Below are 57,671 nucleotides of genomic sequence, written 5' to 3' on the forward strand. Positions count from 1 at the left end.
GCGAACAACCCTGCTAAATTTTATTTTAATTCAGCACCAGCACATACTAATTTTCCAACAAAAAAAGTGAGTAAGGCGCAAGCTAATAAATTAGAATTAGGTTCTTTAGAAACAGCAAATCACCGTACGGTAAACCAAATGATTATTGGTGGTATTGTTACCACATGCCAATTACAAATGGGAATGACTGAATTAAAAACAGGAAGTGTTTGGAATACGATGCCAGCACACGTTCATGACCGTAGAATGGAGATTTATTATTATTTAGATATTCCTCAAGACCAAGCTGTTTGTCATTTTATGGGTGAGCCACAGGAAACACGTCATATTTGGATGCAAAATGATCAAGCGGTTATTTCTCCACCATGGTCTATTCACTCGGGTTCAGGAACGTCTAATTATACCTTTATTTGGGGTATGGCAGGAGAAAATTTAGATTACGGTGACATGGATGTTGCAAAAATAACCGATTTAAGATAAAAGATATGAGCACAAATTTATTTGATGTAAAAGGAAAAGTAGCCTTAGTAACCGGAAGTACTCATGGTTTAGGAATGGCTATGGCCAGAGGTTTAGGTTTAGCAGGAGCTACTATTATTGTAAATGGTAATTCTTCTCAAGCTAAGATTGATGCCGCTATTGCCGATTACCAAAAAGAAGGTATAAAAGCAGTAGGGTATAAGTTTAATGTGGTTGATGAAGAGCAAGTTAAAGAAGCCGTAGCTAAAATTGAAGCTGAAGTGGGACCAATTGATATTTTAATCAATAACGCAGGTATCATTAAGCGTACACCATTATTAGAAATGGAAGTAGCCGATTTTAGAGAGGTTATTGATATTGATTTAGTGAGTCCGTTTATTGTTTCTAAGCACGTTGTTAAAAACATGGTGCAAAGAAAACAAGGAAAGGTGATTAACATTTGCTCGATGATGAGTGAATTAGGTAGAAATAGTGTTGGTGCTTACGCAGCAGCTAAAGGCGGACTTAAAATGTTAACACAAAACATGGCTACAGAATGGGCGAAACATAACATTCAGGTAAATGGAATTGGCCCTGGTTATTTTGCAACTTCGCAAACAGAGCCTATTCGTGTTGAAGGACACCCTTTCAACGACTTTATTATCAACAGAACGCCTGCGGCTAAATGGGGAGATCCAAACGATTTGGCAGGAGCAGCTATCTTTTTAAGTTCTAAAGCTAGTGATTTTGTAAACGGACATGTAGTATATGTGGACGGTGGTATTTTAGCAACGATAGGAAAACCTTCAAACGAAAATTAATATGAAAAAAAGCGTATTTTATTTATGTGCCTTAGCAGTTGCCACACTTGTTAGTTGTGGAAAACAAGAGAAGGGAAATGCAGTTATTACTGTAAAGAATAATTTGGATATACCACGTGCTTTTGAAACGGTAGAAATACTTAAAGCAGATTTAAATTTAAATGAAGATCAAGATTTTGAATCATTGGAGGTTCGAGATGCTTTAAAACAAATACTTGTTGTTTCTCAATTTGTAGATCAAGATGGTGATGGTGAAGCAGATGTTTTGTTGTTTCAACCTAAATTAGAACCGAATTCTGAAAAACAGTATGAGTTGGTTGTGGTAGACGCTAGTTTACAACCGGTGTCTAAACAGAACTGTTTTTCTAGGTTTGTTCCAGAACGTACCGATGATTATGCATGGGAAAACAACAAAGTCGCTTTTAGAACTTACGGACCAACGGCTCAAAAAATGATTGAGGACGAGGTTGCAGGAGGTACTTTGTCTTCTGGAATTGATGCTTGGTTAAAAAAAGTAGAGTATCCAATTATTAATAAATGGTACGCTAAAAATGATAAAAACCCAGGTGCTTACCATAAAGATTCAGGCGAAGGCTTAGATAATTTCCATGTGGGTTCTAGTAGAGGTGTAGGTGGGTCTGCAGTAAAAAAAGATTCTACGTATTACATTTCTAAAAACTTTACATCTTGGAAAACGATTACCTCTGGACCTATTAGAACGAGTTTTGTTTTAGATTATGCCGATTGGGATGCAGATGGACAAACCATCACTGAACAAAAACACATTTCGTTGGATTATGGAAACAACTTGTCAAGATTTGAAATTCATACAACGGGTGCTGATGTTTTATCGGTAGGTTTAACACTTCATGAAAATGATGGTGAAATTAATGAAAACGTTGATAGAGGTTGGGTATCTTATTGGGAACCACATGGCGATTCAGAATTAGGAACTGCTATTGTTACTAAAGAAGGAAACATGGTGGCTTCAGAGTATTACGTAACACCATTACCAGACCGAAGTAACTTATACGCACAATTAAAAGTGGCAGACAACAAGGTGGTTTATTATGCTGGTTTCGCATGGAAAGAATCTGGGCAATATCCAACAAAAGCGTCTTGGGAGAAATACCTAAACGAATTTAGGCTTAAAATTAATAACCCATTAGAAGTTGTTTTTAATCAACAATAACAAGCGAATCGCATGACATTATATCCAATAAAATTTACACCCCTATATAAATATAGAATATGGGGCGGAAATAAGTTAAAAACGGTATTAAATAAAAATTATACCGAAGAGAATATCGGGGAGTCTTGGGAGATTTCAGATGTAAAAGGTGATGAAACTCTAGTGAGTGAAGGTGCTTTAGCAGGTAAGTCTTTAAGAGATCTAATAAAGGATTTTAAAGAAGATGCTGTGGGAGGCCATGTTTATAAAACATTTGGTGAGGAGTTTCCGTTGCTAATTAAATTTATTGACGCGAAAACACCGTTATCTATTCAAGTACACCCAAGTAACGAAATTGCTAAACAACGACACAATTCATTCGGTAAAAATGAGATGTGGTATGTTATGGAAGCAGAAAAGGATGCCGAATTGATTGTTGGTTTCAACCAAGAAGTTGATAAGGAGTCTTATATTAAGGCGTTAGATTCTGGCGAGATTTTAAAAGTATTAAATAACGACACCGTTTCTAAAGGTGATACTTATTACATACCAACTGGAAGAATTCATGCCATTGGTGCAGGAGTGATGTTAGCTGAAATTCAACAAACATCGGATATCACTTATAGAATTTACGATTATGATCGCGTAGATGCTACAACCGGAAAAACAAGAGAGTTGCATACCGATTTAGCAGTAGACGTGATAGATTATAGTTTTGAAGGTAATTATAAAACCGACTATTCTATAGCTGAAAATGGTACAAATACCTTGGTACACGCGCCATATTTCAAAACCAACATTGTAAATGTGAAAGGAACCATTGAAAAGGATTTTTCAAAATTAGATTCATTTGTAATTTACATTTGTGTTGAAGGTTCTTTAGATTTGGTTTTTGATGGCAAAGTGTATAAAGTCGCAAAAGGTGAAACGTTGTTTTTACCTGCAGCACTTAATAATGTGACCTTGAAATCTAATAATGCAGATGTGTTAGAGGTATATTACTAATTTACTTTTAAGTTCAATAGCAGCTCTTTAATGATGCCTTGTGGTATGTGTTATTGGAGTTCGTTTAAATGAATTCATAGTAAATAGAATTTAAATAGTCAATAAGGCGGGTTTTTAACCCGCCTTATTTTTTATAAAAGATTGACTTCTTCATCCTGATATCATAATAGCTCAATCAATTCTTTTTCAATTTAATTCAAATATTCATATCGAAAATTCAAGATGGGCCATTAAGTATTGATAATACCTTCAGTTAAAATTGAAAATTAATGCTTTGAGATATCCCTGAAATTGATTAATTTAATGTGCTCCAAAAGCCATTGTATAAATAATATTCGAAGTAAAGTATCTACTGTTTGGTTATTAATAATTTGAAATTTAAAACCGTAGGAATATACATTGATAATTGCTAAAGTGCCTAAAATAGTGGGTTTGTTTAGTTTAAATCATTAAAAAAGGGCGATAATTTATTGTATAAGAACGATAATTTATTGATTGTAAGCTATGTTTTTTCTTAATTAGCGTTAACAAATATTAACATTTCAATTCGTTGTATGTTAAATTACTGTTAACCTTAATTCAACTAAATATTAACTGTTAAAACAAGAACTAATCACATGAAATTTTTTACTAATCTCAATTACATTAAAATATGCTAAAAAATATAACGAAAAGAACAGGTGTAATTATGTTATTTATAATTATATCAACTTTTGGCTGTAAGCCTGATCCTCTCGAATTTGCTCGACCAAAAGATTTGGCTGGGACTATTTATTCACAGCTTGAATCCATGGGGAATTTTAATCATTATTTACAAAGTATTGATAAAACTGAGTATAAAGCTCCTTTGGTAAAAGGTGGGTCTTGGACTATTTTCGCTCCAACAGATGAAGCTTTTGAAAAGTTTATGCAAGCAGAAGGTTATACATCTGTAGATGATATACCATCTGATAGATTATTACATCTTGTTCAATATTCAATAATAATTAGTGGATGGAATACGAACACATTAACTTATGGTGTAAATAATACTGGTTTTTACGCGGGTAGTAATTTTAAGCGTTATACACAGTATAAAGATACTATTGAGACTATAAACACTGAAAACTATAAACTTTATGAAACAGCTAACACGCCACCTCCTGGTGTGTATAGAGTTGATCCAAGTTATGGAAGAATAAAACCTACAACATATTTTCTTCAATCTTATTTTGATGCAAAATCTAATTTTGAAATCGCTGATTACGGATTTATGTTCCCTGGCGAAACATTTTCTCAAGATGGTATGAAGGTTTTTGAGGCCAATGTGTCACAAACTAATATTGTAGCAGAGAACGGATTAATTTATGCTTTAGATAAGGTAATTGAGCCAAGAAAAACGCAATACCAAAACCTTACTTCGGAAGAATATGGTGGAAAGTACACACGTTTTAAAGAATTATTAGAACGTTTTGGATATATGAACTTTAGAGGTAATGTGCTTAATGAAGTAACAGGTGAAACAGAACCTCTTTATTACTTGAGTTTCTTAACTGGTATTACATCTAATAATTTACCTTTTAACCCTTACGATGAAGCGTATCCAAGATTGCTTAATAATGTGGATAGAACATTAGCAAACGGAACAGGTTTAGTAGTACCTACCAACGATGCTTTGGAAGCATACCTGCAAGGAGATAGTATTCTTGGTCAATTTTATGATTCTTATGATGATATGCCATTGGATGTACTTGGTAAATTTCTTAGTACATTTTTCTTTACAGACTTTTGGACACTTTGTCCTAGTAACCAAGGGCAAACTTTAAATGTAGGTTTACAACCCGTAGATTACAGTTTAGATGATGTTGTAGATCAAAAGTTTTGTAGTAATGGATTTTTTGTTGGTGTAGATAAAGTGTATACCAATGCTAATTTTTCAACAATTTTAGGACCATTATTATTAGATCCTAATTACACAATTATGCTAAAAGCGGTACAAGATTTAGGTATCGATGTAGCGTTGCAAAGTAAGGGTTCTCAATTCTCTGTATTCGGAATTAAAAATGATCAATTCGTAAATATTGCAGATCCTAACAGTGATTCAAGAATAATAACAATAAAAGATTGGACTGAAGATTTATCTGTAATTCAAATTACGGTATCAGGCGATTCTAATGCTGCAAATAATAGAGACTACCCTATAGATATTGACAGGCCTACATCTGCTGATGTAAGTTATGTAACTACAACTTTAAAAGATATTGTTCTTAACCAAATAGTAGAAAAGTCTGTAGATCTTAATAGTAATAACTATTATGCAACAAAAAGTGGTGAATTTATTTATGCCTCTGAAGGTAATAAAGTATCTGGTGGTGGTAATTTAAACGATCCTTCACTAGTTCTTTCAACTAGAAATACTGATAACGGTAATTTTTATGAAATGTCTCGTCCTATAGAAAGACCTTTAAGGTTTACCTATGGTGCTTTAGTAGATAATTCAGCAACATTCTCGAAATTTATTGAAGTGATGGAAGCTGCAGCTGGTTTTGTTGCAATACCTAATAATTCAACGGATAAGTTGGTAAGCTTCTTAAATTTACAAAGAACATTTACGTTGTTGGCACCAAATAATGTTGCCGTAAACCAAGCTATTTCAGATGGTGTTATTGTAGAGCCAAGTACTATAAGTTCTTTATCAGCTTTAGAACAAGCTATCGCAAAACAAAATCTTTTAAATTTTGCTAAAAGGCATTTTATACAACAAGCTATTCCTACAAATGGTACAACAGTAGGGTCATACCCGTCTATGTATTTTGGAAAAGTTATAGATTTTGTACCAGTTTACGATGAGTATTTATTCGAAAACGACCATGCAACATCAAATTTAACAATAAAAAAACCAGCTACTGGAGCAGTTATAACTGAAACAGGAGCCGTGACAAACCTATTGTCCAAAAGGGTAATCATTCACGAAATTGAAAATTATTTAAACTAGAAAACCAACAAAAGCTTGATAAGTATGAAGGATAAACACAAGTCATATTCATATGCCTTAATAATAGTGTTTGCATTGTTCTCAATGTACAACATGTCTGCACAGTCTAGAGTTATTATTACAGGTACAGTGACCTCAGAATTGGATGAACCGTTAACAGGAGCGACAATTGCTGAAAAAGATAAAAACAATCGTATTGTAAGAGGTGTAGTTGCCGATTTCAATGGAAATTATTCCATTCAGGTTACCAATCCGGAAAACACCTTAACATTCTCATTTGTTGGATTTGTAACAAAGGAAATTGTACCAGGTAGCCAAAGAGAAATAAATATTAAATTAAAAGAAGATATTTCAGAATTAGGAGTTATCATGATACGTGCCAATAAAAAGGTATTTACAGGTGATTTTGAAATGGATAAACGCCGTATAGCTACAGCGATGGAAACCATTGATATGAAAGATATTAGTGAAACCGTTTCTACAAGTCTTGTCGATCAATTACAAGGACGTTTAAGTGGTGTGGATATTGTAGCGAGTTCAGGAGAACCTGGTGCGGGAATGTCCATCAGAATTCGTGGAACATCATCATTAAACGCTTCTTCAGAGCCGTTAATTGTTATTAATGGTATTCCATTTGAAACAGAAGTGGATGCGCTTTTCGATTTTGGTTCTGCTGATGAGCAGCAATATGCTGCCTTAATTGGGGTTTCACCAAATGATATCGAAGAGATTTCAGTATTAAAAGATGCTGCTGCAACCGCTCAATATGGTTCTCGTGCAGCGAATGGAGTATTACTTATTAAAACAAAAAGAGGTAGTAAAGGAAAAGCGCGCTTTTCTTATAGTTATAGAGGTAGTGTTGGATGGCAACCAGAAGGAATGCCTATGTTAAATGGAGATCAATATTCAACCCTTATTAAAGAAGAACTTACTGCTGTGAATGATTTAGTAAGTCGTCCACAAATAGAGTATGATCCTAATTACGTGGACTACAATCTTTATAATAAGAACGTTAATTGGGTTGATGAAATAACGCAATTAGGTTACACACATGAAAACTTTTTAGGTGTTTCTGGTGGTGGAGAAAAATCAGCTTACCGTGTTTCTGCTAGTTATAAAAACCAACAAGGTACTACTATTGGTAGTGGACTTAAAACCTTTACAACTAGAACTATTTTAGATTATAACATTTCGAATAAAATTTCTATTTCTACGGAATTGGCATATACGCATGGTTCTCTAGATAGATCTTACTCAAGAGATAGTGGAGATAATAGAGGTATTAGAGCATTAGCATTAGTTAAAATGCCAAACCAATCTATTTATGAATTAGATGAGTTTGGAAACCCAACGGATGTGTATTTTACACCTTTAAATGCGTTTCAAGGTAGTGGGTCATTTTATTACAATCCAGTAGCGATGGCAAAGTTATCTACCACCAATACTGAGAATAATAGAATTACGCCAACTTTTAGAATTAATTATAAGCCAACAAGACAGTTAACTTATCAATCTTATATCGCTTTCGATATAAACTCAGATAAAGAAACAAACTTTCTTCCTGAATCGGCATTTGGAGCAGCATGGACAAGTTCTGGTGCTAACCAAGCAAGATTTGCAGATGGTGAATTTTTTGTAATGCGTACTGAAAATAAACTTATTTGGAATCCTAAATTAGGTGATGACCATTCTGTTTTTACAAGTGGAACCATTCAAACTTATGATAAAACAAGTCAAGGATATTCTGCAATAACAAGTAATTCTCCAAGTAGTTTAATACAAACGCCTATTGCTCAAACAAGAATTGAAGGTTCGGGTAACGGATTATCTTCTAGTTTTTCACAAAACAGATCGATAGCGTATAACTTGATGTTCAACTACCAATTTTTAGATCGCTATATTTTAAGTGGTGGTATTCGTTCTGAAGGAAATTCTAGATTTGGTAGTAGTTATAGATATGGAACTTTCCCTAGTATTGCTGGTAAATGGATTCTTTCTGATGAACCATTTTTGGAAAAATACGATTTTATAGACGAATTAGGTCTTAGAGCCAGTTATGGTGTAAATGGTAACTCACCTAACTTTAACTACGGGCAGTATAACACCTATTCTACATACAATTACGATTATCTTGGTGAGCGTCCGGTATTTCCAGACAACATGGAGTTGACTGATTTAAGATGGGAAACTATCATTCAAAGTAACTTAGGACTTACCTATTCATTTTTTAACAACCGTGTAAGTGGAGATTTAGAATTTTACAAAAAAGAAACTAAAGATTTATTAGGTAAAAACACTGCAATTCCTTCTTCATCTGGTTTTTCAAACTTACCTTTTCTTAATTTAGGAAATATTTCTAACGAAGGTTTTGAGTTAAGTGTTAGAACAAAAATAATTCAGAACGATGATTTTTCATTGGAAATGAATTTCAACATTGCACGTAATACCAACCTTATCACAAAAATTTCTGAAGCGCAAGATGTTGAGGACGGAGATCCTTTTGCTACAGGTCCAAATGGTTACCTTAAAAGAATCCAAGAGAATAACCCAATTGGTTCATTCTACGGTTACAGATACTTAGGTGTATATAGCACAACGGATGAATTAGTAGCACGCGATGAAAATGGCGATATTATATACGATTTAAACGGTACACCAAAACCTATGGTGTTTAACGAAAGTAGAGAGTTTAGAGCAGGTGAGGCTAAGTATGAAGACGTAAATAATGATGGTAGTATTGACCGTTTGGATGTTGTTTACTTAGGTAACGCTAACCCTTTATTATATGGTGGTTTTGGTCCAACAATTAGATACAAAAACTTGTCTCTAAATGCATTCTTTAATTTTAGATATAACCAAAAGGTAATAAACCTTGCTAGAATGGAAACGGAGAGTATGGATAGTTATGACAATCAAAACACAGCCGTTTTACGTAGATGGAGATTTGAAGGTGATGTAACAGATATTCCTAGTGCTGTTTTAAATAGCCCTGTGAATACATTGGCTTCCGATCGTTTTCTTGAAGATGCTTCGTTTTTAAGAATGAAGTTTATAACGCTTAAATACGATTTACCAAAAACGTTTATTCAAAAACTTAACTTTACAAACGCATCGCTGTTTGTTACAGGAACAGATTTGTTAACTTTTACTAAATATTCTGGTCCAGATCCAGAAACAGGAAGTAGTAGTGATTGGAAAAAACTTGGTTATGATACGAATCAAACACCAAGATCACAACAGGTAACTTTAGGGGTAAATCTGACATTCTAAATTGTAAAATTTAAAAACATTATGAAAAGAAACATAATTAAAATATACGCCATCATTCCAATACTATTTATAACATTGTTTTCATGCGATAGTTATTTACAATTGGAACCACAAGATAGTTTAATACAACAAGAGTTTTGGCAAAACAAAGAACAAGTATCTGCCGCTCTTGCAGGGTGTTATGCATCTATGAACCAGTCTGGTTTTACAGATAAAGTATTGTTATGGGGAGAACTAAGAGGAGACATGTTGGTTTCCTTAAGAGCCGGTAACAACCAAAATAATATGCTTAAGAACTATATGTTCCCTAGTAATTCATTTGTAGATTGGAGCCAGTTTTACAAAACTATTAACCATTGTAATTTGGTTTTAACCTTTGCCGATCAAGCGCAAGCAAATGATTTGTCTTTTTCGGAGCAAGAGTTAAAAAGAGTTAAAGCAGAAGCTCTAACTATTCGCTCTTTAGTTTACTCTATATTAGTTAAAAACTTTAGAGAGGTTCCGTTAATATTAACGGCTACGGCTAATACCGATACAGATTTTTACCCAGCTAAAAATACAGAAGATGAAATTATAGCTCAAATTACATCAGATCTTGAAGCTGCAGTAAATGATCTTAATTTAGGGTTTGCACAATCACCAGCCCACGATAAAGGAAAAATGACTAAAGGTGCTGCATTAGCAATACTTGCAGATGTTTATTTATGGGATGAGCAGTACGATAATTGTATATCTGCTACGAATCGTCTTGTAGACTTGAATAAATACCGTTTGGTAGATGGAGCTGATTGGTTTAACGATATCTTTTTCGAAGGTAATTCAGACGAAGGAATTTTTGAACTTCAATTTAGTGATATCAATTCCACATTAAGAAATTCATTTTATATAGGTAATCCTACCTATGCACCGTACAGTCAAATATTTCAATTGTACAACGAATTTCCTGATGATATAAGAGGTAATTTTGCAACTTTTGGTATGTTTCAGAATACTGTTTTTAAATATGCAGGGGTAGATGATACTGGTGTTTACAGAGGGCAAGACCAGTTTTATAATACATTTATATTTTATAGATATGCCGATGTTTTGTTAATGCAAGCTGAAGCCTATATACTTTCTACAGCAAATAAAGATTTAAACAAGGCTTATAATCTTATTAGCCAAGTGCATGAGCGTGCTATTGGGGCACCTTTAGAGTCTACGGGTACAGAAGGTGAATTATTAAGTGCGCTATTATTAGAACGCCAAAAAGAATTGGCTTTCGAAGGTAAAAGATGGTACGATATATTACGATTTGCGAAACGTAATGATTTCGAAAATCAGTATCTTATATTCGATTTGGCAGCAGTAAAAGCTGGACCAGACGATTATGAGCAAATTTTAAGTTATTTCTCTGAGAAAGAATCTTATTATTTGCCAATATATTTAAATGAGGTTAACTTGAATTCTAATTTAGTTCAGAATCCTTATTATGAAAACTAAAACTAAAATTTAAACTATATATTATGAAAATTAACAAACTTATTACATGGTTAGGGGGCGTCGTATTAATTATGGTCGTCAGTGTAGGATGTAAAGACGATCTTGATGACTCGACGTTCTTTACATCGGATGATATGACTGTTGTTCAAACATTAGAATCAAAACCAGAGACGTTTTCGTCTTACGTTGAGATACTTAAATTAACAGATACTTACAATGCGTTTAAGAGTTATGGTAATTATACCAGTTTTGCTCCAACAAACGCGGCTGTAAAGACGTATTTGATGAAAAAATTTAATGTAGAATCGGTAAGTGAAATAACAAACCCTGAGGATATTGAATTTTTAAAAACGGTAGTAAAGTTCCAAACGATACCATCAGGTAGAGGTACTAGTGGCTTTGTTGAGGGAAGACTTGCAGATACCACGTACACGGGGGATTACCTTACAACATCCTTTTTAAAAGGTGGTGGTATAGCTAATGTTGAAATTAATCGTACCGTTGGGATTGAGGAGTATGATATTAGAGCCAGTAATGGCCTTATACATACCATTAATGGCGTGTTAGATCCATATGTTGATCCAGTACCTTTAGTAATGGAAAAAGCGGGGAAACATACTATTTTTGTTGAAGCTTTAAAACAAACGGGGCTTTATGAAAAGTTTTCGGTTGTATTCAATGAATTTGGTTCTAAGAACAATTTCACCATTTTAGCAGAAACAGATGAAGTTTATGCTCAAGAGGGTATCAACTCTTTTCAAGATTTGGTAGATAGATTTTCTCCAGGAGATACTGATTTTACCAATACTCAAAATGAGTTAAACAGGTTTGTAGCCTATCATGCTACACAGAATTTTTTATATTCAAGAAACTTTCCAGATGATGCTTTTGTAAATTCATATTTAGAAAGAAACGCATGGAAATCGTTTAAAACGGATACGGAACTTAGAATAAATGAAACTGAAACGGGAGTGGATGATACTTGGACATCATTGATAATTAATGAAAGTAACTTTCCTGCTAAAAATGGTGTATACCATACGGTAAATAAGTTGTTTACGATATTCACACCAAAACCTAAACACATTATTTTTGATGTGGTAAGCGATCAGCCAGAATACCAATCTAGGTTAATTAGACCAGGAGCAAGAGTCCCTAGTACATCATGGGAATTTATTAGATGGTTTCCAGAAGGTAACAAACGTTATTTACAACAATCAAACAGGGTAAACTTAAACTATAACATTTTAGATGTAGGTGGTTATTCTTGGATAGAATTTGATACGCCCGTATTACCTAAAGGAAAATACGAAATGTTGATTTCTAGTAATGGCGGTAATAGAGCCAGAGGTATTTTTCAGGTATATTGGGATGGTGAACCTATCGGATCTCTTTATGATTTAACTTTAAATGCAAACGGGAAAGGATATCCAGATGTAGCACTTATGGCATCTAGAGGATGGCGTCATGGTTACAAATGTATTACAAACAGAGCGGGGAATAGTCAATATGATTCTCACAGTCCTAGTAGGTTTATTATAACCCAAGAATTACTTTGTCCAGTACAACAACGTCATGTTTTTAGGCTAGAAGCTGTTAAAGCAGGTGGTAGCCCAATAGATTATATTGAGTGGATACCAGTTGTTGAAAATGGACCAGCCGATGATTCTGAATGTTATGATGATTAAAGATTAATAAATCAACAGATTTCTATATATAAATTGATGATAGTAAAGAATTTAAAATTGAGCAATATAAATATGGCATAGTAAATTTAATTGGCTTAAAAGTAGTAACTAACCTTGTGAAGGAGAAAACAAGGTTAGTTATTACAATAAAATTTTAAGCATTAGTCAGCGCTTTATTTTATTCTCCATTGTATTAAAATTAAAATATTTTTAACCCTAATTTAATTCAAAACTCATATTGTTATGAAAAATAATAGATTTATTACTTGGATTGGAGGGCTTGCGCTAGTTATGCTTGGCATGATTGGATGCAATGACAATCTCGATGGAACCACATTCTTTACTTCGGATCAAATGACGATCATTCATACATTAGAATCTCAACCAGAGACCTTTTCGTCTTATGTAGAGATTCTTAAAAAAACAGACTTTTACAATGCTTTTAAAAGCTATGGAAATTACACCTGTTTTGCACCAACCAACGAAGCTGTTAAAGCGTATATAAAAGAAAAATTTAATGTAGAATCGGTAAGCGAAATTACGAATGCTGAAGATATTGAGTTTTTGAGAACTGTTGTAAAGTTTCAAACAATACCAACAGGAAGAGGAACCAGTGGTTTTGTAGAAGGCAGACTTGCCGATACGACTTTTACGGGTGATTACCTTACAACATCCTTTTTAAAAGGAGGCGGTATAGCGAATGTGGAAATTAACCGCACTGTAGGTTTAGAGGAGTACGATATAAGTACTAGTAATGGTCTTATACACACAATAAACGGTGTATTAGATCCTTATGTGGACCCAGTGCCTGTAGTTTTAGATAAAGCTGGTAAGCATACCATTTTTGTTGAAGCTTTAAAGCAAACAGGATATTATGAAACCTTTTCTGTTATTTTTAATGAATTCGGTTCAAAAACCAACTTTACTATTTTAGCAGAATCAGATGTGGTTTACGGGCAAGAGGGTATTAATTCATTTAATGATTTAGTAAGTAGAATTTCTCCTAATGATACAGATTTTACCAATCCAGAAAATGAATTAAATAGGTTTGTTGCATACCATGCTACACAAAACTTTTTATATACAAGAAATTTTCCAAATGATGCATTCGTAAATACGGTGTTACCAAGAAATGCTTGGAAATCGTTTAAAACAGATAAAGAACTTAAAATAAACGAAACTGAAACGGGTGAGAATGATACTTGGATTTCATTACTAGTTAATGAAAGTAATTTTCCTGCTAAAAATGGTGTTTACCATACGGTAAATAAGTTGTTTACTATTTTCACGCCAAAACCAAAGCACATTATTTTTGATGTGGTAAGCGATCAGCCTGAAATTCAATCGCGATTAATTTCGGCAGGTGCCAACGTACCAAGTACGTCATATGAGTTTATTAGATGGTTTCCAGAAGGCAACAAACGTTATTTACAACAATCAAACAGAATAAACTTAAACTATAATGTATTAGATGTAGGTGGGTATTCTTGGATAGAGTTTGATACGCCGGTATTACCTAAAGGAAAATATGAAATGTTGGTGTCAAGTAACGGAGGTAATAGTGCCAGAGCTATACTTCAAGTTTATTGGGATGGAGAGCCTATTGGTTCGCTATATGATTTAACACTAAGCACATCTGGTAAAGGATATCCTGATGAAGCACTTATGGAATCTAGAGGCTGGCGTCATGGCTATAAATGTATTCAAAACAATGCAGGAGTTAGCCAATATGATACTGCTGCGGCTAGTAGATTTATTATAACCAAAGAACTACTATGTCCAGAACAGCAACGTCATGTTATTCGATTTGAAGCTGTTAAAGCAGGTGGTAGCCCAATAGATTATATAGAGTGGATACCAGTTGTTGATAATGCACCAGCAGACGATTCAGACTGTTATAATGATTAGAAACTATTAAACAAGAAGGAATCCAATGATAACCTAAATTGGATTCCTTTATATTAAGAAAAAAATAATTAAACAATTAATAATGAAGAACAAAAACAATTGCATATTTAATTTCAGTCGATTACTGGTAATCGTTTGTATTTTCCTTACGGTCAGCTGTAAAGAAGAAGCTTGGGATGACCACTACGACCAACAAGATTCGAGACTAGAAAAGAACATATTCACGGTATTGTCTGAAAATCCAGAATATTCAACATTTGTTACTTTACTTGAGCAAACTGGCTATAATAGTCAATTACAAACATCACAAGCATTTACCGTTTGGGCGCCTAACAACGCTGCTTTTTCTCAAGTATCTAGTGCTATACTAAACGATCCAGAATCATTGAAGGAGTTAATAGGGAATCACATAAGTTTGTTTTCTTACAATACAACTAGTAAGCCAGAAACCCTTGTTAAAATGTTCAATGATAAATATATTGAATTTATTAATACTTCTGGATCCTCTACGTTTGGAGGTATAGAGCTTGCAACTAAAGACATGCTGACGTCTAATGGTATTTTGCACACTATAAATGAAGTTTTAGAAGTAAGCCCAAATATTTGGGGATACCTTAACAATAACGCAAGCGAATACCCTTCGTTAATGACTTTTTTAACTCAATTTAACGAAACTGTTTTTGACGAGCAAAGTAGTGTTAAAATAGGAACCAACTCTTTAGGACAAGCTGTTTACGATTCCGTTTTTGTGTCATCAAATTCTTATTTCAAAACCATTGGTGATTTAAGCTCTGAAGAAAGACGTTATTCTTTTATTGGTTTAACAGAACCTGCTTATACTGGAATTTACAATATATTTAAAGATTACTATAATTATCCTGTTGCAGATTCTATTAAGGCGAACACAGATAAAACTATTTTTAGTAACCTAAATTTTCAAGCTGTTGATATTAACGATTTAAGTGGTAATCCAATTGCTACTACAAAAGGAAATCTAGTTACATTAAATCCTAATGCTATCACAGAGAATGTGGCTTTAAGTAACGGAAATGTATTTGTTGTAAACGAATTAAATTACGACCCAAAAAATGTAATTTATAAACCAATAACTTACGAGATTGAAAATACAGACAGAAGAGTTTCTGGTGATCCAATTGCCTTAACAATTCAAAAAAGGTTTAGTAGAGCAGCTTCAGGCCAATTCTATAATGTGGTTAATTTAAGTCAACACCCAACTGCAGGAGGAACCAATAACTATTTTGAAATAGCTTTTAGCAATGTATTATCTGCAAGTTATACGCTACACTTAAAATTTGTACCAATAGGAGCTTCTAAACCGACGAAGTTAAAGGCTGAATTTAGCTATTTAGATGCTAATAAAAACCTAATAGTAAACACCATTGAAGATATAGAAGTAGGTAACCAAGACGATGAAGAAATCCAAATTGGAGGTCCATATGATTTACCTGTGTTTATTAATAAAGAAAAGACCAATAGTTATTTTGTGAAACTAAAGCTATTTGTTGATGTTAGTGAACCTGAACTTATATTATTTGATCGCACGTTTGGAATTGACTATGCAAAATTAGTTCCAACAGAATAAGACAACTAAAAATTAAATATGAATTATTATCTGACTATGATGAAATTAAAAAATACGTATATCCTGTTTTGCATTTTATTTTTAGGAACCACTTTTGCATTGCGAGCACAAGTGAAATCTGAAAATATTGTAACAGGAACGGTAGTAGATGCTGCGAGTAACGAGCAATTAGCGGGAATTAACGTTCGAATAGGAACTTTTGCGTCTACACTAACCGATAAAACTGGTAAGTTCTCAATTAAAGTGCCTAATGCAGGAGCAACTCTTACGGTGAGCAGTCCTAATTATCAAACCAAAGAGGTCGCTTTAAAAGGAAGAAAAAGTGTAGCTATAGCAATTTATGATAACGGTTTTGAATCCTATTATAGCAATGCTAATACGCCTACAGGGCAACAATCCAAAGCTTCAATAACAAGCGCTATAGACACTAAAGACGGATCTATATCTGTATCAAAAGAGTCTGTTGCTAATATATTGACTGGTGAAGTAAGTGGTACACGTGCCATTATGCGTTCTGGTGTTCCAGGTATTGGAGCAAACATTTTTATTAGAGGTTACAATACATTAAACGGATCTACACAACCATTAATTGTTATAGATGGTATGATTATTGAAACAAATACCTTCACAAACAATACATTAATAAAAGGTTACAGTTACGATCCTTTATCAGATTTAAATCCTAAAGATATTGCCAACATAACAGTTATTAAAGATGCTGCATCTATTTATGGATCAAGAGGCGCTAATGGGGTTATATTAATAGAAACCAATAAAACGGTTGATGTTTCAACTAAAATAGATTTTTATGTTCAAGGAGGTTTGAATATTGCACCCAAAAGTCTGCCTATGATGAATGGTAATCAATACAAAACCTATTTATCTGATCAATTGAATAACTCTGGCTTATACACTAACAATCAAATTAGTAATCTGCCTTTCTTTAATGAAAACACAGCTTTTCAAGATTACCAAAAGTATCATAACGCTACCGATTGGCAAAAGGAAGTATTTGGAACTGATTATGTAAACGAATATTATTTTAGAGTAACAGGAGGAGATGAAGTAGCAAAATATGGTTTATCTATAGGGTACTCAACTAATGAAGGTGTTGTTTCTAATGCCGATTTTAGCCGATTTACATCACGTTTTAATGCAGATGCTAACATTACAGAAAGGTTATCTTTAAATACCAACTTAAGTGTAAGTTACACAACACGTAACTTGTATGATGATGGCTTACACAGTACGTCACCTATTTATTCGGCACTTAATAAGTCGCCATTTTTAGCGCCATTTGTGCCTAATGCAGACGGTGTTGTAACAGATATTTATGAGGATATAGACAATATAGGTGGTTTTAGTAACCCTAGAGCAATTGTAGATAATGCTACGTTTCAAGCTAAAAATTATAACCTATACGGACTTTTCGATTTTGGATACAAAGTTTCAAACAAAGTAAACATCCATTCCTTATTTGGAGCAAATTATATAAAAAACAGACAAAATGTTTTTTTACCAGATTTAGGACTTTCTACAGAATTTAACGAATTTGGTGATGAACAGTATAGAACATCGAAAGTGAATGCAGAAAGTTTATTCTCATTTTACAACGATACAAGACTTAACTACAAAAATAATGTAGGTGGTGTTCACGATTTTTCTGTAAACCTAGGATTCCGTTATCACACAAATAATTATGAAAATTCATACTCTACCAGTGGAAACTCGGCGGATGATCAATTTACATCTTTAGAAGGAGGTAGTAATTTAACATACGTGACCTCGGGAAGTATAGGAAACTGGATAAATGGTTCTATTTATGGTAACGCAAATTATTCGTTCTTAAATAAATACTTTGTTAGCTATAATATTTCTGCAGATGCTTCTTCTCGTTTTGGAGATGATAAATCTGTTGGTATTTTCCCTGCTTTAAGTGCAGGATGGTTAATTTCTTCTGAAAATTTCATGGCTAACAATTCAGCTATAGACCAATTGAAGTTACGTGCTAGTTACGGTTTAACTGGTAACGATGGTATTGGTAACTACAATGCAGAATCTTACTTTGTTTCTAGAAGATTTTTAGAAGGTGCAGGTCTTGTAAGTGGTAATATAGCAAACAGCTCTATCAGATGGGAAGAAACCACTAAAGCAAACGTTGGTTTAGATGTTGGTTTGTTTAATGAACGTATATCTTTTAACATTGACTACTTTAACAATGTAACAGATGGTTTACTTAATAACACCGAGATAAGCCCTATTTATGGATATGACAATTATATCAGTAACGACGGAAAACTTAAAAACACAGGTGTAGAATTTAGTATAAACGCACGAGTTGTGAATACGCCTAGCTTTAGTTGGGATATTGGAGGAAACATTTCTACTTATAGAAATGAAATTTCTTCGCTTCCTGGTGGGAGACAAATTATTAACGTTGAAGGTTTAAATGCGACTATTTTAAACGAAGAAGGAAGCGCATTAGGCTTGTTCTACGGTTATAAAACAGACGGTATTTTTAACAGTGCAGCAGAAGCTTCTAACGATGGTTTGGTTTGGAGAGATTTTGCTGGTTTTAATCAACCATTTGTTGCTGGTGATGTGAGATTTGTAAATACAAATAGCTCAGACAATGTTATTAATGAAGATGATAGAGTCGTTATTGGAGATCCTAATCCAGATTTCACTGGAATGGTTTACAATAAATTTAGCTACAAAAAACTGACTTTATCTACTGTATTCTCATTTAGCCAAGGTAATGATGTTTACAATGCTTTAAGATGGAGAACAGAATCTATGGATGGTTTAGCAAATCAAAGTTTAGCGACAGTAAATCGTTGGACGGTTGATAATCAAAACACCAACATACCACGTGCCGTTTACGGTGATGCTGTTGGGAATTCAAGATTTTCAGATAGATGGATAGAAGATGGGTCTTACATACGTCTTAAAACAATATCGTTATCATATACTCCAGATGTATTTAATGCAACATTTTATGTTACAGCAAATAACATATTTACTATAACAGACTATTTAGGCTACGACCCTGAAGTAAGTGCATCACAAGCAAGTTATTTACAAGGTATAGATGCTGGTTTTACACCACAATATAGCTCTGTACTAATTGGTGTTAGATTAGGACTATAATTTTGAATATGAAGATTGAAATCATAAAAAGAAAACAAATGAAACAGTATACAAATATTTTTTTAAGCCTACTTTTCGCTTTATCTCTATTTACTTCTTGTGAAAGTCTTTTAGACGTTTCACCAGAAGAAGTATTATTAGAAGAAGATTATTTAGGCGATAATAAACTGGATGCAAGGTCTGCTTTATTCGGAATTCTATCACAAATGCAAGATATTACAGGACAGTATATTGTGTTAGGTGAGTTGAGAGCTGATTTAGTTGATGTAACCACTAATGCAGAGGATGATGTTAGACAAATAAATATGCATAACATTAGCGCTGATAATAGTTATATAGATTCTTCAGTATTGTTCTCTATAATTAACAATTGTAATTTTGCTTTAAATGGTATTGATACCGAAGCTTACGATGGTATTTTAGAAGATGATTACGCTTCTATTATGCGAATTAGAACATGGGCACAAATACAAATTTTAATTAACTACGGTAAGCTTCCATATATTACAAAGCCTATTTCTAGTACCGACGATTTAAAGGAAAACTACCCATTACTTTCTTTTGAGCAAGGGATAGATCAATTAATTCAAAATCTAGAATCTGTTGCAGGTATAGAAAATGTTACTAAATATGAAAACTCGTTAGGGTACAATATTTTTAGTATGATACCAGATAACGATGTGCTTTTAGGAGATTTACATTTATGGAGAAGAAATTATGTTACTGCGGCAACATATTATAAAGCCTTTTTAGATAAAAATGTAATTACAGGAAATTATAACTTAACATCTAATACAGTAGGTACTAGCTTAAGTGGTGGTAACTATAGTGTAGCAACTGGTTGGCCTTCAATTTTCTTATCGGAATCGGTAGTGAATAATGAAGTAATTAATTACACCGCATTTAGCGATCAATACAGACAGCCAAACAATAGTTTTCAAGTTCTTACAAATCAAATGAAACCTTCGGCATTATCTATTTTAAACTGGGATTCACAGTTTAAGAGTTATTTAGGTGAACCTTATGATGGTGGAGAAGGAGACAATAGAACTATTTTAGATAATAATAGAAACCCGAGTTCGTATTCTGGAGTTGGCGAAGAAGCTAGAATTGCTAAATATCAATATGAATATTTTATTTGGAACAGAGCTGCGAGAGTATATCTTAGATATGCTGAAGCTATTAATTATGCGGGGCATACGGAGCAAGCATTAGCTGTTATTAACGGTATTTTTAATTCAACTACCACTCCTACAACAACTAATTCTCCATTTTTAAATAATCCAGAAAGCTATTTAAACTTTGCAACGGGTACATATTATATTGCTAATAATAGCGGGGTTTTAACATCTGGTAATCAAGGTATAAGAGGTAGAGTTGATATGGCGCCATTTAGTGTGGATTCAAGTTTAGATGAAGCAGCAACTATTCAAGCAGTTGGGCAGATTATTCTTAACGAGGCAGCATTAGAATTGGCCTTTGAAGGTACTAGATGGGAAGATTTAATACGTTTTGCAGACCGTAAAGGTGACCCAAGTATTGTGGCAGAAGCTGTAGCAAGTAAATTTGCATCAGCAGGTGATGGCGCTACGGCAAGTGCAGTACAACAAAAATTAATGAATCCAGATAACTGGTTTTTACCACTAGCGATTCCTGCAAATTTTCAGCCTTCTAATTAAATAGAGACAGTTCATTTGATAAAATAAAAATCGTCACTCTTAAGTAAATTTTGGGTGACGATTTTATTTTAATAAAGAATGGAAGTACACTTTTATGGAGGGGTACTTTTTTATGTTTTCGAATACATGTATATTGAAGTTAGATAATCAATTAGAATAGAATGAAGCAAATCAAAGTCATAGCAATTTTCACCCTGTCCTTTCTTTGTGTGGGAATGAAAACAGATACACCAAAGCCATCCATGTATCACAAAGGGTGGGTCGATTTTAATAAAAACGGCGTTAAAGATGTTTTTGAAGATCCTAAAGCACATATAGATGCACGGGTTTCCAATCTGATATCTTTAATGAATGTCGATGAAAAAACATGTCAATTAACCACTCTATATGGTTTTGCACGTGTTTTAGAAGATGAATTTCCAACTCCAAACTGGAAAAATCGTGTTTGGAAAGATGGTATAGCGAATATAGATGAGCATTTAAATACTATTTGGAATCAAGAAAAAACGCATACACCTTATGCGTTCCCATATAGCACCCACGCCGAAGCGATTAATAAAGTACAAAAATGGTTTATAGAAGAGACCAGAATGGGTATTCCTGTCGATTTTACCAACGAAGGCGTACATGGGTTATGCCATGAAAAAGCAACTCCTTTACCCGCGCCCATAGGTATTGGTAGTACTTGGAACAAAGCATTGGTTTATAAAGCAGGTACTGTTGTGGGACGTGAAGCGAAAGCCTTGGGGTATACCAATGTATATGCGCCTATTTTAGATGTAGCACGAGACCAACGTTGGGGACGTGTTTTAGAATGCTATGGAGAAGAACCATTTCATATTGCAGAAATGGGTAAACAAATGGTAAATGGTATTCAATCGCAAGGAGTGGCTTCGACCATTAAACATTTTGCAGTGTACAGTATTCCAAAAGGGGCCAGAGATGGAGATGCCAGAACAGATCCGCATGTGGCACCACGTGAAATGCATCAATTGCATTTGTATCCGTTTGAAAGAGTTATTAAAGAAGCATCACCCATGGGTGTTATGAGTAGCTATAACGATTATGATGGTGTGCCTGTAACTGCCAGTCCTTATTTTCTAACCGAATTATTACGTGAACAATATGGCTTCGATGGTTATGTGGTTTCAGATAGTGAAGCGGTGGAATATGTTTCAGAAAAGCACCATGTGGCTAAAGATTATAAAGAAGCGGTAAGGCAAGTTATTGAAGCGGGTTTGAATGTACGTACCACGTTTAGAACTCCAGAATCGTTTATTGAGCCTTTGAGAGAATTAATAGCCGAAGGTAAGATTTCAATGAAAACGATAGATTCTCGTGTAGCAGATGTGTTACGTGTGAAGTTTAGATTGGGTTTATTCGATACACCTTATGTTGAAAACCCAAAAGCATCTGATAAATTAGTGCATACTCAGGCAGATGAAGATTTTTCTAAACAGATTAACAGAGAGTCTTTAGTATTATTAAAAAACGACAATAATTTATTGCCTCTTGATATTAACAAAGTGAAAAATATTCTGGTAACAGGACCTTTAGCAGACGAGGTGAGCTTTACGTTTAGCCGCTACGGTCCTGCGTTTAATCCATCGGTTTCTGTGTATCAAGGCATAAAGAAATATGCGGGTAATAAGGCTCAGGTACACTTTGAAAAAGGATGTGATATTATCGATCCTGATTGGCCGAGGAGTGAAATTATTCCAACGCCACTGTCTAAAGAAGAGCAAGCAAGTATTGATGCCGCTGTGGAGAAAGCAAAACAATCTGATATAATTATTGCCGTGGTAGGCGAAGATGAAAAACGTGTTGGTGAAACCAAATCTCGTACCAGTTTAGGGCTTCCAGGGCGTCAGTTTCAACTAGTACAAGCCTTATATGCAACCGGTAAACCCGTTGTTTTAGTGCTTATTAATGGGCAGCCATTAACCATAAACTGGGAAAATAAATTTTTACCAGCTATTTTAGAAGCATGGTTTCCGAGTACTGCAGCTGGTGAAGTGATTGCCGAAACTTTATTTGGTGATTATAATCCAGGAGGCAAGTTGTCGGTGACCTTTCCTAAGTCGGTTGGGCAAATCCCCTTGAACTTCCCGTTTAAACCAGGGTCTCAAGCAGGACAACCGGGTGCAGGACCAAATGGTTATGGAAACACCCGTGTTTTGGGGCCTTTATACCCTTTTGGTTATGGTTTGAGTTATACCACGTTTGAGTATAGCGATTTGGTCGTGAACCAGAAAACAAAACAATCTCAGAGTGCTATTGAGGTATCATTTAAAGTAAAAAACACAGGAAAACGCGCAGGGGACGAGGTTGTGCAACTCTATTTGAAAGATAAAGTGAGCAGCGTAACAACTTACGAGTCGCAATTACGTGGTTTTGATCGTGTGCCTTTACAGCCAGGTGAAACTAAAACCATAAATATGACCTTGCAGCCAGACGATTTAAGAATTCTAGATATCAACATGAATTGGACGGTTGAACCAGGTACTTTTGAAGTGTTAATAGGAAGTTCTTCAGTGGATATTCATTTACAAAAAGAGTTTGAAATACTTCCTTTGAATGATTAAAATTAACTGAAATTAATTTTTTTGGATAGAAATGAGGCTGTCTAAAAAGTGTAATTCTGTGTCATATTGAGCTTGTCGAAATTTTTTATCTTATAGATAATCAATAGTGGTTTCGACAAGCTTAACCTGACAAAGTTTATAATACACTTTTTAGACAGCCTCGTTTATTTAAGATCCTTGTTTTTAGAGAAACACTTCAATGTTATGCACCCCACTGTCAAGCGTTATAGAAGTTGCTTTCTTTTTAACTTTCTTAGAGTTTAAAGTTGTTTTCGATGCTGTTTTTGGTAATACAAATTTAGCAGTCATACCTTCAGGGATTGTTATTTTATAGGTGGTTTCATTATTCTCTGTTTGATGCTCGGCATAAATAAATCCATGTTGTGTAGGTACTTTTATTTTAGAAAAAGCTAGATCATCCAATTGCGGATTAATTTCAGCAACCTTAAAACCAGCCGTTTTTGGTTTGATGCCCCACATATAGCGGGTAATGGCATTTATTGGAGCGGTTCCCCAAGCATGGTTCCAATCGGAGTTTGGTTTGTATTTCATATCCCAAGCTTCCATAGCCATGGTAGAACCTACTTTTATCATATTCCACCAATTACGGTCGCCTTCAGTATCTGCAATTAATGAAGTTGCATAAGCAGCTTCGTTATTTTTATACAAACCTTCTAATAGATATTGTGCTCCATAAACGCTACAAGCCATACCTCTGGATTTCACAAATTCGGTAACGGTTTTCACATGTTCTTTAGGAACCAAATCGAAAGCCAAGGGTAACATATTGGCATGTAAAGAGGAGTGGGTAGAGTTTTCACCATCTAAATAATACCCTTTAGAATGGTTGAAAAGTTTAGAGTTTATAGTCGCTTTAACCTTATCAGCTTTATTTTTAAAGAAAATAGCATCATCCGTTTTATTAATAGCGGTAGCAATTTCAGTCATTAACTTCAAATTGTAATAGTAGAAAGCGTTCACAACGGTATTCACCGGTACAATGTCATAGCCATCACGTTCACCTTCAGCGGTTGCTAATTTCCAACCTGTATCTTTTTGGGCACCTGGCCAATCGATGATATCTCTTATGTTGGTATTCGCTTTTTTAAATCCTAGTTTTAAAATTAAAGCTTCATTTAAGTTAGAAGATTTTGAACTTATTAAACCATCGGCACGTTCTAAATCCATCAACGTTTTTAGTTTCAGGTTGTCATAATGTTCCTTTAAAGGTGCCACATCACCGGTATACATATAATCTGCATGAAACATTAACACGGTGTGTAATAACCATTCGGTTGGCCACGTAGGGTTTTCAATAAAATAGGCATTGGTTCTTCTGGCCATGGTATATTCATTATCAACACTGTAATGGCTTAATTGGTTGATGTAAGCATCTGCTTCATAGGGAATACGTTCTCTATCACCATCTACATAATAGCCCATAAAACTGGTCGCTTTAATGGTATGTTTACACATGTCCCAAATAGAATCCATCACTGCATTTGAAGATGAAAAAGAACTCGCATCATCATTAAATTGATAATGAATGGCTTTTTGCGATATGTTAAGGTCTTCTATAGGAATTTTTAAGTTTTCTATTTCCAAATATCTAAATGGCATAATAACGCCAATTTGTTCGGGAAGCTTAATAGCTGCTGGACCTGTATTTCGTTTGTCTGGTGATAATGGTAGCGTTGTAGGTTGGTTTGCTTGCAAGTTGTTTAGAGTAACTTGTTGGTACCTGATGGTGCCTCCCGGGTTTCTATCTATTTTGTTTGCATGCTCTATTTTTTCACCTAAACGGAATGTAAGCGTATCGGGGTGTGCGTTTTTGGAAGTGATTTCTAGGGTTCCAAAAAAGGCTTTTCCAAAATCGATTAGATAATGGCCGTTACTAATTTTTGTGATTTTTTGCGGACTTATTAAAGTCGTTTTTAAGTCTAAATCCTCGGTACTGTTTTGAGCGTTTACCTGTGTGAAAGCGAGTGTTAACGAAAGTAGAAGAATGTATTTTTTCATTTAATAGTAGTTTCTAATTATATAAAAACAGCCTACTAAGGAAGCAAGCTGTTTTATGTTTTTACTTTTATTATTAAACCTATGTATTGGTTGAATGTTTTTAATATTTAAAAGTTGAATAAGCCAAGATATAACGAATATCTAAATTTTTAGACTGGTTTAATTTCCCAACCTGGTTCGTAAGTTCTAGACCATAATTTCATAGCTTCTCTGTTATAAATACGTCCAGTATTTTCATCAACTTCAAATGAATCATCAATTCTAGAAGCAATATTAGCGTAATGGGTTAGCATTTGGCTAATAGCACCTTCATCGATAGGTGAGGTCAATTCCGCTTTTCCTCTAATGGCATCAAAAAAGTTAAGCGTATGTGCAGCCGAAAGTTGTCCGCCACCACCAAGGGCATTACCGTCTTCAATTCCAGGTACTACGTTTTCTTTAATAAGTTTTCCTTTAAGGTCATATAGTTTATAACCATCACGATCTATCATAGTCGATCCGTTAGAACCGTAAATAAGAGTCCCTCTACCTGCACCATATTTATCATAACCATTTCTACTGCGACCATCCCATTTAATGGTTTTATCACCAGCAAATTTGAACGTAGCTTCCATGGTGTCATACATTTCCCAACCGTCATCTTTATATTGGTATTTGCCTGCATTTACATCAACGTGTTCTGGATATTTTACCCCTAAAGCCCAACGTGCAATATCTAATTCATGGGTCGCATTATTTCCCATTTCCGCAGTACCATAATCCCAACCGTACCAATGCCAGTTGTAATTCCAAGTATCATCGGTATAATCTCTTCTTGGGGCAGGCCCTTGAAAAAGTTCCCAATCTAGCCCTTCTGGTGGGGCTGTTTTTGTTTGATGCGGAACAGGACCACGTTTACTTGTGTAAAAAGCAATGGCATTGTACACATCACCAATAACACCGTTATGAATGGCTTTTATAATTTCTTGCGATTGTAATGAGGAGCGCTGTTGATTACCCATTTGCACCACTTTATTGTATTTTTTTTGATAAGCTACTAACAGCTCGCCCTCTTCAGGGTTGTGGCTACATGGTTTTTCAAGAAACACGTGTTTCCCTGCTTGCATGGCCATACAGGCGCCTGGTGCGTGCCAATGGTCTGGTGTAGCCATAAATACAGCATCAACCTCTTTATCGTTTAATATATTTCTAATGTCATTTTCTAACTTAGGCTTATAACTAAGTTTGTTAGCTAGTTTAGCGGCAGCATTATCGCGCTGGCTTTTCATAACATCACATAAATAACGTAATTCAATGTTGTTTTTCTTATCTGCAATTGGTGGAATGTAAGCACCATAACGTCTACCTAAACCTTGAATAGCGATATGTAACCTATCATTGGCGCCTATTATTTTTGAATAACTTTTTGCCGACATGGCATTAGCACTGTTTGAAACTATGGTAGCTCCTATCGCACCTAAAGCTGTTTTTTTTATAAAATCTCTTCTGTTTGAACTCATAATAGTATTTAGTCTTTAGTTGTGTTAATCGGACGAATTTTTACGTTTTTGAAGGATACCAAATCACCATGATCTTGTAATAGTATTTGTCCCTTTTCTAATTCACCAAAATTCGGCCATTTCGCATATTTACTTTCCGATACTAATTTTCTGAAGTTATCACTTTTTCTTTCGTACTCTAATACCTTAGCGCCGTTTAGCCAGTGCTCCACATGGTTGTCTTTAGAAATAATATAAGCCGTATTCCATTCGCCAATAGGGTTTATTGGTTTATTTAGATCGGCTTGAATTAAATCGTATAGCGAACTTACGGTTCTGCTTCCTTCATGATTCCCCAATTTAGCATCAGGATGTAAAGCATCATCTAAAATTTGATATTCTAAACCAATGGAAGAGCCTGCACCTTTATTAATATTGGTGTCTACATAATATTTAATACCACTATTTCCGCCAGTATTAACTCTAAAATCTACGGTTAATTCAAAATCACCATATAATTCTGAAGTTACAATATCACCACCAGCAGTCGATTCTGCACCGCCAGACGATAATACGCTAAGCACTCCATCTTCAATTTCCCAACCTGTTTCAGGAAACTTGTCAAGTTTAGCACCATGCCAACCCTTGGTTGTTTCTCCATCCCATAATAACTTCCAACCTTTTTTAGCTTCTTCAATAGTTAATTGGTTTTTAGTTATAATAGGTTTTACAGTCGATTTTTGAGTGTATTTAGAAAGATCATCAGTAAGAATTTTTACATTTTTCCAGATAATTTCTGTACCAGCTTTTTTATCGGCCTTAATGCTGTGTACTTGTAGACAAATAAAGCCACTCGCTGTTTTTTCATCTATTAAATGTGCCGCAGCAACACCATTTACCCACGTTTTAAGGGTGTCACCAATAGCTTCAATACGGTAATGGTTCCAATCGTTTTGTTTAAACGCTTTTTGAGCGTCAGGGTTATTATCTAAAGTGTTTAACCAACCACGTCGCGATTCATCATAAATACCACCACTCCAAGCGCGCCCAGACGGGTCAATTTCTACTTGATACCCGTGAACACGACCCTCTCTATAATGAGGAAGGCTGTTACTACGAATTTGAATACCAGAATTCATGGTAGAATCTACTTTATAATCCAATTCTAAAATAAAATCGCCATACATTTTATCGGTTGTTAAGAACGAGTTTGGAGTGTCGTGTACGGTTGTACCAACAATAGCGCCGTCTCTAACAGTGTATGCTGCTTCTCCACCTTTTTGGTGCCATCCGTTTAACGTTTCACCGTCAAATAAGGAAACCCAAGGCGTGTTGTCTTTCGGTTTTTCTGCACAGCTAAAAAATAAAGAGATACTACATAATAGTATGGCTCTATTGAAGAAAATAGATTTTTTCATTTTAATGTTTTGGTTTATTAATAGTTTACTAAAATACTTTTTTTTGATGGATTTTCACATGGATATATTGTTCTAAACCATGGATTATTCAATTCTTGAGCATTTTCATGTTGTTTTATTTTTCTATTATTTTAGTAAGGTTTTTATGGGACTATTTTTAAAGTAGCTCGAATTGGCTGATTTTTAAAACTAATTAAAATGTCCATGAATGCGAATGAAATGTCCATTACTTAAGAAATATTTAACATTAATTTAGCAAAACAATTATAACTAAATAAAATAAACATGGTAAAACTAAAACTCTTATTAATAGCCTTATTGGTAGGCTTTACAGGGGCTTCCTGGGCGCAAAGCAAGGTGTCTGGTGTGGTAGCCGATAGTCAAAACATTCCCATTCCTGGGGTGAATGTTGTTGTTAAAGGTACGTCCAATGGTGCTGCTACAGATTTTGATGGTAACTATCAAATCAGTGCAAAATCAGGAGATGTATTGGTATTCTCTTATTTAGGGTTTAAATCTCAAGAGGTTACTTATAAAGGACAAGCAACTTTGAATGTTAAAATGCAAGAAGATACCGCACAACTTAATGAAGTAGTTGTCATTGGGTATGGTTCTGTTAAGCGTAGTGACTTAACAGGTGCTGTTGCTTCTTTAAGTTCTGAAAATATTACAGAACAAAAGAAAACGGATATTGGGCAAGCTATTCAAGGAAAAGTAGCAGGTGTTGATGTTAGGGCTTTAAGTAATAAGCCAGGGGCGCCTCTTTCTATTAAAATTAGAGGTAACACATCTATAACAAATACCAATGCAGGTCGTGATGGTATTAGTGACGATTTGGATGATGATCTTTCAAAACCATTGTACGTGGTTGATGGTATCTTTTTTGAAGATATAAACGCTTTAAATCCAGCAGATATTCAACAATTAGATATTTTAAAGGATGCTTCGGCTACAGCTATTTATGGGGCGAGAGGTGCAAATGGAGTTGTAATTATTACGACCAAAAGCGGTATAGAAGGTAAAACAGTTTTTACTTATGAAGCTACTTTAGGTAGTCGTTCTGTTACTAACGAGCCTGATTATTTTAATGGTGATGAATATGTTGCTTTTGTTGGTGATGTTATTAGAAGTAGAGAGTGGAAAAACCTTTTTAGTAATGGTGTGCCAACAGTAGCAGACTATAATAATATAAATGTAGCTAGTTTAATTGATACTGAAATTAGAATAACGAATGAGGAAGCTAGTAATGCAGCAAACAGACGTTATACTAATTGGATAAAAGACTATCAAAAAACAGGTATTCAAACTAGTCATAATTTAGGGATGTCTGGAGGAAGTGATGGTTTGGTTTATAATGGATCGATTGGATACTTAAGTGATGAAGGTGTGCTAGGTATAGAAGCTTTTGAACGTTATAACATGAGTGCGTCGCTTTCTAAAAGAGTGACTGACGATTTAACAGTAGGATTAAAAACATATTTGTCATTCTCTGAACGTGAAGAGGGAAGTAGAGAGTTGTATAGAAGTACACAACGTTTAGCCCCAACAGTAAATTCTCGTGATACCGACGGAAATATTATTTTATTTCCAGACGATCAAGATTTACGTTTCACAAACCCTTATTATGATGCCACAGGAGCTTGGAGAAATAATACAAGAGCTTTAAACGTAATTGCGAATGTGTTTGTAAACTACAAACCAACAGACTGGGTGAATTTTAAAACTCAATTTTCACCAAACTTGAGTACAGAAAGATTTGGTGAGTACAGAGGTTTACTTACAAAAAGTTCTCGTAATGATGCTTCTCGTATTCAATCACACTATAATAGTTTTTTTAGTACAGCTTATACGTGGGATAATATTGTAGATTTTAATTTTGATTTAGCAGAAGGTCATAATTTGAAATCAACCTTAATTTCATCCGTTTACTACAAACAAGATGAAGGAAGTAATGTTCAAACAAGAAATTTTGATACAGACGCCTATTTATTTTATAATACGGGTGTAGGTACAGACCCAAGAAGTTATGACTCTTACTATGAAAAAGAAACAACATCGTCTTTCGCGGCAAGAGTAAATTATAGTATCCTAGATAAATATCTTTTTACATTTACAGGAAGGTATGATGGCGCTTCAAAATTAGCCGTTAATAATAAATGGGATTTCTTCCCTTCTGCAGCCATAGCTTGGAAAGTAACAGAAGAAGACTTTATGCAAAACACCGATTGGTTAGATAATTTAAAACTAAGGTTAAGTTACGGGGAGTCTGGTAACTATAGTACAGTTAGGCCATATGAGTCATTGGCATTTTTAAATAATACAGATTATATATTTGGTAATAACCTTACTAATGGAGTTACTGTTTCTGGATTTACTAATTATGATTTGACTTGGGAACGCTCAAAAGAATTGAATGTTGGTTTAGATTTAGGGGTTTTACAGAATAAAATACGTCTAGGTTTAGAAGTGTATAGTAAGACAACAGACGGAGGTATTTTAGCAAGAACCTTATCTCCAATTACTGGGTTTGGCTCAGCAACAGGTAATTATGGTTCTGTACGTAATAGTGGTGTTGAGATTACTTTAAATACTAGAAACATACAAACTGAGAATTTTAAATGGACTACCGATTTGAATTTTGCTAGAAACAAAAATGAAATATTGGAGCTAGACGGTGAATTAGATTTAATCCCTTACGGTAACCACGGTGTTTTACAAATAGGTGAAGCTGTAGATGCTATTTGGGCACCAGAAAAACTAGGTATTTGGCAACTAGATGAAGCTGCAGAAGCTGCTGTGTATGGTAGATTTCCTGGAGAATATAAGTTTAGAGATGTGAATAATGATGGAAGCATTAATTCAGCGGATAATGTTATTTTAGGACAAGTATCTCCTGATTGGACTGCAGGTATGACTAATACGTTTTCATATAAAAATCTAGATTTATCTGTTCAAGTATATACGAGACAAGGTACTTTTGGACATTCAGAATTTAACCAACTTTCTGTGCCATGGCAAGGGGATGATGCTAAATTTAATAAAGTAGATTTAGATTATTGGACACCAAATAATCAAGATTCTAAAAATCCAGCTTTAGAGTATGGAGCAGGTGCAGATTGGTATTATACAGATTTTGATTTTGTAAGAGTAGGAAATATAGGCTTAGGCTATGAGTTTTCACAGTCTATGTTGGATAAATTAAAAATGTCAAGTTTGCGTTTATCATTGGATATCCAAAACCCATTTACGTTCACAGACTATGAAGGATCAGATCCTGAAACAGGACTTCAGAATAACTATAATGGTGGTTATTTAGTTAAAACCATATTATTTGGACTTAAGTTATCTTACTAATTTTTTAAAATATACAAAGATGAAACTATTAAAAAACATAAAATATACAGCGGGCATACTAGCTTCTATGATGCTATTGAGCGGCTGTAATGATTATATTGATGAAACAATATATTCAGATGTAACAAGCGAGAATTTTATAACAGAAGATAATGCAGACCAACTGGTTGTTGGAATTTATACGCAAGTACGTGGGGTCTACAGAAATTACGGGTACAAATTCTTAGGAACTGATATTTTTACAACAAGAGGTGATGTGACTTCTAATAGTTCTGAAAATGATTATTTTGGTTTACAGGCACCAAGTTCTAATGGGGTTTGGTCTGGTAATTATGATATAATAGCAAAGGCAAATACAGCCATTAATCGTTATGAAAATCAAATAAGCTGGAGTGCAGGTCGATTAAGTGATAAAGCATATGGTCTAGCACAAGCAAGAGCATTAAGAGCGTTGGCATTCTTTAATTTAGCACAGCAATATGGTGGCGTGGTTTTAGAATTAGACGAACAACTAACAATTCGTGAAGATTATACAAGATCTTCAGAAGCAGATACCTATGCGCTTATAATATCAGAATTAGAAGCAGCAATTCCAGGTTTATTAGATGCGCCAGAAACAGGTAGGTTTTCAAAAAGAGCGGCACAACATGTATTAGCTGAGGCTTACTTAACGAGAGCTTATAAAACATTTGGTTCTACTGCAGATTTTACAACCGCAGCAGCATTGGCAGAACAGGCGATAGGTTCATATGATATTAGAAGTCAAACCTACGCTCAAGTATTTGATTACGACAATCAAGTGAATCCAGAGGTGCTTTTTGCAGCACAATGGGGTGCAGGTAACATAGCTTCAAATAAGAATAATAACAAGCACGCGATCTTTATGTATGCGGTACATAATTTGCCGGGTATTAATAGAACAACAACACCTTATGGGTTTAGTGATTCTAATTCGATGCCAACACCCTTCTTTTATTCTTTATTTGCTGCAAATGATTCAAGAGATGATGCTACTTTTCACCGTGCCCTTCTAGCAGATGGAAATGTGCCTATTGGTGCTCCAGACCCAATTGTTGCAAACGATACTATAGTTTATTTCCCAAAAGTAGCTCTAGGAGCAGCAGAACTTGCAGATCGTTTAGATCGTTATTGGGTATACCAACCAGATCAATATTTATACGGTAGACCAGCCGATGTAACGGGTGTTAATTATTTGTATTCTTTAAATTCAGAATTAACAAACTTCCCAATATTCAAGAAATTTGATGATGAAGATTTTAACGAAACAGCTGAAGGTGCTCGTGATACATTTATATTTAGAATTTCAGAAACTCATTTAATTGCAGCTGAAGCACATTTGGGAGCAGGTAATACAACACAAGCCTTATTTCATATAAACAGAGTAAGAGAACGAGCTACAGAAGTTCCTAATGAATATCTTACAGTAAGTATTGATGATATTTTAAATGAGCGTGCATTAGAACTTGCAGGTGAAGACAATAGATGGGCCGTTTTAAAAAGAACAGGTAAGTTAGAAGAGCGTGTAAACTTATACAATCCACATAATGTAAATCACGGTGCTTTTGATGCTGCGAAGCATTTATTACGCCCTATTCCAACTAATGAATTAATATTATCTCCAGAAACAATGAAACAAAACCCTAATTATTAATAGCAAATATTAGAAGTTTTTTTTTGAGTTAGTTTAGTAGAAGATATAGGCAGACACAAATTTGTCTGCCTATATTTTTAATTTTTGGGTATCAGTTATTAATACATACTCAGCATAAGTATCAATCATTAAATTTTATTTCCTTATACCATTTTATATGCTTCTTTTCTTTAAAAAACAATTGGGTTTTATTGCAGCATTTCTAGTCATTTTTTCATGCTCTAATACGTCAGTTGAAAATTATTATTTAATTATTGGCGCATCTGCTACAGATGTAGAAGTAAGTACGGTTAACGATTTAAAAAATGATTTATCCAAAGTAATAGATGGCAGCGTCACTATTATTCCAGAAGCAGATCAAGATAAATTAAAAGAAAAAGGTGTTTTCTTCATTTTAGGTACCCCCCAAACTAATACCTTAATAAAAGGCTTAGGTACACAAAATAACATTAAATTATCTAGCACTATACCAGGAGCTAGAGGCGGAATTTGGGCTAAATCCATACTGCCTAATGGTCAAAAAGCAATTGTAATTGGAGGTTCAGATGTTCAAGGACTTCAATACGCTATTTATGACTATTCAAAAGATATATTGGGTGTAGACCCCTTGGAATATTGGACCAATAAACAACCAAGTAAAAAAACAAGTCAAGACATCTTCAACTTTAATTCTAAAATTATAGAACCGCCTAAGGTTCCTATGTTAACGTATTTTGAAAATGATGTCGATGAATTAGCAAACTACCGAGGTAAATTGCTAGAATACGATTGGGAAAGTTATACCGAATTGATAAACTCATTAGTACGATTACGCTATAACTCCATTCAGTTATTTGATATGTTGGGCAGGCCAGAATTTTTTATTCGTCCGGAATACAAAGAGCTAAAACCAGACTATCAAATTGATATTGAGTATGTGGATAAGATGATAGATTATGTACACGAAAAAGGAATGAAAGTTGCGGTCGATTTTGCTTTAGGCTATCAAATTCACCCTATGGATGCCGATAAAGCGGATTGCTGGAAAACCTATAAAGAAGATTGGCTACAAGCATGGCGCTATTATTTTGAGAAAACACCATTAGCTAAAACTGATATTTTTATTTTACGCCCACGCCACCAGGTTTGGGATTGGGAATATGAAAGTACTTGTGGAGAAAGCAAAATAGAAGTTTTTAATGAAGTTTATAAAGCCTTCGGGAATTTAGTAGATGAATACAAGCCCAAAGCACAAAAAGTGTTGGTTTGTTATTCTGATGGAATGGAAATGTGGAATGAAGGGTTTAGACCACCAACAGATTGGACGGTACTTTGGTCCGATCACGGTTTTGGCGATTTTCAACATCTTCCAAATACCACCGATGGTTATAAATTTGGAACCTACATGCATGCCGGTTATTGGTTAAACCATACCGTACACAACCCATACCCAGAAAAAGTAGAAACCGTGATGAAAGAGATGTTTCAAAGTTATGGCGCAGATAATTATTGTTTGGTGAATGGGCAAAACTTCAGACCCTTTTTATTAAACTTAGAAGCTTATAGTGAAGTTTGTAACAATCCAGAAACCTTTAACGGCGATGCTTTTTACAAATCGTGGACAGAGCGTTATTTTACTCAAGAAGCAGCGAAACATGCGGTAGCTTCCATGAAATGGCTGCATAAAGCGCAAGAAGGTCGAAAAGGCTATGTAGAACACTTATGGGAAATTCGCGAAGCTGTTTCCTATTTATCAAATACTCCTATTAGAAGACCAGGTAAAACCCCTATTCCTTTCGATTTTAAAAGAGTGGCGGGTGATTTAGAAAATACAGCTCGCTGTCAAGACGACCTCCAGAAAGCTCTTGAAGAAGCTAAAAAGGGCTATGAACTAGCTGAAGGAAATAATAATTTCTATCATGCCTACATATTACTTCCAGTAGTTTTATATTCAGATTTAATTGCTTTTGAAACCACATTGCACAGCATGTCGGTATTGAAAAAGGAATTTGAAGACACCAAAAACCCTGAAGCCTTAGAACAAGCGAAAGCTTTAATAGCAGAAGCAAAACAGAAATTAGAAACAATTTACAAAAACAGAGCATCTGGAGATCTAGATGACAAATGGAAGAATTGGTATTCTATAAAAATTCGAAGACAAAATAATGGTTTCCCAACTACAGAAATGTTAGAGGATATTGAAGCCAATTTAAATAAAATGACACTTTAAAAAGATAAGAATGACGTTAAACCAAAGTATTATAAACGGAGTTGCAGGCATAGGTTTTGGTATGCTTTCTTTACTATCATGTAAAAATGAAGATAAAAGAATCTCATTAGTTGAAGAAACCGAATCGATAGATTATGCATCCAAAGTCTACACACAACTAGACACCGAAAATTCTAGATGGTTTTTCTTCTCGTCTGCCAGTCGCCCGTTTGGGATGGTTAATTTAAGTCCAGATACACAAATTGGTGGTGCCTGGGGTAGTGGTTATCGTTATAAAACGGATACTATTAAAGGGTTTAGCCATATTCATGCGTGGCAAATGTCAGGTGTTTCAGTAATGCCTGTAACAACATCAGAAGCAACTAAAAATACGGTTTATTCTGATTTTTATTCAAAATTCAGTCACGATAAAGAAAAAATCACACCAGGTTATCATTCTGTAGTATTGGATAGATATCAAATAACCTCAGAATTAACAAGCACAAAACGTGTTGGTTTTCATCAATATGCATTTCCAAAAGATCAGCAAGCAGCCATACTTTTTAATTTAAATACCTTGTTGGGGCCTTGTAAAAACTCAGAAGGTGTTTTAGAAAAGAATGGCGTTAATGAAATTTCTGGGTCTCTTGTTATGGAGCGAACACACAGAAGGCCAAAACCTGTAACCGTTTATTTTAAAGCTATTTTAAATACCGATATAGAATCCGTAGATCAAGATTCAAAAACGGGAAATTACCTTGTTAATTTGGCTGATACAAATGAAAAGGTTTTAATGAAATTAGGTATTTCATACACGTCCGTGGAAAATGCTGCTAATAATATAAACCAAGAATTACCACATTGGAGTTTTGATAAAGTAGCATCTCAATCGAAAACCGAGTGGAATGGCTTACTAGGACGAATTGATGTGAAAGGTGGAACAGAAACCGACCAGAAAAGATTTTATACCGATTTGTGGCATGCGCTACAAGGGCGTCGAATTATTAATGATTTTAATGGTGCCTATCCAGATAATACAGGAGCCGAATTTAGAGTGGGTCAATTACCGGTGGATGCTAACGGTAAACCAAAATTTAATCACTTTAATTCCGATTCGTTTTGGGGCGCACAATGGACCATCAATACACTTTGGGGACTTGTGTATCCAGAGATTATGGACGATTTTGTACACTCCTTAATGCAATATTATAAAGATGGCGGTTTAATACCAAGAGGTCCTTCGGGCGGAAATTACACCTATGTGATGACGGGCGCTTCATCAACACCATTTATAGTGAGCGCTATTCAAAAGGGTATTATAAAAGAAGATTTAGAAGGCATTTATCAAGCTTTAAAGAAAAACCACATGTTAGGTGGTATAATGGGAAAATCGGGTTATGAGCATACAACTAATTTAGGCGGGGGCTTAAAATACTACATAGAAAAGGGGTATGCTCCTTACCCCATCCCAGAAGGTAAATTTGGTGGACATCAAGATGGTGCGAGTCTTACCATGGAATATGCGTATCAAGATTGGACATTGGCGCAATTAGCTAAAAAACTAAACCATAACGAGGATTATGACTATTTCATGATGCGTTCAAAAAACTATAAAAACGTATTTGATGAAAAAGTAGGTTGGATGCGACCAAAAAATGTAGCAGGTGTTTGGAAAAAAGATTTCGATCCTTACCAGCCAGAAAACGGTTTTATAGAATCGAATGGTGCGCAGTCTACTTGGTTTGTACCACATGATATTCAAGGCTTAGCGGCTTTAATGGGAGGCGAAGCTAAAGCGGTTGAAAAATTAAACAACCAGTTTATTCAAGCTGAAAAATTGGGCTTTACGGCTGGTAATTCGCATGCACAAGAGTTGCATCCAGAATATAGTAGAATTCCAATTAATTTTGGAAATCAACCTTCTATACAAACCTCTTTTGTGTTTAATCAATTAAACAGACCAGATTTAACGCAGTTTTGGACGAGAAATGTAATTAGCAAAACCTTTAGTGGTTTGTCGCCAGCTACAGGTTATAATGGTGATGAAGATCAAGGCCTTATGGGAAGCTTAAATGTACTCATGAAAATTGGTTTGTTTCAAATGAATGGAGGAACGGACGATAACCCCGAATATCAAATTGGAAGCCCTATTTTTGATGAAATAAAAATTCAATTAAATCCAGACTATTATTCAGCCAAAACGTTTACCATAAAAACCATAAATAATAGTCCGTCAAATGTTTATGTGTCTAAGGTGACTTTGAATAATAAATCGGTTAAAAATTATAAAGTATCACAAAGTGATGTGGTAAACGGCGGTGAGTTACTATTAGAAATGTCTAATAATCCAAATCAGAAATAATAAAATGAAATTAAGACTGACGTTTCTTGCCCTTTTAATAACTACTTGTTCAGCGTTTTCACAACTTAAAAACAAACCCGAACTCGATGAAAACTTCATGGATATGGGCTTCGGTATTTTTGTACATTGGAGTTTGGACTCACAATTAGGGAGTGTTATTAGCCATTCGTTAGTAGGTGCTTCAGATACTTATGTGAATAAGTATTTCAATGAACTGCCAAAAACATTTTATCCAGATAAATTTGATGCCGATGGATGGGCACGTTTATTTAAAGTAGCAGGCGCAGAATACGTTGTATTTACAGCGAAACACCATAACGGGTTTTGTATGTGGGATACTAAAACTACCGATTTTAATATCATGAACACTCCTTATGGGAAGGATATTGTTGGTGAATTAGTTAAAGCATTACGCAGGCAGAATTTAAAAGTAGGCTTGTATTTTTCTCCTGAAGATTTCAGCATTTTGCGTAAACAAGGGCATTTAATTTCCCGTAAAGGACCCATGACTCAAATTACCGCAAATAAAGAACTTTTTGCGTACGATAAGGTTCAAGTTCGAGAACTTATTAAAAATTACGGACCCATAGATGTGATGTTTTTTGATGCATTCCAAGCGAAACCCATGGCTCAATTTGTTCATGAGATAGACCCAAATATTGTGGTAACGCGTGGTGAGATGAACACACCAGAACAGAAAATCCCAGATGCAGCCATGCCAGGACCTTGGGAAACCTGTATGACCATGGGCACACAATGGGCATACAAACCAACAAACGAAACTTACAAAAGTGGGTCGGAACTCATTGAGAAATTAATTGAAATTAGAGCTAAAGGTGGTAATTTTCTGATGAATGTTGGTCCGAAACCCAATGGAGAAATACCCATAGAGCAAGAAGAACGTCTGCGAGAAATAGCTTTGTGGATGTATGTGAATGAAGAAGGTGTTAAAAATGTGAGAACGGTACCAACCATTATTAGAGATGGCGACATGTGGTTTACAAAAGGTAAAGCGGAAAACACAGCTTATGTGTTTATAACGGGCCAAAAAGATTGGTTTAAAGGCTTTAGAAGAAGCTTTCATTTGAAAAATATGAAAGCCACGGCTAACACAACTATTTCTGTACTTGGGCAAAATGATTTGGTGGTAGAGTACTGGCCAGAAAACACACCAACCTCTCGATTCATTCAGCATAAAGATTTGTTAGAAATATCCATAAGTAGGGCACAACGCCTATATAACGATAAAATTTGGCCAAACCCTATTGTGGTTAAATTAACCAATGTAGAGTTTATTAAGAAGTAGAACTTTACGTTATATTTGAAAACATACCATAATAATATCACATGATAAAAACAGTTTTTTTAAGAAATTTTTATAGCACATTAGTCTTAATCGGTATTTTAGTTTCCAATGCTGTAGCACAATCACCAGACAAAATGGAGTGGTGGAAAGATGCCAAATTCGGGATGTTTTTGCATTGGGGTTTGTATTCGCAAACAGCTGGTTATTGGGATGGCCATATAGCAAAGGGTAATGAGCATTTTATGATTCATGAAAAAATCTCTTTGGAGGACTATGGAAAAATTGCAAACGATTTTAATCCTGTAAATTTCGATGCTGAAAAATGGGTGCTTACGGCTAAGGAAGCAGGCATGAAATACATCATCATCACATCAAAACATCATGATGGTTTTGCAATGTTCAATTCCCCTTCAAACGATTATAATATAAAAACAAGAACGCCGTATGCTAAAGATCCCATGAAGGAATTGGTAGATGCTTGCCATAAGCACGATATGAAATTTGGGTTTTATTATTCCCTAGGACGCGATTGGGAAGACCCTGATGTAGCTACAGATTGGCCTTTTAAAGGCGGTAGAAGTAATTTAGTAGATTATCCAGATGAAGATATAAAAGTATACAGCAGGTATTTTGAACGAAAAGTGAAGCCTCAAATAAAGGAGCTGCTTACCCAATATGGGAAAATTGATGTGATTTGGTTTGATACACCAGAATTAATTAGTCCTGAAGAAAGTAAAGAATTACGAGAACTAATATTAAATATTCAACCGCATTGCATCATTAATAGTCGTATTAAACATGGGTTTGGCGATTATAAAGTGACAGAGCAGGAAATTGTGAAAGGGTTGGAAGTTGAACCTTGGGAAGCCTGTATTACCATGGGGAAAAACTGGGGTTATATTGAGTATGATACCATCTATAAATCATCTGAATTAATGACCCGTCAATTACTAGAAATAGTTAGTAAAGGCGGAAATTTATTGTTGAACAACGGACCTACAGGAAAAGGCGAAATCACCGATTTAGCACAAGAACGCTTAGCAGAAATTGGAGTTTGGATGAAACAAAATGCCGAAGGTATTTATGGTTCAAGTCCGTGGAAAATTCAAAGTGAATTACTTTCAAAAGCTAAAAAAACAGAAATTATTCAAAGTGAAGATGGTAAAAATACGCTTATAGATACTGCGAAAGATGCGACTTCAAAAGAGATTATACCAGAGGTACAATTCACCCTGAAAAATAATAGCATATATGCTTATGTGTGTAGTTTTCATGAAAAACAAGTGCTTATTAAATCGTTTGCCTTAAAGAGCAATTTAAAAATTAAGGACGTAACAGCCGTAGGTACAAATAAAACGGTGGTTTGGTCTCAAACGAAAGAAGGCTTAAAAATAGAAATGCCTGCTTATGCTGAAAATGAAATTCCTATATCGGGTTTTAAAATTGAACTCCAATAAATTATAATTAGATTTAAATATTTTTTTTATAGGATTGGTTGTAATTATAATAACTAGAGTTCATAGATTTTTAGACCTTTGGATTAATTTAAAATGGATAAATGCCATTAATTTTAAATAATAAAATATGAAGTTTTTTTTTATAGCTTTTAGTCTGTTTTTTACTTGTTTTATATCTGCCCAAACAAGAGATACGCTCATGGTTTGGAAGGATAAAGTTCCTAACGAAACAAAACCCAAACATCCAGCACAACGAACAGAGAACACCAGTGGTGATGTTATAAGATTAACAAATGTTACCAACCCCATTTTAACGGTTTTTAAACCCAAAACTCCCAATGGTTCTAAAGCAGGTATAATAGTTTGTCCTGGTGGTGGCTATAATATATTGGCTATAAATAAAGAAGGTACAGAGATTGCAGAGTGGTTAAACAGTTTAGGTTATACCGCTTTTGTATTAGAATACCGTGTTCCAAATAACAGAGAAGGAGCTCTACAAGATGCACAACGAGCGATTCGATTGGTACGAAGCAAGGCGATTGATTATAATTTGAATCCTCAAAAAATTGGTATTGTAGGCTTTTCAGCAGGAGGACATTTGTCTGTTAATGCAACTACAAATTACCAAAAAGACACTTATGAAAGTATAGATGCTGTTGATGCTTTGTCAAGCAGGCCGAATTTCACCATGCTTATTTACCCTGCTTATTTAGATAAAGGTGAAAACAGAAGTTTAAGCCCAGAGTTTAATATCGACGAAAATACCCCACCGTTTTTTGTTTTCGGTACTATGGATGACCCTTACGGGAATAGTCCGTTGGTAATTAGCACAGCATTGCGAGATCATAAAGTTCCTGTAGAATTGCATATGTTACCAGAAGGTGGTCACGGTTACGGCTTACGTAAAGGAAATTTGGCGGGAGAGACTTGGCCAAAACTGGCAGAAAATTGGCTTGCTACCATGTTAATGTCGAGTAAGTTAAATGATATTCAGGTAATTGGAAGTCATAATTCATACAAAATAGGGATAGAGCCACCATTGTGGAAAATTCTAAACACAATGGATTCTAAAGTAGCTAAAAGTTTGCAATACGAGCATATCCCTCTAGAAGATCAATTAATCTTAGGGCTAAGGAATTTAGAACTCGACGTGTTTCACGATCCTAAAGGTGGTCATTTTTCAAAACCAAAGGGTCTAGGTTTAGTGAGATTGAGATTCACGTCTCCGTTACCTTATGATGAAGAAAAGAAATTAGAAGAACCAGGATTGAAGCTTTTTCATGTACAAGATTTAGATTTTAGAAGTCACTATTTATTGTTTAAAGAAGGTTTAGCGGCTATTAAAAATTGGTCGGATAAAAACCCAAATCATCTTCCCGTTATTATTCTTATAAATGCCAAGGATAGTAAAGTTAAAAGCACTAGAGAGCCGCTTCCTTTTACTAAAGAAGCTTTAAATGAAATTGATAATGAAATTAAATCCGTATTAGGTGACGATAAACTTATAACTCCTGATATGGTTCGAGGTGATTCAGAAACTCTTGAAGCTGCCATTTTAACCAAAGGATGGCCAAATTTAGATGAAGTAAAAGGACGTTTTCTGTTTGTTTTAGATGAAAAAGAGGATAAAATAAATAGGTATGTGGATGGGCATCCATCATTAAAAAACAGGGTTTTATTTGTGAATAGCAAAGAAGGAAACCCAGAAGCTGCATTTCGAATTATTAACAACCCTATTAGTGATTTCGATTATATAAAAGAATTGGTATCTAAAGGTTATATGATACGTACGCGTGCAGATGCAGATACGAAAGAGGCACGCGCCAATTCTTATGAACGATTTGAAAAAGCAAAAGCATCGGGTGCACAAGTTATTTCAACCGACTATTATGTGCCATCCACTTTATTTGAATCTCAATTTAAAGTGATTTTTGAAGATGGTACTTATGAAAAAATTAAAAAATAACATCATGCTTAAACATATAATTCTACTATTAATCTGTTTTCAGTTTACCATTTTAAATGCTCAAAAACAAGGTGTTTCAGAATTTACAATTGTAGATGAAAACATATCGACTTCTATTTTAATTGATAAAAAAGAGGCGAAAGTAGTCCAAATAGCTGCTGATATTTTTGCAAAAGATGTTTTTAATATTTCAAATAAAAACATTTCAGTCAATACGAAAAAAAGCAATAGTTCTCAAATAATACTAGCCGGAACTATTGGCAGTAATAGTTGGGTTGATGCGCTAATTTCCAACGGAAAAATAAACGTTTCTCAGTTTAAAGGACACTGGGAACGCTATACTATACAGGTTGTAGAAAACCCAATGAAAGGTGTTGATAAAGCATTAGTTGTGGTAGGAAGTGATAGAAGAGGAACAGCGTATGGTATTTTAGAACTTTCTAGAATGATAGGAGTATCACCATGGGAGTGGTGGGCAGATGTAACACCAGACAAACAACAAACCATTAAAATTACTGTTGAAAATAAAGTATCTAAAAGTCCGTCAGTAAAATACAGGGGCGTCTTTTTAAATGATGAAGATTGGGGCTTACAACGCTGGGCGGCTTTAAATTTTGAACCAGAAACAGGAGATATTGGCCCAAAAACCTATGCCAAAGTATTTGAATTGTTATTGCGATTACGTGCTAATACCATTTGGCCAGCGATGCATTCTAGCACAAAACCATTTTATTCGTATCCAAACAATAAATTCGTGGCCGATGATTATGCTATAGTAGTTGGTACCTCGCACGCAGAACCCATGTTAAGTAATTTTAATACGGAATGGAAACATGCCACCATGGGAGAATATCGGTACGATACCAATTCTGAAACCATAAAGAATTTCTTTAAAAAGCGTGTTAAAGAAACCGCTAAGTTTGAAGGGATTTATACAACGGGTATGCGTGGGGAACACGATTCGCCCATGATTGTTGGTGAAGATGATACTGATTCTCAAGTAAAACTTCTCGAACAAGTTATTACAGACCAACGCAGTATTCTAAAATCGGAAACAAAAAAGAATCCTAATACCATTCCGCAGGCATTTGTGCCTTACAAAGAAGTGTTGAAATATTACCAGAGCGGATTAAAATTACCAGAAGATATTACACTAGTTTGGACCGATGATAACTATGGGTACATGCGCCAATTAAGCAATCCCGAAGAACAAAAGCGAACCGGTGGCGCTGGGGTGTATTACCATACCTCGTATTGGGGGAGGCCTCACGATTATTTATGGTTAAATTCTACAAATCCCGTTTTAATGTGGGAAGAGATGTCTAAAGCTTTCGAGTTTCAATCTAAAGACATTTGGATTTTAAACTGTGGTGATATCAAACCACATGAATACAACATCGAGCTGTTTTTAGATATGGCTTGGGATATGAGTGATTTCGAAAAAAGTACAGCGGTAAAAAATCATATGATGGATTGGTCTGCACGAGAATTTGGAACAGCTTCAGCCAAAGAAATCACCGAACTCATGTTCGATAATAACCGATTGGCTTATATACGAAGACCCGAGTTTATGGCTTGGAGTCAAGTAGAGCCTGTAACGAAAGAGGGCGACACAGAATTAACGCAGTTTCATTATAATGATGAGGTTTCTACTAGAATTGATAGTTATCAGAATTTGATAGAAACGACTGAAAGTTTATATGAAACGATAAGTGACAATAGGAAAGATGCTTTCTATCAACTGGTATATTACCCTGTTATTGGTGCTTCAAAATTAAATCAAAAGTGGTTATATAGTTTTAAAAATAAATTCACGGCGAAGCAAAATCGTGAAAGTGCTAATTATTTCGGGACACTTTCAAAAGAATCGTATTTAAGAATAGAGAAAGAAACCGAGTATTACAATACAAAATTGAATAACGGAAAATGGAACCATATCATGACGATGGCTCCACGGTTTTTACCTGTTTTTGCGAAACCAGCATTGGCGCATGTTAAAACCGACACCAAAGCGCATTTAGGTTTGGCATTGGAAGGTTATCAAATGGAAGTAAACCAGGAGGTGATTAATAGTTATGCCGATGTGTTGCCTGTTTTTAATAGCTATACCAATAGTAGCTATTTTATTGATGTGTTTGTAAATGGAGAAGGAACGGTAACCTGGGAAGCAAAACCCAAAGCCGATTGGATCAAGTTATCTGAAAATAATGGAACGCTCAACACAAACTCAGGTAAAGCAGAAAAACGCATTTGGGTCACGATAGATTGGGCTAAAGTGCCGAAAGGCGAAAATAAAAAAGAAGCACCATTGGGGCACGATTTTCAATTAATTCCGCCAAGTTTTAAAGTAAATAGTGCGATCGATTTTGTGTCGGAAGGTAAAGCAACAACTATAGGTGTTTCTGTATTCAATCCGAAATTAGAAGCCTTAAAAAACTACAAGGGTTTTGTTGAAGATAAAGGTTATGTGTCCATCAATGCTGAAAATTTCACTCGTAAAACCGCTGGAGAAGCAGCACATTGGGATGTTTTTGAGGGAATCGGTTATACGAATAAGGTCATCACTGCTTTACCTCGACAAGCTACTCCACTAGTCCATGTGGACGCGATTAAATCGCAAAGTCCAGTTTTAGAATATGATTTTTACACCTTCAATTTTGGTGAAGCAGCTGTAAATTTACAAGCAGTGCCAACCCACGCACCGCATGCTGGTGTTGGGGTGCGTTGTGCCGTTTCCATAGATGATGCGGAACCTGTAATCGTCGATTTTCAAACGTTTGGGCGAAGCGATGCGTGGAAGGAAAATGTGCTTAAAAATGCGGCGGTACAATCTGTAAAACAAGTTGTAAATAAAGCAGGGAAACACACTTTAAAAATATGGATGGTCGACCCTGGTGTTATGATAGACCAAATATTAATAGATTTGGGTGGTTGGAAACAAAGTTATAGCTTTCCGAAGCAAACTTTAAAAGATTAGCAATTAACAAATTATGAGATTTCAAAAGAAGGCATTATTAGTTTTATCCGTGCTTGTGCTGGTTTCGTGTGCTAAAAAATTAAAACCAGAGCTTAAAGACGTACAGATTGCTTTTATTGCCGATGCTCATTTTCAAGATATTTTCGCTGAGTTTGAAGATGCGAATTATAAAGGAATAAAAAATCCAGAAACGGGAGCGTATGTGAATATAAGAACCATGCAGGCTCAATTAACATCCACGCGGCTTTTCAATGAGAATTACTTTGCTTTTTTTGCAGCCTTGGATGATATTGTTGCCAGAGGTATAAAATATGTGGCTTTACCGGGTGATTTTAGTGATGACGGGCAACCTGTTCACGTAAAAGGATTACGGAACATATTAGATGCCTATGCCGCGAAACACGGTATCTTATTTTTCGCAACCACAGGCAATCATGACCCTGTAAAACCGTTTACTCAAGATGCTGGTAAAACCGATTTTTTAGGTGAAGGCGGTAAAGAACAGATCATTACCAGTTCCTCTGAAAATTTAAAAGCTGAGGTAGATGGGCAATTAAAGCCAATTATTACTTCAGAAATTAAAAAATGGGGTTATAAAGATGTTCTAAATGAAATGGCTTCATTTGGTTTTTATCCTCAAAAGGAATACCTGTATTGGGAAACGCCATTTTCAACCTATAATTATAAAAATTACAGATTTCAAAAAGCTAAAAAGGAATCTTCTATAAACCAAAGAGTTTATCCGGTTGATGCCCATAACTTTCATCCAGATGCTAGTTATATGGTGGAGCCAACTCCTGGGTTGTGGCTATTAGCAATCGACGCAAATGTGTACATGCCTAATAAAGACCTAATTGGTTTTTCTGAGAACCCAAAAGATTTTTCGGGAGCACGTATAGGGTATAATCAAGTGCTTTTACAAAAAAGTCATTTGATTGCATGGGTGAAAAAAGTATCAGACCAAGCCAAGAAGGAAGGGAAAGTTTTAATAGCCTTCAGTCATTACCCTATGGTCGATTTTAATGACGATGCTTCCCCAGAAATGACACAATTTTTCGGAGACGAAAAAATGCAATTGCACCGTGTACCTAAGGAAGAGGTTGCTAAAACCTTTGCCGATGCGGGTATCCAAATTCATTTTGGCGGGCATATGCATATTAATGATACGGGTGTAAGAACTAGTGATAACGGGCATACATTATTCAATATTCAAAGTCCGTCGTTGGCAGCTTATATGCCGGCGTATAAAATTTTATCTATTAAAAATAAGCAAGAATTTGAAGTAGAAACGGTGGTTATAGATTCGGTTCCAAATTTTAATAGTTTATTTCCTTTGTATGAGCAAGAATATGCACATTTAAACACCATAAAATCGGCAACCATTTGGGATAAAGATATTTTGAATTCCAAAAGCTATAAGGCATTTACGCAATGGCATTTAAAAGAATTATTGCGTTTAAGATTTCTGCCAGACGATTGGCCTGTTGCCTTATCTGAAACCTTATTGAAAGCATCAGGAACGGAATTGTTGTTAATCAATACCTCAAATAAAGCTAAAATCAATGAACAATTAGCTTTAGAAAAATTACCTTTAAACCAATTTGAAACTTGGACTGGTTTTGATATGATTTTTGATTTTTATAGATTGCGTAGTGCAGATGCCTTAGCGTTTCCAGATATTGGAGCAACGCGTTTAAAGCAATATGCCTTAGTTTGTGATCAAATGAAGCAATCAGATGATGCATTATTTCAGCTTTGGGGGACTATCTTTGAAAAATCAAGAAACGGGCAACCATCAAATCATTTTAAAATAGATTTAGGTTCAAAGACTATTGAATCAATAAACGAATAATAGCAATTACAATAAATCCTTAATGAGACAGCATTTTACCATAACATTTTTATGTATCATGTCTTTTTTTTGTGCGGTATCTCAGAGCATAAAATTTGAGCATTATAACGATAATGGTGGGCTCTCTCATAATTCCATTCGGCACATTGTTCAAGATAAACACGGGTTTTTATGGATTGGAACCTTTTCAGGGCTTAATCGTTTTGATGGCTATGAGTTTAAAACCTATTTAAGCACCTTTCCAAAGGATAATAAAATCCAGAATGATGATATTACGGCTTTAAAATTTGATGAAGCATCTAATAACCTATGGATTGGAACCCGAAAAGGATTAACCCTTTTTGAAACAGATATCCAGAAATTCACCACTTTTTTACCCGATCCTGATGATGGGAATAGTCTACCAGATGAGGAAGTTAGGGCGGTATACGTTGATAAATTTAAACGAGTATGGGTGGGTACCAAAAACGAAGGACTTTATATGTTTTTTGTTGAAGAAAACCGATTTAAAAAAATAAAATTAGATGGCTTTAATTATATAAAAGAAATTTTTGAAGATAAAAATGGCAATATTTGGATAGGGAGTTATGAAACCGCTTCTGTGGCTAAAATAACTTTAAACCAGAAAGGCGATGTCGATCAGGTGGTTACGTATACCTTAGGTGTTCCCAATTCAAAAGACAAAAATCCATACCTAAATTTTATATATGAAGATGCCAAATCCGATATTTTTGTTGGAACCCGAGAAGGCCTGTATAAATTAAAAAAAGAGACCAACCAATTTGTAAATTTATTTATAAAAGATGATGAGATTCGAGATAGTTTGGGGCCTTACTTTTTATCGGTGGTTCAAGCACCCGATGGAAAATATTGGGTGGGTACTTTGGGTGGTCTTATTGTTTGCGACCAGTTAGAAGGCATTAGAAGAGGGAATTTTAAAAGACATTATTCGGTTTTATCTGATGATACATCACTAGTTGATAATTTAGTTTCAGCCTTATATTTTGATAATTCTGGTGTACTATGGATAGGTACCGAAGATGGTTTGGATAAGTACGACCCTTATGAGAATCAATTCAATATTAATAAAGATATTTCACGGTCTATAGGGAATCAAGTTCCTAGAATTCGTGGGTTTGCTAAAACCTACGATAATAAAGTCATTGTTGCAACAAGACATAACGGTCTCTTTGTATCAAAAAACGAGAGTTTTAATCCGTTATACAACAACCAGAAAGATATTGCTAGTATTTATTCCATAGATGGTAAAACGTTTTATTGTGGCTTGTGGAGCGGGAAAGTGTTGGTTTATAATTATGTGAATAACACTTCTAAAGTAATTCATGTTGGTTTTGAAAAATCGCCCGTTTTCGCTTTTTCGGATATCGGAAATGATGAAATTATGCTAGGTTCTTTTGGTGAAGGTGCCATTATTTTAAATACAAAGAGTTTAGAATTAAATACAGAATTAGGTGTACTGCTTGAAGATTATGAAATTAATGAAATTATAAAAGACACCTATAATAACATCTGGTTCGCAACTGAAACAGGTGTTGTAAAATATGCTGTCGATTCTAAATCGATGGTGTTCTATAAAACGACTTCCAATGCCAATAAAGGGCTTTCACATAATAACGTGAGTGATATTATGCTTGATGCTACGGGTGAAATTTGGGCAGCCACACGTAAAGGAATTAGTTTTTTTGATACTAAAATTAACGACTTCAGTCCTATAAAAGAGCCTAAAGAACTTGCCGGTAAGTGGGTTACAGATATGGTTACAGATGCCAATGGCGATTTGTGGCTAAACATGAATAATAATAGCATCTCCCGGCTTAAAAAAAACCTCAAAGACTTTAATATTTATCACGTAAATAGCGGAAATAGGTTGGATGTTTTTAGTTCTAGCGGGTTCTTCAATTTCGGAAATTCTAATATTTATTTGGGAGGGAAAAATGGCATCATTTATTTTTCACCTTATACTATTAAAGAAAACCAAATAGCACCCAACCCCATCATTACAGAATTTAAAATTCAGAATAAAGAAGTTTTACCTGGTTTAGAAATTAACGATCAAGTTCCTTTACTTAAAGATTTAAATGAAACTAAAAGTGTTGAGCTGAATTATAAAAATAGGAATTTTTCACTTCAGTTTTCAACACCATCTTACGCTAATGAAAAGCTGAATAAATTTGAGTACATGCTTGAAGGTTTTGATAAAAACTGGATTGCAGCAAGCAGTAATTCTAGAACCATTCAATACACCAATTTATTTCCGGGAGACTATGTGTTTAAAATTAAATCGAGTAATAGCGATGGGCATTGGAGTGGTGTAGTTTCATATAAAATAAAAATTACGCCGCCGTTTTGGTTAACTTATAAGGCACTTGTTTTAGTTTTATTGCTTTTATTTTTAATCTTTTATTTTATAAAGAAAGAAGTTAAAAATCGCATTCGCTTAAAGCAAGAGTTGGTTACAGAAAAAGTTAATAGAGAGCGGGATATTAAACTGAATAACGAGAAACTACGTTTTTTCACCAACATATCACACGAACTTAGAACGCCTTTAACCCTTATTTTAGGGCCTGTAAAACAACTGCTAGAAGAGGCACAAGAAAGCAGTACAGAATACCAAAAAAGTAGGTATAACTTAATTCATCAAAACGCAAGTAGACTTTTAAATTTAGTAAACCAAGTGCTAGATTTTAGAAAGGCACAAACAGGTGAATTAAAACTAAAAGTCTCTAAAACGGATATTCTTTTATACACTAAAAACACTTTTGATTCCTTTAAAGAGCTTGCCTATAATAAGCACATTGAAATGAATTTTAATACGGAGGATGAAGCATTTTATGGTTGGATAGATCGCGATAAGTATGATAAAATTCTATACAATCTACTCTCTAACGCTATCAAATTTACCAACAAATATGGGCATGTTGAACTGTATGTACGCTTTAAAGATGATAAAGACGATATTTTAGTTATTGAAGTAAGTGATGATGGTATTGGTATTCCTGTAAAAAGCCAGGAAAAGATATTTACACGGTTTTACCAAGCTACCAATAGTAGAGAAAACAATACGGGGTCTGGTATTGGGTTATCGTTAGTAAAGTCGTTGGTAGAGTTGCATAAAGGCACTATTAAAGTACAGAGTACAGCAGGAACGGGGAGTGTGTTTACAGTTGAAATTCCTGTAAAACGAAATGCCTACACTAAAAAGGAGGTTTTTGAGTTTGTTTCTTCCAATGAAAATGAACAAGAAGTGCCTGATTATACGCCTGTTAAGAAAATAACCAATAACGTAGAAATTAAAGAAAAAATATTAGTTGTTGAAGATAATTTAGAGCTTCGTAAATATCTAATAGATTATCTGTCTGATTATTACAAAGTGTATGAAGCAGAAAATGGTGAAGAAGGCCTTCAAATTTGCCGTCAAATAAAACCCATTTTATGTGTGGCCGACGTGATGATGCCTGTAAAAAACGGACTCGAATTTTGTAAAGAATTAAAGAATGATGAGTTTATAAGTCACATTCCTGTAATCTTACTCACCGCACTTTCAGAAAATGAAGATAAAGTAAAGGGTTATGATGTGGGGGCTGATGGGTATTTAGTGAAACCTTTCGATCCGGCCTTACTTAAAACGGTCATCGTAAACGTGATAAAAACCCGAGTAGAACTAAAAACTAAATTTTCAGGAGAGGTAGAAAGTGAAGTCGGCTTGTTAACACATTCCCCTATAGATAAAGATTTGATGGAGAAAATCACCCATCTTATAGAAGAGCACTTAAGTAATATAGATTTAACCACTAGTTTTCTTTGTAACGAGTTGGGCATGAGTTCTTCTAAATTATATAGAAAAATTAAAGAGTTAACAGATTTAGCTCCCAATGAATTTATACGAACCATCCGATTAAAAAAATCGGCACAACTTCTAAAATCTAAAAAACACAACGTATCTGAAGTTACTACGATGGTTGGGTTCAATGATCCGTTATACTTCAGCAGGTGTTTTAAAAAGCAATTTGGGTTTCCGCCAAGTAAATTATTAAAATAAAAACAGTCACTTTATAGCCTTATTAAATTCATCCATGTTTTTGATGTAATAATCCATTTCCATATTTAATACTTACTTTAACTTCGTGTTTAAGTACAACTAAAATAGAAGCGATGAAAGAGTCATTACATAAAAATCAACAAAACCCGATGGAGAATGTTGACGATTGGGAAGAAAACTTAATAGAGAGATATCCCGATCCTTCTGAAATTAAAAAGGAAAAAGAAGAATTTAGAAACTATGTAGATTCTGAGCGGTTGGATACCGTTAGAGAATTTTATAAAATAAATCATGAATATCAAACCTATGATTTTGTTTGTTACAAAGAAACAGAATTTTTGAAATTTGATAGAAAGGAAATGTCCATTTGGGAAGCTGTAGAGTTTCTAAACACATTGGTCGATGATAGCGATCCTGATATTGATTTAGACCAAACACAACACCTGTTGCAAACCTCAGAAGCCATTCGTGCTGATGGACATCCCGATTGGTTTGTGCTTACAGGCTTTATTCACGATTTAGGTAAAATTTTATGTTTGTTTGGCGAACCTCAATGGGCTGTTGTAGGCGATACATTTCCCGTAGGTTGTGCCTTTTCAGATAAAATTGTGTATCCGGAATTTTTTAAAGATAATCCAGATTATACCAATGAACGTTTCAATACAAAATATGGGGTTTATGAACCAAATTGCGGTTTAGACCAAGTGAAAATGAGTTGGGGACATGACGAGTATTTATACCAAATAATGAAGGACCATTTGCCAGATCCCGCTTTGTATATGATTCGTTACCATTCATTTTACTCACAACACAGAGAAAATGATTATAGACATTTAATGAATGATAAAGATGTTGAAATGTTTGAATGGGTTAAAAAATTCAATCCTTATGACTTGTATTCAAAAGCACCAGTGCCGCCAAACGTAAAAGAGCTTATGCCTTATTACAAAGAATTGGTCGCTAAATATTTACCTGAAAAGCTCAATTTCTAAACACATTTAAAATTACAATACGATCTGTTGAATTGGTATACATATCAATTCAATAGATATTTTATTGCCTATTAAAAACTAAACTAAACTAAACCACCACCTATGTATACAGTGATTACCTTTTTTGCTTTCACAGCTTTTGTAGCTTTCTATTCCTGGTATAAACTTAGAAAAGAAAAATTAGACTCAAAAGATGGTTATTTTTTGGGAGGAAGAAGCTTAACGGGGGTCGTTATTGCAGGTTCCATGCTGCTTACTAATATTTCAACCGAACATCTTATTGGTATGAATGGTTCTTCATATAAAAACGGATTCATCATCATCGCCTGGGAAGTCACATCGGCATTAGCCTTAGTAGCAGCAGCTATTTATTTCGTGCCTAAATATTTGAAAATGGGACTAACAACCATTCCGGAATATTTAGAAAAACGGTTTGATAGCACCACAAGAACCTTGGTGGCGCTATTTTTAATGATATCCTTTATTGTCACTTTATTACCTATTGTACTTTATACAGGGGCAATAAATATTGAAAGTATCTTTAATATTTCAGAAGTTTTAGAGGTTTCTAAAGAACAAGGTTTGTGGATTACGGTAGTTGCTATTGGTGTTTTAGGATCTATTTATGCCATTTTTGGAGGCTTGAAGGCGGTTGCAGTTTCTGATACTATTAATGGTTACGGACTTTTAATTGGTGGACTTGCCATACCATTAATAGCCTTAGTGAGTATTGGTGACGGGAATCCTTTAGATGGTTTAGTAAAAGTGTATAATCACAGTCCAGAAAAATTTAACGTCGTAGGCGCGAAAGATTCGGTACTTCCTTTTGGTGTGCTTTTTACAGGGTTAATTATTAATCAACTGTATTTTTGGAGTATGAATCAAACCATCATTCAGCGCGCTTTAGGTGCTAAAAATTTGGTTGAAGCTCAAAAAGGACTCTTGTTTACAGGTGTTTTAAAAATACTAGTTCCTATAATTATAATTTTACCAGGAGTTATTGGTTTCTATTATTTTGGTGATTCGTTATACGAAAATCAAGATATGATTTACCCCGAGCTTATTAAAAAAGTATTACCTGTTGGCTTAGTGGGTATTTTTGCAGCCATCGTTATGGGAGCTGTGTTGAGTACGTTTAACAGTGTTTTGAATAGTGCAGCCACTATTTTTAGTATCGATGTTTACAAAAGGCATTTAGGGAAAAATTGTAGCGATAAAAAACTAGTTCGTGTAGGGAAGTTGACCTCTACTATTTTAGCTATTTTCGCGATACTTGTAGCGCCTATGGTAGCGAATGCTCCAGATGGCTTATACCAACTTTTACAGCAACTGAATGGTATCTTTTTTATACCAATTGCTTCTATTATGTTAGCAGGGTTTTTTCTTAAAAGAATATCAGCTTTGGGAGCAAAAGCAGCTTTATTTGTGGGGCTTGCGTTTTACATTTTAACCACTTTCATTTTAAAAGTAGATATCCACTTTGTGCATATTTGGGGTATTGAGTTTTTGTTGAATTTAGCCGTGATGTTTGGTGTGTCCTATTTCTATCCTGCCGATAAGGATTTCAATCAAGAAGATTTACACGTGGTAGATTTAAAAGAATGGAAATACACAAAACCGATGGCAATCGCCCTTTGTGTTATCACTGTTTTAATTTACATCATGCTCGGACAAAACTAAACACATTATATACTAATTAAGGCTACAACTGTGCGACTGCTTTACAAGCGCAAAGTTGTAGCCTCTTTTTATTAGTTTCTGCGTTCTAATTCACTTTCAGTTATATAACCGTCTTTATTAGTATCTCGTTTATCAAAATTTTCTTTTAAGTTGCCTTTAGCTTCTTCTTTTGATATTTTTCCATCTTTATTGGCATCCAATCTTTGTAGCATGCTAGCAAAATTAGGTTGCCCATTTCCGCTTTGTTTCCCTCTTGGTTGTTGTTTTGTAGATTGTTGTGGCGTTGTATTTCTGTTGCCACCCACTTTAAAATCATTACTTGGTGTGCCAACGAAACATCTACTTGCTGAAGGAAAATCATCTGAAACTACATAATAATAGGTTCCTTTTGGAAATTCAGGAGTAACACCGGTTCTACCATTGCAGGCATCTAAATCCCCATGATTTTCTTGATATTCATAATCTCTTACAAACTTACCAGAGTAGGCGCCATTGGGAGCTGAAATACCATCACCAGGACGTTCGCCTTTTTTAAGTGTGTAACTTGATTTTAACTCAATAACATCACTGTTTGGGTTCATTGGGTCTTTATAACCTACTTTATGATACATCGGAAATCCATCCGCTGCCCACCCCACAAGATTCATCTTTTTTTCATCAAAATGAGAAACCAAACCTGTTGGAGTACCGTGGTAATGGTATTCACCGTTGGGTTGTACATGCGCATTATTGCAGTCTTCACCCAAATTAACTTCATCACTTAATGGTTCGAGCGTCCACTCATAATTTTGTTGGTTGGTTTCTGTGTTTCGGAAAAATTCATTGGCAGATGGTTCAATTTTTACACCATTTATAGCGACTCCAAACACGTAATTCGGCTTGCCTTTATCGATGCCTAGATCGTACACATAGGTTTTGTTTTTTGCTATTTCAGGGGTTAAATCTATTTGATATAGTTTGTTTTGTTCTGAAATGGTATTCGGGTTTCCCTGTGTTGGAAATTTACCAACAGAATGGTTCGGGATACTATTCGATTTTATAATACGAAGGTCTTTTGCTTTATCTTCAGTAATGGAAACATTACTTTTTATACTTAAGTCCACAACACATTCATTAGCAAAAAGCCTTTTAAGACTTTCGTTATGTGAATGTGTAGTACCATCATGCGTATGTGCGTCTTCTTCAATAGAAAAACGCATTAAATCTTCTGCATAATGAACATTGCCACTATAGTTTTCCCGTAATTGAGATGTGGTTGCTTTTTCATCTACCTTTGTGAAATTAAAATGTGTTAAAACCAAGTTTTTCACATTGGCTTCTTTTGCCATTCTAGAGCTTTCGTCAAGGTTTACATGCGCTCTATCTTTTTTGCCTTCATTTTTTTTATCTGAATTGCTGTTTCTAGTGTTACCAGAGGTTTTTCGTTTACTACCATTTCCTTGGCCTTTAGCTCCCAATTCGATAGCACCACCGGAATCTATAATTAAGTAATCGGCATTTTGAGCCAATTTGGGTAAATTTTCTGAATATGATAAATCGCCCGAAATTACAATGGAATGACCGCCAGCATCAAAACGATAGGCTACCGTTGCAATTGTATGATTTACTTGTACGCAGGTAATTTTAATGCCGCCAATGGTAAACGATTCGTTCCCGTTTAAGGTTTTAACTGTAAAATTCTTTTTAACATCGGCCACAGTACGTTTACTTCTTGAAAGTCTGTAATTTATATCTTCGTTGTAAACATCTAAAGTGCTATTTACTAAGTCGCTGGTTGGTTTAGGACCTGCAATGGTGAAGGTGTTTTTTCCTAAAAGGGCTTTAATAAAAATAGGCACAAACTCTTCATTATGGTCTAAATGATGATGTGTAAAAAAGATGCCGTCTAGCTCGTTTATTTTAATGTTTCCTTTATCTAGGTTGGCTTGGGTGCCATTGCCCATATCTACAATAATTTTTGTGTTTTCATATGAAATAAGAACAGAGGGTCCAGAGCGTTCTGTATTGTATCGAGGCGAACCCGAACCAATAATAGTTGCTGTTAAATCTGTTGTGTTTTTTTGTGCAAATAATTGTAAACTAAGAAAAATAAATGCTGTAAAAATATATTTTGTCATTATAGAATGTTTGGAGGTTGGACGCTATTTATTCTATATGGTTTAATTGATAAGTTTAATAAAGTTTAATTTTAAATTGTAGATAAAACAGATCCAAAAAAATACTCTGTATTAATATACAGAGTTTCTTAGGGAGTTATAATTAAATGGTTGGGATTTTGACTTAAGCTAAACTTTTAGAAATACCAACTTCTAATCCACGCAATTCAGCTAAGCCACGTAAGCGACCTATGCCTGAATAACCTGGGTTGGTTTTTTTATTTAAATCGTCTAGCATTTGGTGGCCGTGATCTGGACGCATTGGTATTAATGCATCTTTCATGCCTGCCGCTTTACGACGTTTTTCCTCGGCTACCACTTCTTTAATAATGCTGAACATATCAACATCACCTTCTAAGTGGTTGGCTTCATAAAAGTTTCCTTTTTCATCACGTTGCGTACTTCTTAAGTGTAAAAAGTGAACACGGTCTGCAAAACGTTTAAAAATTTGCGCTAAATTATTATCTGCACGAACACCTAAAGAACCGGTGCAGAAAGTAATTCCGTTCGATCTGTTTGGTACTTGTTCAAATAAATACGCATAATCTTCTTCGGTACTAACCACACGTGGCAAACCTAAAATAGGGTAAGGCGGGTCGTCTGGGTGAATGCACATCAACACATCATTTTGTGATGCGATAGGGACGATTTCCTTTAAAAAGGCCACTAAATTGTCTCTTAATTTTGGAGCATCAATGTTTTTGTACGAATCAAGAATAGTCTGAAATTGTTCTAAAGTATAGCCTTCTTCCGCACCTGGCAAGCCAGCAATTATGTTGTTTATTAATTGTTGTTTTTTTGCATCTGGTAGGTTTTCAATATAAGTTTTTGCTTCTGCTTGTTGGGCCTCAGAATAACTTGTTTCCGCACCTGGGCGTTGTAATAAGTATAATTCAAAAGCTGCAAATGCGGTCATATCAAAACGAAGTGCTCTCGAGC

The 57,671-nt window shown here is 34.9% G+C and carries 30 protein-coding genes (2 of these 30 cut by a window edge); 25 read left to right on the forward strand and 5 right to left on the reverse strand.

Features of this window, described 5'->3' with window-relative positions; all coding sequences use genetic code 11:
- From kduI to Q5N74_RS05585, 13 genes are all read left to right on the forward strand, one after another.
- Positions 1–480, forward strand: the 3' portion of a protein-coding gene (kduI, locus tag Q5N74_RS05525; protein WP_304387737.1) for a 5-dehydro-4-deoxy-D-glucuronate isomerase. The gene continues 363 nt to the left of window position 1, outside the view; the window shows 480 of its 843 coding nt (coding positions 364–843); its start codon lies off the left edge, out of view; it ends in the stop codon at positions 478–480.
- A gap of 5 nt (positions 481–485) precedes the next feature.
- Positions 486–1,280 carry a gluconate 5-dehydrogenase gene (locus Q5N74_RS05530; protein WP_304387738.1) on the forward strand — a complete coding sequence of 265 codons (795 nt, stop codon included), beginning with the start codon at positions 486–488 and terminating at the stop codon, positions 1,278–1,280.
- 1 nt (position 1,281) lies between these two features.
- Entirely contained in the window at positions 1,282–2,472 is a 1,191-nt protein-coding gene (locus Q5N74_RS05535; protein ID WP_304387739.1) for a DUF4861 domain-containing protein, read from the forward strand.
- A gap of 12 nt (positions 2,473–2,484) precedes the next feature.
- Positions 2,485–3,456: a type I phosphomannose isomerase catalytic subunit gene (locus Q5N74_RS05540; RefSeq protein ID WP_304387740.1), complete on the forward strand. Its 972-nt coding sequence runs from the start codon at positions 2,485–2,487 to the stop codon at positions 3,454–3,456.
- Between the two features lie 652 nt (positions 3,457–4,108).
- Positions 4,109–6,430, forward strand: a complete 2,322-nt coding sequence (locus tag Q5N74_RS05545) for a fasciclin domain-containing protein (RefSeq protein ID WP_304387741.1) — start codon at positions 4,109–4,111, stop codon at positions 6,428–6,430.
- A gap of 24 nt (positions 6,431–6,454) precedes the next feature.
- A complete protein-coding gene (locus Q5N74_RS05550) occupies positions 6,455–9,700 on the forward strand; it encodes a SusC/RagA family TonB-linked outer membrane protein (RefSeq protein ID WP_304387742.1) in 3,246 nt (1,081 codons plus the stop codon).
- A 21-nt stretch (positions 9,701–9,721) separates the two neighbouring features.
- The gene (locus Q5N74_RS05555; protein WP_304387743.1) at positions 9,722–11,182 is read left to right on the forward strand and encodes a RagB/SusD family nutrient uptake outer membrane protein; all 1,461 of its coding nucleotides are present in this window, start codon (positions 9,722–9,724) and stop codon (positions 11,180–11,182) included.
- A gap of 23 nt (positions 11,183–11,205) precedes the next feature.
- Positions 11,206–12,870 (forward strand): fasciclin domain-containing protein, encoded by a 1,665-nt coding sequence (locus Q5N74_RS05560; RefSeq protein WP_304387744.1) that lies wholly within the window; start codon positions 11,206–11,208, stop codon positions 12,868–12,870.
- Between the two features lie 243 nt (positions 12,871–13,113).
- On the forward strand, positions 13,114–14,778 hold the full coding sequence (locus tag Q5N74_RS05565) for a fasciclin domain-containing protein (RefSeq protein WP_304387745.1): 1,665 nt from the start codon (positions 13,114–13,116) through the stop codon (positions 14,776–14,778).
- An 82-nt stretch (positions 14,779–14,860) separates the two neighbouring features.
- Positions 14,861–16,381 carry a fasciclin domain-containing protein gene (locus Q5N74_RS05570; RefSeq protein WP_304387746.1) on the forward strand — a complete coding sequence of 507 codons (1,521 nt, stop codon included), beginning with the start codon at positions 14,861–14,863 and terminating at the stop codon, positions 16,379–16,381.
- Between the two features lie 18 nt (positions 16,382–16,399).
- Positions 16,400–19,531: a SusC/RagA family TonB-linked outer membrane protein gene (locus Q5N74_RS05575; RefSeq protein WP_304387747.1), complete on the forward strand. Its 3,132-nt coding sequence runs from the start codon at positions 16,400–16,402 to the stop codon at positions 19,529–19,531.
- Between the two features lie 38 nt (positions 19,532–19,569).
- The gene (locus Q5N74_RS05580) at positions 19,570–21,210 is read left to right on the forward strand and encodes a RagB/SusD family nutrient uptake outer membrane protein (protein ID WP_304387748.1); all 1,641 of its coding nucleotides are present in this window, start codon (positions 19,570–19,572) and stop codon (positions 21,208–21,210) included.
- A 161-nt stretch (positions 21,211–21,371) separates the two neighbouring features.
- Positions 21,372–23,795 (forward strand): glycoside hydrolase family 3 N-terminal domain-containing protein, encoded by a 2,424-nt coding sequence (locus Q5N74_RS05585; RefSeq protein ID WP_304387749.1) that lies wholly within the window; start codon positions 21,372–21,374, stop codon positions 23,793–23,795.
- Between the two features lie 183 nt (positions 23,796–23,978).
- Here Q5N74_RS05585 and Q5N74_RS05590 read toward each other — a convergent pair whose 3' ends face one another.
- From Q5N74_RS05590 to Q5N74_RS05600, 3 genes are all read right to left on the reverse strand, one after another.
- The gene (locus Q5N74_RS05590; protein ID WP_304387750.1) at positions 23,979–25,814 is read right to left on the reverse strand and encodes a family 78 glycoside hydrolase catalytic domain; all 1,836 of its coding nucleotides are present in this window, start codon (positions 25,812–25,814) and stop codon (positions 23,979–23,981) included.
- Positions 25,815–25,963: 149 nt separating this feature from the next.
- On the reverse strand, positions 25,964–27,313 hold the full coding sequence (locus Q5N74_RS05595) for a Gfo/Idh/MocA family protein (RefSeq protein WP_304387751.1): 1,350 nt from the start codon (positions 27,311–27,313) through the stop codon (positions 25,964–25,966).
- Between the two features lie 8 nt (positions 27,314–27,321).
- Positions 27,322–28,710 carry a DUF1080 domain-containing protein gene (locus Q5N74_RS05600; RefSeq protein WP_304387752.1) on the reverse strand — a complete coding sequence of 463 codons (1,389 nt, stop codon included), beginning with the start codon at positions 28,708–28,710 and terminating at the stop codon, positions 27,322–27,324.
- A 285-nt stretch (positions 28,711–28,995) separates the two neighbouring features.
- Between Q5N74_RS05600 and Q5N74_RS05605 the strand changes: the two genes are divergently transcribed.
- The 12 genes from Q5N74_RS05605 (at position 28,996) to Q5N74_RS05660 (ending at position 54,576) form a co-directional block, all read left to right on the forward strand.
- The gene (locus Q5N74_RS05605; RefSeq protein ID WP_304387753.1) at positions 28,996–32,064 is read left to right on the forward strand and encodes a TonB-dependent receptor; all 3,069 of its coding nucleotides are present in this window, start codon (positions 28,996–28,998) and stop codon (positions 32,062–32,064) included.
- 19 nt (positions 32,065–32,083) lie between these two features.
- The gene (locus Q5N74_RS05610) at positions 32,084–33,736 is read left to right on the forward strand and encodes a RagB/SusD family nutrient uptake outer membrane protein (protein ID WP_304387754.1); all 1,653 of its coding nucleotides are present in this window, start codon (positions 32,084–32,086) and stop codon (positions 33,734–33,736) included.
- Positions 33,737–33,893: 157 nt separating this feature from the next.
- A complete protein-coding gene (locus Q5N74_RS05615) occupies positions 33,894–35,945 on the forward strand; it encodes a glycosyl hydrolase 115 family protein (RefSeq protein ID WP_304387755.1) in 2,052 nt (683 codons plus the stop codon).
- Between the two features lie 10 nt (positions 35,946–35,955).
- The gene (locus Q5N74_RS05620; protein WP_304387756.1) at positions 35,956–38,286 is read left to right on the forward strand and encodes a GH92 family glycosyl hydrolase; all 2,331 of its coding nucleotides are present in this window, start codon (positions 35,956–35,958) and stop codon (positions 38,284–38,286) included.
- A 4-nt stretch (positions 38,287–38,290) separates the two neighbouring features.
- Positions 38,291–39,592, forward strand: a complete 1,302-nt coding sequence (locus Q5N74_RS05625) for an alpha-L-fucosidase (protein WP_304387757.1) — start codon at positions 38,291–38,293, stop codon at positions 39,590–39,592.
- 41 nt (positions 39,593–39,633) lie between these two features.
- Positions 39,634–41,049 carry an alpha-L-fucosidase gene (locus Q5N74_RS05630; protein WP_304387758.1) on the forward strand — a complete coding sequence of 472 codons (1,416 nt, stop codon included), beginning with the start codon at positions 39,634–39,636 and terminating at the stop codon, positions 41,047–41,049.
- Positions 41,050–41,176: 127 nt separating this feature from the next.
- The gene (locus Q5N74_RS05635; protein WP_304387759.1) at positions 41,177–43,015 is read left to right on the forward strand and encodes a Ca2+-dependent phosphoinositide-specific phospholipase C; all 1,839 of its coding nucleotides are present in this window, start codon (positions 41,177–41,179) and stop codon (positions 43,013–43,015) included.
- A gap of 4 nt (positions 43,016–43,019) precedes the next feature.
- The gene (locus Q5N74_RS05640) at positions 43,020–45,992 is read left to right on the forward strand and encodes a glycosyl hydrolase 115 family protein (protein ID WP_304387760.1); all 2,973 of its coding nucleotides are present in this window, start codon (positions 43,020–43,022) and stop codon (positions 45,990–45,992) included.
- A gap of 13 nt (positions 45,993–46,005) precedes the next feature.
- Entirely contained in the window at positions 46,006–47,844 is a 1,839-nt protein-coding gene (locus Q5N74_RS05645) for a metallophosphoesterase (RefSeq protein WP_304387761.1), read from the forward strand.
- A gap of 22 nt (positions 47,845–47,866) precedes the next feature.
- Complete coding sequence (locus Q5N74_RS05650) at positions 47,867–51,904, forward strand: hybrid sensor histidine kinase/response regulator transcription factor (protein ID WP_304387762.1); 4,038 nt, start codon at positions 47,867–47,869, stop codon at positions 51,902–51,904.
- A gap of 113 nt (positions 51,905–52,017) precedes the next feature.
- Positions 52,018–52,896, forward strand: coding sequence for an inositol oxygenase family protein (locus tag Q5N74_RS05655; protein WP_304387763.1), 879 nt, complete (start codon positions 52,018–52,020; stop codon positions 52,894–52,896).
- Positions 52,897–52,998: 102 nt separating this feature from the next.
- Positions 52,999–54,576, forward strand: coding sequence for a solute:sodium symporter family transporter (locus Q5N74_RS05660; protein ID WP_304387764.1), 1,578 nt, complete (start codon positions 52,999–53,001; stop codon positions 54,574–54,576).
- Between the two features lie 71 nt (positions 54,577–54,647).
- Here Q5N74_RS05660 and Q5N74_RS05665 read toward each other — a convergent pair whose 3' ends face one another.
- Together Q5N74_RS05665 and uxuA are read right to left on the reverse strand one after the other, a co-directional pair.
- Positions 54,648–56,693 (reverse strand): YHYH protein, encoded by a 2,046-nt coding sequence (locus Q5N74_RS05665; protein WP_304387765.1) that lies wholly within the window; start codon positions 56,691–56,693, stop codon positions 54,648–54,650.
- 163 nt (positions 56,694–56,856) lie between these two features.
- Positions 56,857–57,671: the 3' portion of a mannonate dehydratase gene (uxuA, locus tag Q5N74_RS05670; RefSeq protein WP_304387766.1), read on the reverse strand. It continues 364 nt past the right edge of the window; 815 of the gene's 1,179 nt are visible here — the last part of the coding sequence; its start codon lies off the right edge, out of view; it ends in the stop codon at positions 56,857–56,859.

It is taken from the genome of Mariniflexile sp. AS56, assembly GCF_030552475.1.
Classification (GTDB): Bacteria; Bacteroidota; Bacteroidia; order Flavobacteriales; family Flavobacteriaceae; genus Mariniflexile.

What these genes read in the sequence shown, in the direction of transcription:
- Q5N74_RS05625 (WP_304387757.1), top strand. Translation starts at nt 38,291, where the DNA reads ATGAAATTAAGACTGACGTTTCTTGCCCTTTTAATAACTACTTGTTCA.
- Q5N74_RS05655 (WP_304387763.1), top strand. Translation starts at nt 52,018, where the DNA reads ATGAAAGAGTCATTACATAAAAATCAACAAAACCCGATGGAGAATGTT.
- Q5N74_RS05615 (WP_304387755.1), top strand. Translation starts at nt 33,894, where the DNA reads ATGCTTCTTTTCTTTAAAAAACAATTGGGTTTTATTGCAGCATTTCTA.
- Q5N74_RS05530 (WP_304387738.1), top strand. Translation starts at nt 486, where the DNA reads ATGAGCACAAATTTATTTGATGTAAAAGGAAAAGTAGCCTTAGTAACC.
- Q5N74_RS05620 (WP_304387756.1), top strand. Translation starts at nt 35,956, where the DNA reads ATGACGTTAAACCAAAGTATTATAAACGGAGTTGCAGGCATAGGTTTT.
- Q5N74_RS05550 (WP_304387742.1), top strand. Translation starts at nt 6,455, where the DNA reads ATGAAGGATAAACACAAGTCATATTCATATGCCTTAATAATAGTGTTT.
- Q5N74_RS05535 (WP_304387739.1), top strand. Translation starts at nt 1,282, where the DNA reads ATGAAAAAAAGCGTATTTTATTTATGTGCCTTAGCAGTTGCCACACTT.
- Q5N74_RS05560 (WP_304387744.1), top strand. Translation starts at nt 11,206, where the DNA reads ATGAAAATTAACAAACTTATTACATGGTTAGGGGGCGTCGTATTAATT.
- Q5N74_RS05610 (WP_304387754.1), top strand. Translation starts at nt 32,084, where the DNA reads ATGAAACTATTAAAAAACATAAAATATACAGCGGGCATACTAGCTTCT.
- Q5N74_RS05555 (WP_304387743.1), top strand. Translation starts at nt 9,722, where the DNA reads ATGAAAAGAAACATAATTAAAATATACGCCATCATTCCAATACTATTT.
- Q5N74_RS05585 (WP_304387749.1), top strand. Translation starts at nt 21,372, where the DNA reads ATGAAGCAAATCAAAGTCATAGCAATTTTCACCCTGTCCTTTCTTTGT.
- Q5N74_RS05545 (WP_304387741.1), top strand. Translation starts at nt 4,109, where the DNA reads ATGCTAAAAAATATAACGAAAAGAACAGGTGTAATTATGTTATTTATA.
- Q5N74_RS05645 (WP_304387761.1), top strand. Translation starts at nt 46,006, where the DNA reads ATGAGATTTCAAAAGAAGGCATTATTAGTTTTATCCGTGCTTGTGCTG.
- Q5N74_RS05575 (WP_304387747.1), top strand. Translation starts at nt 16,400, where the DNA reads ATGAATTATTATCTGACTATGATGAAATTAAAAAATACGTATATCCTG.
- Q5N74_RS05540 (WP_304387740.1), top strand. Translation starts at nt 2,485, where the DNA reads ATGACATTATATCCAATAAAATTTACACCCCTATATAAATATAGAATA.
- Q5N74_RS05580 (WP_304387748.1), top strand. Translation starts at nt 19,570, where the DNA reads ATGAAACAGTATACAAATATTTTTTTAAGCCTACTTTTCGCTTTATCT.
- Q5N74_RS05665 (WP_304387765.1), bottom strand. Translation starts at nt 56,693, where the DNA reads ATGACAAAATATATTTTTACAGCATTTATTTTTCTTAGTTTACAATTA.
- Q5N74_RS05565 (WP_304387745.1), top strand. Translation starts at nt 13,114, where the DNA reads ATGAAAAATAATAGATTTATTACTTGGATTGGAGGGCTTGCGCTAGTT.
- Q5N74_RS05635 (WP_304387759.1), top strand. Translation starts at nt 41,177, where the DNA reads ATGAAGTTTTTTTTTATAGCTTTTAGTCTGTTTTTTACTTGTTTTATA.
- Q5N74_RS05605 (WP_304387753.1), top strand. Translation starts at nt 28,996, where the DNA reads ATGGTAAAACTAAAACTCTTATTAATAGCCTTATTGGTAGGCTTTACA.
- Q5N74_RS05630 (WP_304387758.1), top strand. Translation starts at nt 39,634, where the DNA reads ATGATAAAAACAGTTTTTTTAAGAAATTTTTATAGCACATTAGTCTTA.
- Q5N74_RS05590 (WP_304387750.1), bottom strand. Translation starts at nt 25,814, where the DNA reads ATGAAAAAATACATTCTTCTACTTTCGTTAACACTCGCTTTCACACAG.
- Q5N74_RS05640 (WP_304387760.1), top strand. Translation starts at nt 43,020, where the DNA reads ATGCTTAAACATATAATTCTACTATTAATCTGTTTTCAGTTTACCATT.
- Q5N74_RS05595 (WP_304387751.1), bottom strand. Translation starts at nt 27,313, where the DNA reads ATGAGTTCAAACAGAAGAGATTTTATAAAAAAAACAGCTTTAGGTGCG.
- Q5N74_RS05600 (WP_304387752.1), bottom strand. Translation starts at nt 28,710, where the DNA reads ATGAAAAAATCTATTTTCTTCAATAGAGCCATACTATTATGTAGTATC.
- Q5N74_RS05650 (WP_304387762.1), top strand. Translation starts at nt 47,867, where the DNA reads ATGAGACAGCATTTTACCATAACATTTTTATGTATCATGTCTTTTTTT.
- Q5N74_RS05570 (WP_304387746.1), top strand. Translation starts at nt 14,861, where the DNA reads ATGAAGAACAAAAACAATTGCATATTTAATTTCAGTCGATTACTGGTA.
- Q5N74_RS05660 (WP_304387764.1), top strand. Translation starts at nt 52,999, where the DNA reads ATGTATACAGTGATTACCTTTTTTGCTTTCACAGCTTTTGTAGCTTTC.